The sequence below is a fragment of the Clostridioides sp. GD02367 genome (genome assembly GCF_045900275.1).
Lineage (GTDB): Bacteria > Bacillota > Clostridia > Peptostreptococcales > Peptostreptococcaceae > Clostridioides > Clostridioides difficile_A.
Genome location: NZ_JBJODK010000007.1, coordinates 115,344 through 173,014 on the forward strand (window position 1 = coordinate 115,344; position 57,671 = coordinate 173,014).

Sequence of the window (57,671 nt, forward strand, 5' to 3'; positions counted from 1 at the left end):
CAGCTCCTGTTGGAGTTGTACATTCTCCTTTTACATTATTTAATTTAATTGGCACACCTTTTAAAATTTCCATAGTTGCAGGTGCAGGTATAGGTATAATTCCATGCTCACATTTTGCAAAACCTGAACCAACAGTCACTGTACTAGCACAAACTTTATCTATACAAAGTAAATCAACTAATATAGAAGCTCCTACTATATCCACAATTGAATCTATAGCCCCTACCTCATGAAAATGTATCTTATCTATTGTAGTTCCATGAACTTTAGCCTCTGCTTCGCCAATTACCATAAATATTTTTTTTGCATTAGATTTTACATTTTCATTTAAACCACTTTCATCTATAATCTCAAATATATCCACTAAATTTCTATGTGTGTGTGTTTCTTTTGCAATTACTTCTACTTTTGTACCTACTATTCCATTCTCATTTTTTGAGCTGATGTTTATGTTAAATTCATCGCTCATTTTTAGTTTATGAATTTCCTCCAAAAAAATTTCCTTAGGTACACCTAAATTTAATAAACTTGCAAGGGTCATATCCCCTGATATACCGCTTATTATATCAAAATAAAGTATTTTTTCACTCATATATGTCTCCTCAATTTTAATAGTAAAATATAATAGAAATTAGATTTTATTATATAATTTATGTTTAATTTATATCAATATATTTTATTTATTATAGCTTATTTATCATTGCTGCTAAATATCCTGCGCCAAATCCATTATCAATATTTACAACAGATATTCCAGATGCACAGCTATTTAACATAGCCAGCAATGCTGCTAATCCTCCAAAATTTGCTCCATATCCAACAGAAGTTGGGACAGCTATTACTGGGACATCAACCAATCCTCCAACTACACTTGCAAGAGCTCCTTCCATTCCTGCAACAGCCACTATTACTCTAGCACTATCTATTTTATGTCTTTTATTTAAAAGCCTATGTATACCTGCCACACCTACATCATAGATTCTATCAACATCATTACCCAGAAATTTAGCTGTATAATATGCTTCATCTGCTACTGGTATATCAGAAGTTCCTCCTGTAGCAATCACAATTTTGCCCTTTCCTATATTCTCTATAGCATGATTTTGAATTTTGAGAATTTTAGATAACTCTTCATATTCAGCATGATTATATATTTCTTTAATTTTTATAAACGTTTCTTTTCTACATCTTGTCCCCAATATATTAGAGCCTTTTTGATTCATTTTATCAATAATTCCTAAAATATGTTCGTCACTCTTTCCTTCACAATAAATAACTTCTGGATATCCATTTCTTAGTTCTCTATGATGGTCTATGTTTGCATAGCCAAGGTCTTCATATGGTAAATCTTTTAATCTATCTAATGCAACATCTATATCTATGTTCTCATTTTTAACTTCTTCAAGCAACTTTCTTAAGTCCATAATCTCGCATCCTTTTTAATTTTGATTTTTTATCTAATAACAATTATACCTCAATTAGTATTTATGTAACATTACTTATACATAAAAGAACTATTCCAACTTAGAAATTAAAACTAAGTCAGAATAGTTCTTTATATTAAGATTTATGTTCTAAATTTTTTAAATTACATCATTCCTGGCATTCCGCCACCCATTCCTGGCATTCCTGCATCTTCTTTCTCAGGAAGGTCAGCAACAGCAGCTTCAGTAGTTAAGAAAGTACCTGCTATTGATGCAGCATTTTGTAAAGCACTTCTACTAACTTTAGTTGGGTCAACTATACCAGCTTCTATCATATTTACATATTTTTCATTTAATGCGTCAAATCCAGTTTCTGCTTCAGAATTAACAACATTTTGTACAATTACAGCACCTTCAAGACCAGCATTTATAGCTATTTGTCTTAATGGCTCCTCTAATGCTTTTTTAACTATTTGAGCACCTAGTTTAACTTCGCCTTCTAAACTATCAACTAGTGTGCCTATTGCTGGTATAACACTAACAAAAGCAGTTCCTCCACCAGCTACTATTCCTTCTTCTACTGCTGCTCTAGTTGCATTAAGAGCATCTTCTATTCTTAGCTTTCTTTCTTTTAACTCCACTTCTGTAGCAGCCCCAACTTTTATAACCGCTACTCCTCCAGCAAGCTTAGCTAATCTTTCCATTAGTTTTTCTCTATCAAAATCTGAAGTAGTTTGCTCTACTTGATGTTTAATTTGAGCTACTCTATCTTCTATAGCTTTTTTATCTCCAGAACCATCTACTATTGTAGTGTTTTCTTTAGTTACTTTAACAGATGAAGCTCTACCTAACATAGATAAATCAGCTTCTTTTAAATCATAACCTAATTCTTCTGATATTACTTGAGCACCTGTAAGTATTGCTATATCTTGAAGCATTTCTTTTCTTCTATCTCCAAATCCTGGAGCTTTAACTGCTACTACATCAAATGTTCCTCTTAATTTATTAACTACTAATGTAGACAATGCTTCACCTTCTACATCTTCAGCTATTATCAATAATTTTTTACCTTGTTGAACTATTTGCTCAAGAACTGGTAGTAATTCTTGTATGTTAGATATCTTTTTATCAGTAATTAATATATATGGGTCATTTAAAACTGCTTCCATCTTATCTACATCTGTAACCATATATGCAGAAACAAATCCTCTATCAAACTGCATACCTTCAACAGCATCTAATTCAGTATTCATAGTTTGAGATTCTTCAACAGTTATAACTCCATCTTTCCCTACTATTTCCATAGCCTCTGCTATTAATTTTCCAACTTCTTCATCTCCAGCAGATATAGAAGCAACTTGAGATATAGCTTCTTGTGTTTCCACTATTCTTGATTGATTTTTTAATTCTTCTACTGCTACTATTACTGCTTTTTGTATCCCTTTTCTTAATAATATTGGGTTAGCCCCTGCTGTTACATTTTTTAAACCTTCTCTTATTATAGCTTGTGCTAAAACTGTAGCAGTTGTAGTACCATCTCCAGCTACATCATTAGTTTTTGTTGCAACTTCTTTAACTAATTGAGCACCCATATTTTCAAATCTATCTTCTAACTCTATCTCTTTTGCTATAGTTACACCATCATTAGTTATAAGTGGAGAACCAAATTTTTTATCTAATATAACATTTCTTCCTTTTGGTCCTAATGTTACTTTTACTGTATCTGCTAATTTATTTACACCAGCTTCTAAAGCTCTTCTTGTTTCCTCTGAAAATTTAATTTCTTTAGCCATTTTAAACCCCTCCTAATAAACTTATTCTATATTTATTCAATAACAGCTAATACATCACTTTGTCTTAGTATTGTATACTCTTGTCCTTCTATCTTAACTTCTGTTCCAGAATATTTTTGGAATATAACTTTATCTCCTACTGTTAATTCCATTTTTATTTCTTTTCCTTCAACTATTCCACCTGGTCCAACTTCTACAACTTCAGCTATTTGAGGTTGCTCTTTAGCTGCTCCTGGTAAAACTATTCCACTTGCAGTTTTTTCTTCTGCTTCTACTTTTTTAATTACTACTCTGTCAGCTAATGGTCTTATTTTCATTCTTTACGCCTCCTAAAATATTAAGTATAGACTAGTTCGCCTATGTTTTTAGTTATTTTTAAATTAATACTACTTTTATATGTAGATTTATATATATACTTTTTATTTATTATCACTCTATTCAATAGAGTGCTAACAATTATTATAATATACCAATCACACATAATTTTCAATACCTTTTTTAATAATTTTTTATAATATTGGTGAAAATAATCTGGCTACAGATTCTTTAATTTTTTGTATAATACTTCTATTCTTAAATACCTCCAGATTAAGTTCTTCACAGTGACTTAAATCTTCAAAGAAATCATCTGTCATTACTCCAATAACTTCTTCATCATAGATAAATGCATTTACTTCAAAGTTAAGCATAAAACTTCTTAAATCCATATTAGCTGTCCCTGCAGAAGCAATTTTATCATCTATTATTACGACTTTAGAATGTATAAATCCTTTATTATATAAATAAACCTTACCACCTGCTCTTAATATTTCTTCAAAATAGGAATAGGATGCTATGTTTACTATCTTGTGGTCTGCAATTTTTGGAAATATTATTCTAACATCTACTCCACTAAGTGCAGCACTTTTTATAGCTTTTAGTAAACTCTCATCTGGGATAAAGTACGGTGTTTCTATATAAACATTTTGCCTAGCTTGGCATATTGCAGAAAAATAAGCATAATGAATATCTTCCCAATCACTATCTGGACCACTTGCAACAACCTGTATCATACTTTCGCCTACATTTCCAACACTTGGAAAATAGTTTTTAGTTACTAAAACTTCTTTTGTTGTATAATACCAGTCAATCAAGAATGTCATTTGAAGCATATATACAGAAATACCTTTAATTCTAATGTGAGTATCTCTCCAATACCCAAACTTATCATCTTTGCCTAAATATTCGTCTCCTATATTTATTCCACCTGTATATCCAATTATTCCATCAATAACAACAATTTTTCTATGATTTCTATAGTTCAATTTTCCTCCTATTATAGGAAATTTTGTAGGTAAAAATGCTGCTATTTCTATACCAACTTCTCTCATTTCTCGGAAGAATTTTCTATTAAACCAAAATCTCCAACATCCTACATCATCATATAAAATTCTTATTTTGACTCCTTCTTTGGCTTTTTTTATAAGCTCTTCTTTTAACACCCTACCTATATCACTATCTTTGATAATAAAGTACTCTAGATGGATATGGTCTTTTGCTTCTCTTATATCTTCTATAAGCCTTTTAAACTTTTCATTTCCATCTACAAAGACATCTACTTTATTATTTTTAGTAAATGGAAACATACCAGTCTTTAAAAGCATATTTATTACTCTTTTTCTGTAACTACCATCTTCTTCGTCTCTTAAAAGCTTATTTTGCTTTATAGATTCTTTTTCTAGTTCAACGATTTCTGTTATCTTTTCTAACGTATCAAAAAGTTTCTTTTCTTTTATATTGTTAGCTAGTTTTTGAGTCTTAAATAATTTTCGCTTTCTAATATTTCTACCTGAAATAGCATATACAATTAGACCGATTCCTGGAAATATAATAAACATCAATAACCAGGACATGGTTTTTGCAGGATCTCTATTTTCAAGTAATATAATCACAGAAATTATGGCTCCAGCTAGATATGATATAATTAAATAGAACAGAAATATTGTGCCTATTACTCCCATAATTCCTCCCCCTTAATTTTATTTTCCTATACCAAGTTCTCTTGCATAGTAAAATAAATACTGTTGAGCAAATCCAGACATATCTCCGAATTTATCAATGCCATAAGTTCTCATTTTAGGTAGACTCATATCTTCATCTATGTAGAACTCTTGCATAACCCTCTTAACCCAAACATCAACTGGAAAAGAATCATATTTTTGCATGCCAAATAATGCAATACAATCACATACTTTTGGTCCTACTCCATTGAATTTTAAAAGTTCTTTTCTACAGTCATCTGTAGTTAAATTTGTATATTCAGATACCTTATCATTATTTTCTATAACCGCCTCTGTAGTACTTTTTATGTACTTATCTCTAAAGCCTGTTTGACATGCTCTTATTTCCTCTTGTGAAGCCTTATTTAGCTCTTCTGGTGTTGGGAATGCGTAGTATTCATTACCTTCGTACTCACCTATGTACTTGCCAAATTTTTTTGATAAATTTTCTATAGCTCTTTGTATCATAGGAATTCTATTATTAGAAGAAATTATAAATGATATAAGCATTTCCCATCCATCTTGTCTTAGTATTCTTATTCCACATCCAAACTCAGTAGCCTTATTTAAATATTCATCCATATTTTTTAGCTTATTTTTTATTTCTGTATAATCAGTTCCTAAATCAAAGTAATTATACCAAATACTATTAAACTCCTCTAAATTTGTATTATTTAAATATATCTTATCATTTTCTTTTTTTACATTTAATATTCTACCCTTTGCAACGCCAGTGTATGAGTCATCTTCTTGTTTGTGCCATCTAAAACATTGACCACACTCAAATATATGTTTTGGATCAAAATCTGTTACCCCTTCTAGTATAACTCCATTATCCTTTTCATAAACATTCATAACTAAATCTCCTTAATATTTATATTTTTGCTTTGTCTATTTATTTAAAAACTTAACTTTAATATGTGTATTTTACTTATTTTAACACAAAGATAAGCAATTTCAAAATTTATAATGTTATTATTATGTAAAATAATATTTTACTTTAAATTTTCACTTAAAATAAAAAATGAATTTCTATAAGTTTATACCCATCTAAACTTATCGAAATTCATTTTTTATTTATATTATAAATTATTAGTATCATATTATTTTAATTAATCAAGCTAATATTAAAAATGTTTTTTATATTATATAAATATTTTTATTAAAACTATAGCTGATACAACTTGCACTATACCTACAAATAAACCATATAAAGAAACTTCTTTACCTTGTTTCACTAAGTCTTTTACATTAACCTTTAAACCAATTGCTGCTAAAGCTATTATTTCAAATTTGTTACTTATTTCTTTGCATAATACAGATATATCTTTTGGTATAATATTCATTGAGAAAAGTGCACAAGTTATAAAAAATCCAATTACATACCATGGTATATTTACTTTTTTCTTTTTTATCTCATCCTTTTCTTCTTCAAATATTTCACTATTAGACTGATTTTTCATATGCCCAAATACTAATACTACAACAACCAAAAATATTACTCTTACTATTTTAAAAATAGTTGCCAAATCTTTTACATTTTCTCCAACTATCGCCCCACTTGCTACAACTTGACCAATTGACTGCAAAGTTCCTCCTATCATTGCTGATGTTTTTACTAGCTCATGGCTATATAAAAATTGAGATATTATTGGAAGTAAAAACATAAGAAATATACCAGTAACATTTACAATAGTTATTGCAATTCCCTTCTCTTTGTCTGTAGCATTAACTACTGGAACTGTTGCTCCTATAGCAGAAGAACCACATACTGCGTTTCCACTTGCCATTAGAAATCTAAAGTTTTCTTCAAAACCTAATTTTTTACCTATATAAAGTGCTGCTACTATTGTTATTGTCATTTGTAACATTATAAATAAGATTCCTGAAACTTTTAAGTCTATTAGAGTAGATACACTGAGTGTCGCTCCTAATAGTACTATTGAATATGATAGCAAATCTGTCTCTGAAAATTTATAACCTTTTTGAAACACCTTTTGATTTAAGAATAAATTTCCTACAAACATACCCAAAAATATAGAAATTGATGCGGCTCCTACTTTAGGAATTAGAGTAGAAATAAATATACTAATATAACCTACTAATACTGATACAAATAGCCCAGGTAATATTTCTTTTATATTTTTTAATGTTAGACAGCTTTTATTCTTTAACATAATATACCTACCTTATAATTAATATAGTTTTCTTTACAATAATAGTATATAATTGTAATAACCATAAGTAAAATAAATATATAATATCGTAATGATTAATATTTTTGATGGTTATTACATCTAGTATAATTATTTGTAGAAAACATATAAAAAATGTAAACTTTCATTAAGTAAGGGAGGTCTAAAATTGTTTGAAGAATTAAAAACATTTGTGGCTGTTGTTGAATATAAAAATTTTACTAAAGCTGGTGAATACTTAAATTTATCTCAGCCAAGTGTAAGTAAACACATTAAAAATCTAGAAAATTATTTTAAAGTCATACTTATAAACAGGTCTATTAAACAAAAGACTATTTTTATAACAGAAAGTGGACAAATATTGTATAAAAGAGCTAAGGAAATATTAAATCTTTTAAACATTACCTATCATGATGTAAGTCAGGTTTCAGATGCTATAACTGGTCGCTTAAAGATTGGTGCAAGTTTAACTATTGGTGAGTATATTCTGCCTAATTTCTTAGCATTATTTTCACAAAAATATCCTGACATAGATGTAGAAATTTTCATAGAAAATACATCAATTGTGTCTTCTCATGTTAAAGATTATGTTTTAGATATTGGACTTATTGAAGGCACTTGCTCTTCACCTTCATTTATTCAAGAATATTTTTTTGAAGATAAGATGGTTTTAGCACTTCCATATAATAGCCCTTTGTTAAAAGACTTCAGCTTTGAAAAGCTACAAGACCAGAAGTGGATAGTTAGAGAAGATGGCTCTGGCACTAGAGATTATTTAGATATGTTTTTAAGTGTTAAAGAGATTATTCCAAAAAGTATGATGGTCTTTGGAAGTAACTATGCTGTCAAAGAATCTGTTAGAAATAATTTAGGAATTACAATAGTATCTAATCTAGTGACAAGCTTACCAGTTTTAAATAATGAACTGTCTGTCATAGAGCTTGGAAGCAACTACAACAGACACTTCTCATATATATATCCAAAGGATATAACTTTATCAAAAGCAGCAAATATTTTTATTGATGAATTAAAAATATTTAGTAATTTAAATAGTTTATAATATTATCTAGATTTAAAATCAACAATTACCAAATTTATTTATAAAGACTATTTAAAATCTACTTTCAATTACTTTTATCATATTAAAAAAAGTCTGATTTATAGGTGTAGATATGTTGTATTTCTTTCCAAGTTCACAAATATTCTTAGAAAACATATCTACTTCTGTAAGTCTATGAGCTTCTACATCTTGAAGCATTGATGTTCTTCCTTCTTTTGAATGTTCCAGTATTCTATGTAACGAATTTTCCACATCATCTTCTGTAAGACCTATACCTTTTGCCTGAGCTATAGCAACTACTTCTCTCATTGCAGATTTTGCCAATTCTCTTAGATGCTCAGAGCTTTGGAATACCCCATAAGATGCGCCAAGTATAGCTGAGGTTTGATTTACACCAATGTTAACCATGTATTTCCACCACATATCTCTTTGAATATCTTTTGATAAAACATATTCTATATTTACACTATTAAAGACTTCTGTTATTATATTAGTTTTTCTATCTTCACTATTATCTTTGTTCCCAAATACAATTATTCCATTAGTAGTATGTATAATATTATTATTAATTTTCTTAGCATCTATATTAGTGACATATGAATATACCATTTTTTCAATTCCAAATCTTTCTCCTATTATATCTTCACTATCAACTCCATTTAATAAAGACATTATTACTGTATTTTTTCCAACTAATCCGTCTAATTCTCTTATATTTTCCCTTAAATTATTATATTTCAAGCCTATAATTATAAAATCAGCCTCTTGTTTATACTCATCCCTAGTTACATAATCAAAATCATACCTTTTCTCATTTATTATGAATCCATCTTCTAAATATCTTTTCTTTCTTTTCTCATCACAAAGAATTTTAAAATCATATTTAGAATTTAAAAATTGTTCTGCGAAAGTAGCTCCTACAGCCCCTACTCCAAAAAATACAACCTTTTTCTGAGTTTCATTCAATTGATTTTTCATACTTACCCCTCCTCAATATATAATAATTTTTTTATATTATACTTATATTGTACTGCTATTATCTCTTTTTTTGTAAATATATTTTTAACAAAAAAACAGTTAGCCTTATTTGCAAGGCTAACTGTTTTTATCTTTGATTTATATTATATAATATTAGTTTTACTCTAAAAAATTTACATTCTTTAAATACCACTAAACTTAATTGAGTTATTACATCCCTAATTCTTTAAATTCTCTACTTCCAGGTTTAACAACTGGTAATTTTCCTTCTTTGCATAAAGGACATTCATCAGATTCATAAACTTGTATATCAAGCTTTATAGCACTATATATAGGCATACCTATATCATGATTAGTTCTATCTGCTATACATGCAACACCTATAACTTCTCCACCTAATGCTTCCAATACTCTTTTTGTTTCTATAGTTGATTTACCAGTAGTTACAACATCTTCAGCAATTATTATCTTTGCACCTTTTTTAACTTCAAATCCTCTTCTTAACTCCATTGTATTGTCTTTTCTCTCAGTAAATACAGCTTCCTTTCCTAACTGTCTTCCTAACTCATAAGAAACTATTACTCCTCCCATTGCTGGCCCTACTACTAAGTCTATATCTAAGTCTTTTATTTGTTCAACAACTGTACTTAGTACTTCAGCAGCATACTCTGGAAATCTTAATACCTTTGCACATTGTACATATCTATTACTGTGCTTTCCTGAAGATAATAAAAAATGTCCTTCTAATAATGCATCACTCTTCTTTAATATATCTACTACATCTACTTTACTCATATTATTTTTCCTCCATATTAATGTTATAAAATTATTGTTTATTTAGTCTATATCTTTTATTTTTTAAGTACTATTTATACTACATTATATAATTCCTTTAATTTCTTTCAAATTCTTTATTCCTTCTTTTTCCATAAAGTCATTAATTCCATCTATTATTTCAAGACCGATTTTAGGATTCATAAAGTTTGCAGTTCCAACTTGAATACAAGTAGCTCCTGCCATTATAAATTCTATAGCATCTGTAGCCTTAGTTATTCCGCCCATTCCCATTACAGGTATATTTACATTTTTACACACTTCATGTACCATTCTTAGAGCTATAGGTTTTATAGCTGGTCCAGATAATCCTGCATAGACATTCTCAAATACTGGTCTTCTATTTTTTATATCAATTGCCATCGCCTTAAAAGTATTCACTAGAGATACTCCATCAGCGCCCTCTTCTTCACAAACTTTTGCCATTCCTACAATATCTTCTGCATTGGGTGATAGTTTTATTACTAAAGGTAGTTTCGTTATGTTTCTTACCTCACGAACAACTTCTCTTGCTACTTCATTTTTTATACCAAAAGCCATCCCCCCAGCTTTAACATTTGGGCAAGATATATTCAATTCAATAATATCTATAGGTTTGTCATTTAACATTTGAACACCTAATAAATAGTCTTCTAATGTTCCACCTCCAACATTAGCTATTCTAACTAAGTCTAATTCACTAAAGAAAGGTAATTCATTATCTATAAATCCTTGAACTCCAGGATTTTCAAGTCCAACACTATTCATCATGCCAGATGGTGTTTCATGAACTCTCATACCATTGTTTCCAGGCTTTTTATTTAAAGTTAGTCCTTTACTGCTTATACCACCAAGTTTTTGTATATCATAAATGTCATTATATTCTCTTCCAAATCCAAAAGTTCCAGACGCCATTATTACTGGATTTTTAAATTCTATATTTCCAAATTTTACACTTAAATTAGCCATTAAAAATCACGTCCTCTCCCCAGAACACTGGACCATCTTTACAAGTCTTTTTATTTCCTTCATTAGTTTTGCATGTACATACTAAACAAGCACCGATTCCACATGCCATATGGTTTTCAAGAGATACCATAATTCTTGTTTTAGTACCTTCTACCATCTTAACTAATTTTTCCATCATTGGAGTTGGACCACATGTTAATATGTAATCATATTTCTCCACATCAATTATATCTGTTACAAAAGTATTACCTACTGTTGTATGGACTTCGTTACACACTTGCTTATACTCATCTTCTAATATAACATCTTCTCTAAATCCAAGATATGCGTCACAGTTTTTTATATTTTTAGCAACTAAGTATAGTGGGGCCACACCGATTCCGCCTCCTACTAAAGCTACTTTTCCATCAACCTTAGTATATCCATTACCATAAGGTCCTTCTAACTTTATAGTATCATTTACTTTTAGGTTACTTAAAATTTGAGTTCCTTCTCCTACTACTTTATAAAGAAAAGTTATTCCTTCTTCATCTATATCATGTATACTTATAGGTCTTGAAAGTACTGGATAAGTATCCCATGCTCTTAGCATATAAAACTGTCCCATCTTACCTTCAAAATTACCTTTTACTTTCATTCTATACATATCTTCGCCTATGTATATATTCTCCAGAATTTTATACATCCCAAAATCTCCTTTATTTTACTATTATATGAGAGTTATTAATCTTCATTTATACCTAAAAGCTTTATTATTAAAGCCATTCTAACATACATTCCATATTTAGCTTGTTTAAAATATACAGCTCTATCATCATCATCTACATCTATATCTATTTCATTTACCCTTGGTAATGGATGCATTACTAACATGTCTTTAGATGCTTTTTCTAATTTAGATTTATTTAAAATATAATAGTTTTTAAGTCTTTCATATTCTGATTTATCTTCAAATCTTTCTTGTTGAACTCTAGTCATATATAAAACATCCAAACTTCCTATAACATCATCTAGATTATTAGTCTCATAATATGCATGTCCTTTTATAGCTTCTTTTATATAGTCTGGCATTTTCAATTCTTCAGGCGCTATAAATACAAACTTTGTATTTTTATATCTGGCCATAGCCTTAACCAAAGAATGCACAGTTCTTCCATATTTTAAATCACCACATAATCCTATTGTATGGTTTTCTAAAGTTCCTTTTAATGATTTTATAGTAAGTAAATCTGTAAGTGTTTGGGTTGGATGTTGATTCCCGCCATCTCCTGCATTTATAAATGGCACTTCTGTAAATCTAGTAGCCTCTGAAGCTGCACCTGATTGAGGATGTCTCATAGCTATTATATCAACATAACCAGATACTATTCTCATCGTATCACCTAAAGTTTCACCTTTTGATGCAGATGATGAACTAGGCTCTGAAAAACCTACAACACGACCTCCAAGTCTGTTCATTGCAGATTCAAAGCTTAATCTTGTTCTTGTTGATGGTTCATAAAATAATGTAGCTAATAGTTTGCCTTCACATATACGAGAATATTTTGACGGATTGTCAATTATTTTTTGAGCTAATTCTAATATTTCATCTATTTCTTCTATTGAAAAGTCTTCTGGTTGGATTAAATTTCTTGATTTTAACATCTTTCGTCCTCCTTTTTTAGCCTCTCTGAACTAAAATTAAAAGTATTTTTGTACTGTTAGTAGCTTACCACCTTTGCCTTATCCTGTCAAGGGATTGCACAAATAATCATTATATGGAAAGACTACTATTTAATAGTAATATCAGTCTTAATATTGGTCAAATGTAAACCAATACAAAAACGCTCTATATTACATTTAAAATATAATCATTTTTTGTTACCTGATTAAATTAAATATAGTATAGAGCGTTTATATTTATGTATTTATCAATTTGTCATATTACAAGTTGATTATAATATTCTTTTTGCTGTAACAAATCTTGCTGTATAGTATGCTGAATTTATACTAGTCACACGAACTGTTTTTCCTGTTGATGGAGAATGTATCATATTACCTCCACCTACATATATACCAACATGGCTAACAGAACCAGAACCATTAGTTGTGAAGAATACTAAGTCTCCTGGCTGTAAATTTGCTTTACTTACAGTTTGTCCATAATTAGATTGTGCTTTAGATGTTCTTGGTATTTTCTTTCCTACTGCATTTCTATATACATATTGTGTAAATCCAGAACAGTCAAAAGTGTTTGGTCCTTCTGCTCCCCAAACATATGGGCAACCTTGCTTAGAATAAGCCAAGTTAAGTACAGCTTGAACTGCATTAGAGTTAGCTGTTGGCACATTTGAATTATTGTTTTGTTGAGTGTCATTTGCATTATTTTGTTGATTGTTATTTGTAGAATTTCCATTTTGATTAACACTTGGATTTACTTCTGGTTCTTCTATTACTGGAGCTTTATCTGATATATAAGATGCTTTTACATACCCTTCAGTTCCTCCATCTTTAACTTTCAACCATTCTCCACTTTCTTCCAACACCAATAAAGAGCTTCCTTTTTCTAGCTCTTCGATTACTTCTGAACTTTCGCTCTTATCTTTTCTTAAATTTACTTTATCAGCGTTAGTATATCCTACACCTTCAGATATATCTACATATCTAGTAGCTAACCAACCTTCTCCATCTTCAACTTTAACCTTAACCCATTCCCCTTGAATTCCTAGAACAGTAAATTCATCTCCAGAATAAGCTATGTTCTGAACTTGACCTTCTTCTCTTATCTTTATAGCTACTCCATCTTTTATCTTTGCAACTTTATATTTTACTTCTTTATATTCGCCTAAATTTAATTCAGTATTTGTTTTATCATCCTTATTTTGAGATGAATCATTTACTTCATCCGCATTTACAATTGAACTTACTGATAATGCCATAACTGATGCAAATACTGGTATTAATATCTTTTTCTTCACGATAAACCTCCTAAAATTTTCCCATAATTATCTTATGATTCTATTTTGTAGGTGAAGTGTACCTAAGGATAAAATATTAATACACAATACATTAATAAAAGCTCTATCTGTAACTTTTTTGTAAACCACTTTATATAACTTTTATAGTATCATTATATTAATAAAATAAATCAATTAGTTTATCCAATATGTCACCTAAATATACATTATTTACTTAATTATATAATACGAGTCTGTAAAAGTAAAGAATTTTGTACCCTTAGAGGCTAAAGTACGCATAAATATTGTTTTATGTGTTTTTTTATGCGTTTCTATGTGGCATATATTTTTTGAGGGAATAACTACAAAGTTGGTCATTTTGTGATTTTTTTAACTTTATGTAAATAAAAATCTACTTCTACAGTAGTAACTTTTATATAATAGCTATCTTAAATTAATTCTGTGAGAATCTGTCATAAAATTTTACAAGAACCTCTTTCACAACATCAAAATTTTAAAGATTAAAATCTGACTTATTTTCCTAATCTTTTGATAGACTGTCATAATATCTTACACCAACACCTATTGGGTCAGAGTCTTTTGGAATCACCCCCAGTTCTTCACAATTTCTTTTATGTCTTTCTCTTACACTTCTAGGAGCATCTTCATATGTAAACTCTATAGTTGTAAAAAGTCTACTCTTAATAACTTGTGCATCTTCCATATCCTTAGGTAATACATTAAAATTAATAATACTAGTTGAATTAACTTTTAGAAAAGTAATAGAAGATAATAAACACAGAGTTAATGCCATTAATATACCATTCTTATACTTCTCATTAAACATATTCTTCACTCTTTTTTTAATGTCAGATTGCTTATGTAGACCAGCTATAAATTTATTTGAAGTATTTGAACCCTTTCTCATTGCATTTAAAATTGTTAATGCATAATCCTTCTTTTCCTCTGAGCTACGATTTTTTAAAACTCTTTCATCACAATAAAGTTCACAATCTAAATCTATATGTTTATCCATTATATATACAAATGGATTAAACCAATATACTATTTTTAAAAACAAAATTATATATTTTAAATAAAGATCTCTACTCTTAAAATGCATAAGTTCATGCCTAAAAATCCAGTCTAGTTCTTCTAACTTATAATCATGTGGTGGTAAAAGCACACATGAATTAAAAAATGCTGGTGTTTCAACTTCATATGAATATTTGAGTTTTATATCTTTTTCTATATCAAATTCTTTTAATATATTTTTATAAAGATTTATTATCTCTTCATCTTTAACTTCATAAGATAAATCATTTATTAAATTTTTAAGTTTTGTATATTTAAATATAGTATAAATTAAATATATCACTACAGATACAGTCCAAGTGTACAGCAAAATACCACTAATCATATTTGATACACTATTAAATCCCTCTAAATTTAGATTATTAATATTAATATCCTTTTTGCTCCTCAATATGTTTATTGTAAAAGTATAATATGTAAATGGTAAAAATAATTTAATAACAACTATCATCCATATATAGTAATTAAATTTTTTGCTAAATCTTTTAAATAAATTTTTCTTAAAAATCAATATCAAAAGTATGCTTAAACTACTTACTATAACAGTTCTAAAAATCCCATTTAAAATGAAATTTGACATGCATTATCCCCCATCTTATCTTACATCTGAATATGATTGTTTTAAATTTTTCAACTCTTATAATCAACAATTTATTTCTTTTGCTTAAGTTCTTTCTAAATATATACTTTCTATTTTTATTATATTAAGTATATACATTTATAAAAATATATTTTTTCCTAATAAATGACTGTTTAAAACTTTATAATTATTATAAATTACAATCTATTAAAATATTATTTTCTTAATTTTTTTGATAAACTGTCATAATAATTTACGAAAACACCTATTGAGTCAGAGTCCTTAGGAATCACTCCTAGTTCTTCACAACTTTTTTTATATCTTTCTCTTACACTTTTAGGAGCATCTGCATATGTAAATTCTATCGTCGTAACAGTTGTACTACCAATAATGTGTGCGTCTTCCAAGTCTTTAGGTAATACATTAAAATTAATAACACTAGTTGCATTAACTTTCAAAAAAGTAATAGAAGATAATAAACACAGAGTTAATGCCATCAATACACCATTCTTATATTTTTCATTAAACATGTTCTTTACTCTCTTTTTAATATCAGATTGCTTATGTAGACCAGCTATAAATTTATTTGAAGTATTTGATCCTTTTCTCATTGCATTTATAATCGTCAAAGCATAGTCTTTTTTTTCCTCTGAGTTTCTATTTTTTAAAACTCTTTCATCACAATAAAGTTCACAATCTAAATCTATATGTTTATCCATTATATATACAAATGGATTAAACCAATATACTATTTTTAAAAATAAAATTACATATTTTAAATAAAGGTCTCTACTCTTAAAATGCATAAGTTCATGCCTAAAAATCCAATCTAGTTCTTTTAGCTTATAATCATGTGGTGGTAAAAGCACACATGAATTAAAAAATGCTGGTGTTTCAACTTCATATGAGTACTTGAGCTTTATATCTTTTTCTATATCAAATTCGTTTAATACACTTTTATAAAGATTTACTATCTCTTCGTCATCAACTTCATAAGATAAATCGCCTATTAAGTTTTTAAGTTTTATATATTTGAATGTAGTATAAATTAAATATATCATTACAGATACAATCCAAAAGTATAGTAAAATACTACTAATTATAGTTGAGATATTATTAAATCCCTCTAAATTTATGTTGTTGATATTAATATTTTTTTTACTTCTCAAGATATTTATTGTAAAAGTATAATATGTAAATGGTAAAAATAATTTAATAACAACTATCATCCATATATAATAGTTAAATTTTTTACTAAATCTTTTAAATACATTTTTCTTGAATATTAATATCAGAAGGATACTTAAACTACTCACTATAACAGTTCTAAAAATCCCATTTAGAATAAAGTTAGACATATATTTTTCCCCTATCTTATTTAATAGTGTTTTATAGTTAATTTTAGTTATCTCTTAATACTTTCATATCATATTTATTAATTAAAATATATATTTTCTTTAATAAATAACTATGTTTTATTATCTTATAGTTATTTTAAAGTATAATTTATTGAGACATCCTTATATTTAATTATAGCTTAGTAATGATTACTGTGCATTAAACATAATTAATTAATTTAACCATCTATAAATTTGACAGTTATAAATATATAAAATCGAAGTTATAATAGAACAAAAATACTTTTCTTAAAAGCTAATATTAAAAAATACATAAGCTATTTACTATAAGAGTTCTAAAAAGTCCATTTAAAATTAAATCAACCATAAATTCTCACCCATCTTACTTATGACACTTTAATTTTTATATTGCACAATTTATAAAGTTATTTATAAATTAAAATAAAAAATGGCCCACATTATCTGAGCCACATAATTTAAGGGCTGTACTATGTACAGCCCCTTTATATCTTAAATAATTATATCCTATTATTTATTAAGAGTAAATCTTAGTACCATCCTCTTAACTTCATAGCTTCAGCAACTTTCTTAATTGAATGCATGTAAGCAGCTTCTCTCATTGTAACATTGTACTCTTCTTTGATTTTCCAAATAGATTCAAATGCTTTAACCATAGCTACTTCTTCTTTTTGCTCTACTTCTTCTTCTGACCAGTAGTATCCGTATAAGTTTTGTACCCACTCGAAGTAAGAAACTGTAACTCCACCAGCATTAGTTAATATGTCTGGAGTAAGAACTATTCCTCTTTCAGCAAATACTTCATCAGCTTCTGGAGTAGTTGGACCATTAGCAGCTTCACAAACTAATTTAGCTTTTATAGATTCAGCAACTTCTTTAGTTATAGAGTTTTCTAATGCAGCTGGTATTACTATATCAACATCTGAAGCCCAGAACTCTTCTAAAGATATTCTCTTAGCTCCTGGGAAGTTTAATAAGTTACCATGCTCTTTTATATGATCTAACATTGCTTGACCATCTAATCCATTTTCATTGTATATAGCATAAGAACCTTCTGATTTACACCATTCAGCCATAGCTACAACAGTTCCACCAAGTTTTTCACAGTTAAGAACTGTGTAAGAACCAACGTTTCCTATACCTTGGATAGCTAATTTAGCTTTTTTCATATCTATTCCTAATTTAGCAGCAGCTTCTCTTGCAGTAACAGCAACACCAAATCCAGTAGCAGCTGTTCTTCCTAAAGAACCACCAAATTCAACTGGCTTACCAGTTAAAACACCTATAGCACTTTGTCCAGTTAATTTATTGTACTCATCAACCATCCAAGACATTATTTGTCCATTAGTGTTTACGTCTGGTGCAGGAACGTCAACTTTCTCACCTATTAATTTATATATTCCATCTATGTATCCTCTACTTAATCTTTCTAATTCACCTTGAGATAAAGTTGATGGATCTACTATTATTCCACCTTTACCTCCACCATATGGTATACCTGTTACAGAACACTTGAAAGTCATCCATATAGATAAAGCTTTTACTTCGTCTCTTGAAACATTTTGATGGAATCTTATTCCACCTTTTGTTGGCCCTACTGCATCATTATGTTGTGATCTAAATCCTTTAAAAGTTTTTATAGATCCATCATCCATTTTAACTGGAATTGAAACTTCTATAACTCTCATAGGTTCTTTTAATAATTCATAAACTGCTGGTTCCATACCTAATTTATCACATGCATTTTTTACTTGAGATTGCGCCATCTCGAAGACATTTACATCTTTTCCTGACATTTGAAAGCCCCCTTATAAATACGTTATAATTATGTATACTCCATTTAGAAAAACCATTTCCTAAATTTACAGTTTAATTATAGCACACTTTATTGCAAATTAGTATATCATTTTTTCAGTTTATTTTTTAACATGGGAGGAAGTTTATTTTTTTAATTTTATGAATGTTAATATCTATTTTTTGTACATTAACTAAAGTCATTTTCTCAATAGACTTTTTTATTATCTGTTGCATACCTTCAATTTTTTTTATAAATTCTAAATCATTGATATTTATACTTACAAAAATATTCATAAAATTATTGCAATTCTCTATATTGATTTTATTTATTCTATCAATGCTTTCAAAGTTGTATACTTCATATTCAATAATCTGTTTAATTACATCTTCATTGATATAAAATTTTCCAATATAGCTAAAGGTTGGTCTTATTATTGTTTTTTCTAAAACTACCATACTTCTATTATTTCCTTTTCTAAAAAGCCTCTTTAATGGATTTATACTAAGACCACTTGCCATACTTTTTATTTCAACTGCTGGAACAGGAATTACATGATTTCCTTCTTTTCTAGATTGTTTTGCTATTTCTATTTCATATTTAGTGCTTATATCTTGAATATTTATAAACTTATCGATTCCTTCAATTGACAATCTATCTACAATCTGATTAACCATTTTTTTTGATGTACCAATAATAAGAATCTTGCTTATATTTTCATTTTTAATTGTATCTCTAACTTCTTTTCTATGTTCCAAATTATAAAAAATAGCTCTTTTAACTGCTTCTATAGTAGTATTTGCTTGTTTTGCTGATATTCCAGCTAAAACCTTGTTTTTATATATTAAAATTCCATCATCAATTATATAATCTATATCATTTTCATATGCAAACTCTAAAGCCTTAAAACTCTTTCCTGTACCACTTGACCCAACCAAGGCATATACTTCCATTTTACATCTCCTTCATAAAATAGCTTTAAGCTATTTACTCAAAATTTTATTACACTTTATTGATTAAAATTATTATATCATTAACAGTTGAATATTATATCCAATACGAAATTTTATAAGCAAAAAATATACCACAATATGAAATTCTCTTACAAAAGACAGATTTCCTTCAAACAAAAAATTTATTGAAAAAATTTTACTTTTTTAAAAAAAGGAATATAATATATTTTAAAGCAAGAAAAACTTACTGGATTTACATTAGAAGGAGCTGGTAATATGAATATTACAAAAAATTTTTTAAGAGACTATTTAGAAAGATTTGGCGAAACACCATTTCTAGTTAGGCTTAAAGATGGAGAAGAATTTCTAATTGGAGATGGCTCTCCTCAGTTTAAAGTTATTGTAAATAATGATATTAGCAAATCTGAACTACTAAAAAGTACATCTTTAGCACTTGGAGAAGCCTACATAAATAGAGATATTGAAATTGAAGGAGATTTATTCTTAACTTTAAATCTACTTTTAAGACAAATAGACAAATTCAATATTGATAATTCAGCTGTAAAACATCTATTACACTCATCAAATTCAATGAGACATCAAAAGAAAGAAATACATGCTCACTACGATATTGGTAATGATTTTTATAGTTTATGGTTAGACAATACACTTAGTTATTCTTGTGCATATTTTAGAAATGATAATGATACTCTTTATGAGGCTCAAGTCAATAAAGTTCACCACATATTAACTAAACTAAATTTAAAAGAAGGTATGAGTCTTCTTGATATTGGTTGTGGTTGGGGATTCTTACTAATAGAAGCAGCAAAGAAATATAAGATTCATGGTGTTGGAATTACACTTAGTGAAGAACAATATAAAGAATTTAATAAAAGAATTCAGGAAGAAAATCTTCAAGATTATCTCGAAGTAAAGCTTATGGACTATAGAGAGCTTAAAAACTCAGACCTTATGTTTGATAGAGTTGTAAGTGTTGGTATGCTTGAACATGTTGGTAGAGAAAATTATGAGCTTTTTATTAAAAATGTAAATGCTGTTCTAAAGGATGGAGGATTATTTTTACTTCACTATATAAGTGGTCTTAAAGAGTCTTATGGAGACCCTTGGATAAAAAAATACATTTTCCCAGGAGGGGTTATTCCTAGTCTAAGAGAAATGATACATATCTGTAGTGATTACAAATATCATACTATGGATGTAGAAAACCTAAGATTACATTATGTAAAAACCTTATTATACTGGCAAAGAAATTTCTATGAAAATCTTCCAAAGATTAAAGAGATGTTTGATGATAAGTTTATAAGAATGTGGGACTTATACCTTTGTTCTTGTGCTGCTGCTTTCAACACTGGTATTATAGACATACATCAGATACTTTTCACCAAAGGTATAAAAAACGATTTACCTCTTACTAGAGAATATATGTATCCTTGCTCAAAATAATATCTTTACAAACTATAACATAATCTAAACTTAGTTATAAAAATAGAGCTATTTCTAAACAAGATTACTCATTCTAGAATAGCTCTATTTGATTAATTTATTATATTATAAGCATTGCTCTACATATATCTTTATACACTATAGCAAAACTCTCCATTTTCTTTTATATTAAAAAAGTCTGCATAACATACATCAAATATCCTATTTTCTAAATCAGATATTTCAACTTTGTTTTTTATCAAATACGTTAATACACCAACATATGAAATATCGCCTTGTACAACAGCTCCATAAATTATATTGTCCTTAAAAACGAATTTTTTATAATCATTAATCCCATCTCTAGTTAATACTTTATAGCTATTATCTACTGGTGTATTCATACCTATAGAGATGGTTGGTATATCCATGAAATTCATGCTATTTTTAAAAGCAAATTCATCTTCTATCTTTTTATCTTTTCCAACCATATTGTACGCAGCTACAATTCCTTGCTTTACTGCTAAAGGCCAAATAGCATTTTTACCAACAACATCACCAGCTGCATATATATCTTTTTGTGTTGTTTGGCACATATCATCTATTACTATACCTCTATCATATTCTATTCCTGTTCCATCTAGAAAATCAGCATTTGGTTTAACTCCTGTAGCCACAATTACCATATCAGCATCAAGAATCTCTCCATTTGAAAATGCAACACCTTTAACATTTTTATTATCATCCAAGACAATTTCTTGGATTGATGCACTTGGGTAAAATTTCACACCCTTTTCTTTAAACTTGTTTTCATATACTGAAGCTGTATATTCATCTAATTGTCTATCTAAAATGTACTTTTCCATAAATGCTACAGAAATATTTAACTGCTCATATTTAAATAATCCAACTAATGCATCTATACCAACTAGCCCAGCACCTATTATAACTACATTTTTAGAGTTTGCTGCTTTTTCTTTTATTTTATAAATATCATCTATGTTTCTCACAGAATATACAAAATTTCCATCTCTTAAATTTTTTATTGGAGGAATAGCAGAAGACGCACCTGTAGCTATTAAAAGCTTATCATAATTTACAGTAATATCTTCTGTCTGAACTACCTTTTTATTTATATCTATACCTTTAACAGTTTCACCTGAAATCCAATTTACATTATTTTTCTCCATAAAATCTTCATCAACACAATTTATTTGTTTTAAAGTTCTGTGTTCAGATATAACATGATGTAACATACATCTTGAGTATATATTTTCATCTTTAGAAATTACTACTATATTTGAATCTTTATCTAATTCTCTTAATGTTTTTACTGCATTGATACCAGCAGCACTAGCTCCTAATACTACATAATTCATCGTTTTCCTCCTTCTGTAATTCAATTGCTCCACTTGGGCAATTAGCTACACATCTAGGATATTCCTCATCTTTACATAAATCACATTTAAGTATGTTTTGCTTGCTTCTGTCATCTGGCTTTAATAATCCATATGGACAAGACATTACACACATATAACATGAACCACATTTTTCTTCATCATAAGAAACGATTCCACTTTCGCTATCTTTATGCATTGCACCACTCATACATGCTAATACACATTCAGGTTCATCACAGTGTCTACAAAGAATTGGAACTGGATTATTATGCTTGCTATCTAACTCTATATGTCCTCTACTATCATTATCTATATTTTCTAAATCAAGAGTATACATATCATAGTCTTTATTGTGTTTTAGCATACATGCTAATACACAACTCTTGCATCCTGTACATAAATCTTTATTTATAAAAATTCTATGCATTACATTCCACATCCTTTAACCCTAAATTTTTTCTTCTGTCTATTATTATTTCTTCTAATTGATTAGCTGAAGATTTAGGGTCTGGATTCACTATAACATGTCCTCCTGTTAAGTCTTTTAATTTTTCTGTTAATACTTCTGTTACTAATTTTCCTCCTGTTATAAATGGAGGTAAAGCTAAATGAAGAGGTAAACCAAGAGCAAGACCAAAAGCTCCATCAGCTAATGCTTGTTCTTCCAACCATTGTGGCGCTGAAAGTACCAATGGTAATTGTGGTAAGTCTATTCCAAGCTCAGCTGCTAATTCAGTTGCTACTATTTCTAGTCTTCCTATAGCTAGACATGGACCAAAGTTTAATACTGGTGGTATCCCTAGAGTCTTACATACTTCTTTTAAGTTTTCTCCTGCTAATTCTTCTGCTCCAGGTGACATAAGACCAACATTTTCTAAGCCTCCAGTAGAACATCCTGCAGAAAGAACTATGATATCTTTTTTAATCAATTCTTTAGTAAGCTCAACAGTATTTACATCATGTCCTCCTGCTGTCATATTTGAACATCCTACAACAGCTGCAACACCTTTAATTTTTCCTTCTGCAATTAAATTAATGAGAGGTTTCCATGAATCTCCTAAAAACGCTTTTAAGTTCTTTTCACTTACACCAGTTAAAGATTGCTCGAATCCATGGTCTTTTGGTATGTCTATTTCAACACTTCCTCTTCTCTCCTTATAAGATTCTAATGCTTTTTCTATCAATGTATTACTAAGTTCATCTAATTTACTTCTGTCTAATCCTATATATTCTGCATTTGCTTTTTTGGCAACATCATCTAAGCAAACCATTTTAACTTTATATTTATCTGCTATTGGCTCAAGACCTGGTATAGTACAGTTAAACTCTGAAAGAACTATATCTATTGCTCCAGTTGATAAAACTGCTTCACTTGTAAAATTGTTACCTGCATGTCCAGCAAATACTTCTTGATAATGTTCTCCTCTTAATTGTAAATCTTGACCAACGCAAGTACATCCTACTAACTTAAAGCCTTTTGCTCCAGCAGCTTGAGCTAATTTTATAACATCTTCATCTTTTAATCTATCTTGGAAATTTGCAAATGTTGAATGTTGATGACCTGTTATCATTATATTTATGTAGTCTGGGTCTATTACATTAAATCCTACAGGAGCCATTCTTATAACTGGTTCCCCTAACATAACATCATTTAAAAGATTAGTTAGTGTAAGACCATATAATCCTGTTGATATACCTAGATTTAAACAGTTAACTAACATATCTACTGGATCACTATTTAAATTTGTTGATGATTTTACTATTGCATCAAAAACTTCTGACTTTGCACCACCAGGCATTATACCTAACTCTTTCCATTTCTTCACTCTAGGTGCATAAGCTATTTTTTCTACCAATTCCATTTTGTCATCTCTTGATTTATATAAATCATTAATAACTTTATCAGCAACTTTTATACATTTATCATATTTTTCATCACTTTCAATTCCAAACATCTCTGCTAATTGATTTAATGTTTTTTCTCCTTTAATAACACCTTTAGTTGTTCCAACATTCTTTAAATTCTTAGCTGTATTTTCTACCACATGTAAATAACAAGCTGCTCCTGATGCTACAGCTCTTAAAAAGTTTCTTGCTACTATAGTGTCTGCATCTGCTCCACATATACCTCTTGGAGATTTAGGAGTTACTCTACATGGTCCATTTGAACAGAGTCTACAACAAACCCCCTGAAGTCCAAAACCACATTTAACTTTTTGATCTTCTGTTCTATGAAATGCTGTTTCAACATCCTTTGAAGCTACAAAACTTTCTAATTTCTTGTCTGCGCTTTCGCACATTTTACAAGTGTTACAAGCCATTACAAATTCCCCCTTATATTTTTATATTAAAAAAGTAGATTAGATAGCTTTATTATAATTGATTATAATTTAACTATTAAAATCTACTTATTTAATACCACGTTTTACCATATCCTAAACAAAATATAAATTATTAAAATAAATATATATATTTATTTTTTTTTACATTTTATTTATTCAAATCTTTACTTATTTTTTCTAATTTATTTAAAACTCTATCTTTCTCACTTCCATCCAGCACTTTTGGTTGATAATTGTTTCTAGAACTACTAGATGTTATTGATGTTGGTATTATATTTGGCTCTTTAATTGAAGTTAATTTGTCATCTGAAAAAGAAAAAGTCTGTTGATATATATAGCTATCTGTATCAGAAGGATTCTTATTTCCTCCAAAACAAAAATTTCCTAAACTATAAGCTATGTACTTATCTTTATATTTTTCTATACCTTGAATAACATGTGGATGAGAACCCATAACTAAATCAGCTCCCTTATCTATTACATAATGAGCAAAATCTTTTTGTTTTTTATCTGGATAATAATCTAATTCTATACCCCAGTGAAAATACACCACAACAACATCTGATTTTTTCTTTAGTGCTTTAATATCATCTTCCATTTGTTTTAAATTCTTTTCATTATATTCAGTTGATAATCCATTATATCCTAATAAACCTACCTTAATTCCTTTAACATCTATAACAGCATCTTTACCCAGACCAAAATAGTTTATTTTATTTTCATCTAATATAAACTGTGTATCTTTCATTCCTTCTTCAAAATAATCTTCTGAATGGTTATTTGCGATACTTACTGCCTCTACACTTCCAGATTTTAAAATATTTACATACCCTGGAGTCCCTTTAAATGCAAATTTCTTTTCTTTTGCATTTGATGCAGTAGTAAGTGGTCCTTCCAAATTAACTACTGTTAAATCATCTTTTTCAAATATAGGTTTTACATTTTTAAGAAAATAATCATAATCTTCTCCTTGTCTTTTAAATTCATGGTCAAAACTACCATAATAAGATGACCCTTTATAGTTTCCCATAGTTACATCACCAGCAAAACTTATAGTTATGTCTTTTTTTACAGGCTCTTTTTTTTCTTCAACCTTACTTTGGCTATTTTTAGAATCCTTTTTAATATTGCTTTCCTTATTTGGATTATTAGAACATCCTACTACAAATAACACTATACTCATAATACATATGTAAACTAATTTATTTTTCATATTAAACCCCCTTTGTATTAATAGTTTTTAAGATAAAATATACTTTTTTAGAGTATAACATTTTTAAATAGAATCGATACCCTATTCTTTAACTTTAATTTTATTTTTAAAATAATCCCCTTTAAGATAAATAAAAATATAAGCAGATTAAACTTTATTGTAAAACTTTCAAACAAGAATATCACAATAAAGTTTTTGTTGTAGAATTAATTTAATTGTTATATTCAATAATATTTGTTATAATGTTATTGAATTACAATACATATAAAAGGGAGGATTTCAAAATGGCATATAAAATTACTGACGCTTGTATAAGCTGTGGTGCTTGTGAGGCTGAATGCCCTGTTAGCTGTATATCAGCTGGAGACGACGCATATGTTATAGATGCTGGTTCTTGTATAGACTGTGGTTCTTGTGCAGGAGCTTGTCCTGTAGATGCACCTCAACCAGAATAATAATTCGTTATTCATAAAGAGACTGATTTTATTTTATCAATATTTAATCAGTCTCTTTTTAATTATGTATAATTCAAGTATCATAATTTATATAATTTGTTATATTCTATATATTTCTCTTCTTAATATACTATTAATCTACATTTAGATACTTTTAATTTAATATAAATTTAATCCTCTTCATAAAATCTTTCATATTTATCAAAGCAATCAAGGCATACTTTTTTATTTTCTTGAATCCTTATATACTGCTCAGGTGCAAATTCACCACATACTTCACATTTAAGAGATTTAAATATTCTTGCTTTTTCAGGAAGTTTTAGCTTTGTATCTGTAATCTCAAAGATATCTTCAAAATCACTTTCTAATAAGTATTTTTTATACCCTTCTCTGTCCATGTCAAACGGTTTAGATTTTACATATATTCTTATAGATTTTTCATTTTCTCTATTAAAGAAATGATATACTGATTTTCCAGTCAGCCTAAGTAGTAAATTTCCTTTGCCCATTGTACAGCTTAGCACTACTTGTATACCATCTACCCCACAGGCATCATTTTCAGAAATGCATACAATTTCCTCATCTCCTGATTGTTTACATCCTAAGTATTCTCTTGCTGCAAGTGCTGCTTTAAATCCTATAGCCAAACCTGGACATTCATGACCATGAAATTCAATAGCCTTTGACCATAATTCCTCCACTAAAATCACTCTCCTTAAATATTATTTATTTATATAAATTATTTAAATCTTTATTTTATCCTAATACTTCAAAAAGCCAGAGGATTTAATATTAAATCGTCTGACTTTCTCAATACTTCTCATAACTACTGATTATTAATATGTTTAAGTTGTCTACTTTCCTTCTTTCATTAAATATGATAAGGTAAATAAGCTTTCTGTTAGGTTTACATTTTCAACTATAACACCTTTCGGAACTTCTAAGTCTAATGGCGCGAAATTCCACACCCCTTTTATTCCAGCTTTTACAACTCTATTAATAACTTCCTGCGCTCCATTTTTAGGTATACATAATACAGCAATATCTATATCATTATTTTTTATAAAGTCTTCTAAAGTATCTGAATCTAATACTTCAAATTCTCTTATCTTTAAACCTATCATTCTAGGATTTGCATCAAATAAAGCTTTTATCTCGAATCCAGCTTTTCTAAATCCTGCATAATTGGCTATGGCTTGTCCTAAGTTACCTGCTCCTACAAGAACTGCGTTGTATGGTCGATCCAATCCAAGAATTTTACCTATCTCAGTATGAAGAGCCTCCACGTTATAACCATATCCTTGTTGTCCAAATCCACCAAAGTTGTTTAGGTCTTGTCTTATTTGAGAAGCAGTAAAACCTATTATATCACTCAATTCTTTAGAAGATATTCTTTGTATATCCCTATCTAATAAGTCTCCAAGATATCTATGATATTTTGGGAGCCTTCTTATAACTGCCATTGATATATTTTTATTTCCCAACATCTTCACCTCCTAAAAGTGTCCTCTTTTTTGTTTGATTCACAATAAAATATTTCTTTTTCAAAACTAATACATATAACCTTGATTATATTATATCAAAACATTATAATTTTAGATAGTTCAAGGAGGTAGAAATTTATGATTGTTTTGTCATGTAATAACTTAAATAAAAGTTTTGGTATAGATTCTATATTAGAAAATATTAGTTTTACAGTAAATGAAGGCGATAAAATTGGTATAATCGGGGTTAATGGTACTGGAAAAACTACTTTATTTAAAATAATTTCAGGAATTTATGGTTATGATAGTGGAGATATTTACACTTCTAAAGATTGTGAAATCGGATATTTAGAACAAAATACCAATTTTTATTCGGATAATACTATTTTAGAAGAAGTGTTAGAAGTTTTTAAAAATTTGATAGAGATGGAATCTTATCTAAGAGAATTAGAGGTTAAAATCTCAGAAGAAAGTACAAAGACAGACTCTCCAATTCTAGAAAAAATAATGGACGAATATTCACATAAACTGGAATTATTTTCAGATTTAAATGGATATGGTTATAAATCTGAAGCCAAAGGTGTTTTAAAAGGATTAGGATTTAGTGAAAATGATATGGATAAACCAATAAGTATACTTTCTGGTGGTGAAAAAACTAGAGTTCTTTTAGGAAAATTACTTCTTAAAAAACCAACTTTATTGTTACTTGATGAACCGACTAACCACTTAGATTCTGAAGCTATAGAATGGTTGGAAGTATTTTTAAAACAATATAAAGGTACTGTTATGTTAATATCTCATGATAGATATTTCCTAGACCAATCTGTAAATAGAATTTTTGAGGTTCATAATAAAAGACTTAAAGTATATAATGGTAACTACTCTAAATTTGTTGAGTTATCTAAAGTAGAAAAAGAATTAGAACTTAAAAAATTTGAAGACCAGCAAAAAGAAATAAAAAAGCAGGAAGAATCAATAGAAAGACTTAAAGCTTATGGTAGAGAAAAACATCTAAAACGTGCAAGAAGTAAAGAAAAAGCATTGGATAAAGTAGATGTTCTAGATAAGCCAGAAGCTTATAGAAAAAAAGCTCGTATACAATTTACTCCTTCTGTCCAGAGTGGTAATGATGTTCTTCAAATCAGAGATGTATCCATGGGTTATGGGGAAAGAATACTTTTTAAAGATTTGGATTTAGATATATATAGAGGAGAAAAGGTAGCTCTTATTGGTGCAAATGGTATTGGTAAATCTACATTATTTAAAATAATAACTAACGAATTACAACCTCTTAGTGGTAATATTAAATTTGGGACTAATGTACACGTTTCTTACTTCCATCAGGAACAAAAAACCCTTAATTTAGATAACACAATAATTGATGAGATTTGGGAAAATAATACGCATCTTACTCAAACTACCTTGAGAAATATGTTAGGAGCATTTTTATTTGTTGATGAAGAAGTTTTTAAAAAGATTTCTACATTAAGTGGTGGAGAAAGAGCTAGAGTTGCCATACTTAAACTTATATTATCAAATGCAAATCTATTATTATTAGATGAGCCTACTAACCACCTAGATATTGATTCTAAAGAAGTTCTTGAAGAGGCATTAACTAATTATGATGGGACTATATTTACAATATCACATGATAGATATTTTCTAAATACAGTTGTTGATAAGATTTTAGTTTTAGATGAAAATGGAATTACTGAGTACCTAGGAAATTATGATTATTATATTGATAAAAAAAGGCAAATCCAAGAGATGAGTCTTATAGAAGAAAAAGAAGAAAAAACTAGAACTCAAATAAAAGATGAAAAAAGAAAAGAAAGAGAACAAAGAGAAGTAGAAAAGAAGAATAGAATAAAAAGACAAAACATAGAAAAAGAAATTGAAAAGTTAGAACTTAAAATTGAAGAATTAGATATACTTTTATGTCAAGAAGAAGTATACTCTAATCCAGATAAGGCTAAAGAAGTTAGCCAAGAAAAAATTAATCTAGAAAATAACCTTGCCTCTCTATATGATGAGTGGGAAGAATTTATGTAAAAAGGAGAGGATTATTTGCAAGAACTATTTTCTTTAAAAGACGAAAATAAAAGATTTTATAAAATACTTCTATCTTTATGTATACCTATTATCATACAGAACTTAATTTCTACTTCTGTCAATGTAATAGATACAGTTATGATAAGTAGTTTGGGGGAGGTATCTGTAGCTTCAGTTGGAGTTGCAAACCAGTTTTTCTTTCTTTTTAATATGTCCCTATCTGGTATTACAGGAGGAGCTGGAGTTTTTATTTCACAGTTTTATGGAAAGAAAGATATAAGTAACATAAGAAAAGTCACAGGACTTACTTGTATATTGGCCATTATCCTAAGTTTTGTATTTGTTATTCCTGCTTTGCTAACACCAAAACCAATTATACACATATTTTCTTATGATTCAGAAGTTGTAAAACTTTGTATAGATTACTTTAGCATTGCAGTATTTAGTTATCCATTAATAGCTATAAGTACAGTATTTAGTACTGGTTCCAGAGGTGTTAGAAATCCTAAGTTAGGTATGATTTGTAGTGCATTCGCTCTTGTAACAAATGTTATTTTAAATTATGGATTTATATTTGGTAATTTTGGCCTTCCTGCAATGGGTGTAAAAGGAGCCGCATTAGCAACTGTTATTGCTAGAATATGTGAACTAATTTTAATGATTACTTACGTTTATTTTTATAAAAAGGACTATATATTAAAATTTGGTTTGAAAAATTTAAAAGCTATTGATAGGATTTTTATAAAATCTTTTTCATCAAAAAGCTTTCCTATATTTGTAAATGACTCTGTATGGGCAGTTGGAACTGTTTTGTATTCTGTTGCATATGCAAGAGCAGGTACATCAGCCATAGCAGCAAGTCAAATAGCAACCAGCACAGGTAATTTTTTCATAATGACAGCTGTATGTATTGCATCTGGTGCATCTATTATGCTTGGAAATGAACTTGGGGCTGACCATATTAAAAGAGCTATTGAGTATGCTAAAAAGTTTTCTATACTGGTATTTTTAGCTGGCTTAATACTTGGAATTATTTTAATTTTAAATATACCATTATTATTAAAGATGTTTAGTGTCTCTGATAGTTTATCTTCTGATATAACTAAGATATTCTTCATAATGGGAGTACTAATGGCTCTTAAATCCTTTAATACATTAGTCATAATTGGTATTTTAAGAAGTGGTGGAGACACTAAATATGCTCTATTTTTAGAATTAGGATGTATGTGGTTAGCTTCTATCCCTTTAACTTTTATAGCTGCATTTAAAGGAGCTCCTATATTTATTCTTGTTCTACTCACTTATAGTGAAGAAGTAGTTAAATTTATATTTGGTGTTCCTAGAGCCTTATCTAAAAAGTGGGCTATTAATATAGTAAAGGAAATTGACTAATAACGATACTATACCTTATAAGTATATAATATTTATAAACAGTCTCATTGAAAACAATTAAGATATTTTTTATTTTCAATGAGACTATTTCTATATCCTCTATTCATCTTCCAAAAACTCTTTTACTTCAAATGACAACCTATGTAATTCATCATAATTTAAAATCTCATATGTATTGCTTATTTTTTTTATTATCCCCTTCTCAGTTAATTTTAATAGCGAATAATACCTACTTTTTCTACTAATAGAATATATTTCACTAAAATGGCGAATAGCTTTTATATTGCAGACACTATTTTCTTGTTTTTTAAAAATACAATATGCAATAACTTCTGTGCAAGAAAATAACTCTCTTACCATTCTAGTTTTATATAGCTCATATATCCTTCTTGTACATTTGCTATGAAATAGTGCAATAAAATCTGGTTTAAGATAAAATTCTTCAAAGATATGTTTCTCAAATCGAAATAATTTTATATTGGTCTTTGCAAATATATCGCATTTCAAATTATGTTCATATATATAACTGATTTTACCTATAAATTCATTTTCAGGTACAATGTCAACAAGAAATTTATTTCCCCCTCTAGTCGTACATTCTACTAAAGCAACTCCCTCTATTATGAAAAATACTTCTTGTAAATCTTTATCTGATGCTACAAATCTCTGACCTTTTTTATATTCAACAATTGATACTTGATTTAAATTATTTTTAATAATTGGGTATATGCTTGTTTTTTCTGCTTTCATCAAAGTTCTCCTTTATAGTATATTGTATAAAATGTTTTATTTATATATTTAAATTTATATTATTTTTAATAAAAGACACTATTACTATTAAATTAATCTTGACAAATCTATTCTACTCACGCAGAATAAACTTATACATATATATTTTCATACATTATTTATTTTAATACAATTCTATATTTATGAAATTATTTTATCAATAGAATTTATTAAAATAAATTTTTTAGGTGTATATTATAATTTAATCGAATAGAAATGAAAAATATACATACAGTTTTAATTTTAAGCAACAATTAGGGGGATTTGGTGACAAGATTTAATTATAAGTAAGAAAGTGTCTTAAGGTGACTTTTATAAAGTCATGGATAGACACTTTCTTTTTTATTTGATAAATTTAAATTATAAAAATTATATAGCCCTATACAAGCATTTTATTAGAGGCTATCTATTATATAAGGAGAAGTTAATGAAAAAATCAGTTGCGTTGGTAAATGATAGTAGAAAAGATTTAATAGATTTTTTAGAAAATAATTTAAAATTAGTTTTTGGAGATTATATAAATATTAACAGATACTTTATAGATGAAATAAATGATAATGACATTATAAGTGATGATGTGATATTAGTAATGTCAGTAGAAAGATTAGATAAAATCATAAATAATATATTAGATAAGAAAAAAGTTATTGTGATAAGAAGAACTTTTAAGGAAGATAAAATATATAATTTATTATCTTTACCACAGGGAACAAATGCTCTAATCGTAAATGATTCCGATGAAACTACTCTAGAAACTATAAGTTTGTTTTATAAAATCGGAGTAACTAATATCAGACCAATCCCATATATGAATGACAATACTTATAAAGATATAAAGATAGCTATAACTCCAGGAGTTCCAGAAAAAGTACCTAGCTTTATCTCAGATATATTTGATTTAGGCCATAGATATATAGATATATCAACTTTTATAGAAATAATAAACTTATTACAAATTGATTCAAAAGAAATACAATCTAAGCTAGTAAAATATTCAGAGGAGATAATAAGTCTGGATACTGGTATAAAAGATAAATATAAAGAACTGTTCTTAAAAATAGAAGAATTAGATACAATATTAAACTTGTCAAAGGATGGCATACTATTTACTTCAAAAGATGGTGAAATAAATACATATAATAGTAAAGTAAAAGACATCTTAGACATAAAAGAAGATATATATGGAAAGCATATTGAAGAAATATTTACAGATAGTTTAAAGGTTTTATTAAATGAAAAAGAAATACTGGACAAAGTTATTATATTCAATAAAAAATATATAAATGTAAATAAAAAAAATATATACAATAGAGATGAAAAGATGGGTACATACTATAGTTTGCAAGAAATAACATATATAAAAAAATTAGAACAAAATCTTACTAAGAAATTAAGGGAAAAGGGACAAATAGCAAAATATACATTTAAAGATATAAAAACAAATAGCCCTAAGATGATTGAATGTATAGATTTAGCTAAGAAAGTTTCTAGGTCTGACCTAAGTATACTTATCAGAGGCGAAAGTGGAACTGGTAAAGAACTAATAGCTCAATCTATACATAATAATTCAAATAGAAAAAATCAGCCCTTTATAGCAGTAAATTGTGCGGCCGTCCCTGAGAATTTACTAGAAAGTCAGTTATTTGGATATGATAAGGGAACTTTTACTGGAGGTCTAAAAGATGGAAAGCAAGGATTATTCGAACTTGCTAATAATGGGACAATTTTCTTAGATGAAATAGGCGATATGCCTTTAGAATTGCAAACAAAACTACTTCGAGTTCTTCAAGAAAAACAAATAATGCCAGTTGGCTCTCACAATGTAATTAATATAGATGTTAGAATCATATCTGCTACAAACAAGAACTTAGAACAAATGATTGATAAGAGCCAGTTTAGGGAGGATTTATATTATAGATTAAATACAATTCCAATAAACATCCCTCCTCTAAGAGAAAGAAAAGAAGATATATTAATTATCATGGAAGATTTAATTAATAAGAAATTAGTAATTACACCAGAGGCCAAAAAGCTTATACAAAACTATACATGGAAAGGTAATATAAGAGAACTCCAAAACGTAACATCTTATTTAAATATTATGTGTGATGATATTATACTAGAAAAAGATTTACCCCCCAATTTAAGAACTTTAAATAACAAAAATTCATCATTAAAATTAAAATATAATAAAAATGATATATTAAATATACTTGAGATATTAATTTTAAATAAGGAATCAGATGTTGGAATTGGTAGAGGACTAATTTTAAAGACATTACTAGATAAAAATATCCAAATCACAGAAGGTAAAATTAAAAAAATATTTGAATATCTGAAAAAAGAAGAACTTATAATTTGTGGTTCAGGGAGATATGGAAGTAAAATAACTCAACAAGGAGAAGACTTCTACAATAAATTAAAATATGAAAGTTTGTAAACATATAATATATTAAACAAAGAAATCTATTCAGGTGCAAGACGCTTCCTCAATAGATTTTTTATTTTTCAAATGTGTAAATATAGTACATTATTTCATGTGTAATCAATAGGAATTAATAGGAATAGGATAAATTTAATAGTTCCTATTATTTTTATATAGGCTAATATATAAGCTTATTCTTATTTAAAACAATACTTTTTGGGGAAAATTGCAATAAAATAATCATTTTTATATTTTGTCAACAAACAAATGATTATTTTATTGCAAAATTCTTATAAAAAACAAAATTTATTCCTTAAAAATTATGGCACAATAATTGCTACTATAATTAACCAAACAATAAAAAGTAATTGGAGGAATAAAAATGCAACAGGCTTTAAAATTAGAATATCAAACTAAAGAATTAGAAAAAGATTTTGTAATAGAAAATTGTAATTCTATAAAACCTTGGCTAATAAATGTAAGAAGAGAATTGCACAAAATTCCAGAATTGGCTCTTGAAGAAAACCTTACCAAGCAAAAAGTCATTTCTTATTTAGAAGAAATAGGAATCGATTATATTGAATTTACAAAACACAATGGGATTATGGCATATATTTTAAAAGAAAATGCAGATAAAACTATTTGTATAAGAGCGGATATGGATGCCCTTCCTATAGAAGAAGAAAATAATATACCTTATAAATCAATACATTCTGGAAAAATGCATGCTTGTGGTCATGATGCACATACAACTATGCTACTTGGAGCGTGTAAAGTTTTAAATTCAATAAAAGATAGATTAAACGTAAATGTAAAGTTCTTATTTCAACCAGCAGAAGAAGGCTTTGGAGGAGCAAAATTCTTAGTTGAAGATGGATGTCTAGAAAATCCTAAAGCTGATTATATATTTGGACTTCATGTTATGCCACATATTGAGACAGGATTTATTGAGACAAAGTATGACACATTAAATGCTAGTGTTGACACTATAACGATAAATGTTAAAGGCAAAAGAGCTCATGGTGCATACCCTGAAAATGGTATTGACGCAATAGTTACAGCATCACAAATTGTTACATCCTTACAAACTATAATAAGTAGAAACTTAGAACCAAATAATGCTGCTGTTTTAACTATAGGTAAAATATATGGTGGTGATGCACACAATGTAATATGTGAAGATGTAAAACTAGAAGGCACTTTAAGAACTTTAAATGGCAAAACAAGAAACTTTATGATTGATAAGATATCTAAGATTGTTGAAGACACTGCATCTGCATTTGGATGTGTTGGAACATTGCATGTAAGTGATGAAAATTATCCAGCTGTTATAAATGAAAAGGAATTAGTAGATACTGTTATCTCAAGTACTAAAGAATTATTTGGAGAAGAAAAATTTATATTAAGACCAAACCCTTCTTTAGGTGGTGAAGATTTTTCTTTTTATACAGAACATTGCAAGGGAGCATTCTTTCATTTAGGCTGTAAAAATGAAGAAAAGGGATTAATTTCACCTCTACATACATCTAGCTTTAATATAGATGAGAATTGTCTTCCAATAGGTGTTATGATGCATGTAATGAATACTTTATATTTTAATTAATACAGTAATTAATAAAAGAATAGGAGATAAATTAATATGGAAAAGGCTAAAAAATTAGGGTTATTTAGTATGATATTATTAGGAATTAATAGTATAATAGGTTCAGGTATATTCTTACTACCAGGTAAAGTTTATAACCTAGCAAGTCAAAACAGTATATTTATATACATTTTTGCTACAATTTTAGTTCTATCAATACTTTTATGTTTTGCAGAAGTTGGAAGTATGTTTGATAAAAATGGTGGTGCATATCTATATTCCAAAAAAGCATTTGGAGATTTTATAGGCTTTGAAGTTGGTACCATGTCTTGGGTTATAAGAATTATATCATGGTCTACTCTAGCAGTAGGATTTGCAACAGCTTTAGGTTCATTTTGGCCAGAAGCTGCAACTGAATACAAGGGCTATATAGCAGCAGTATTAGTAACACTACTTTCTATAAATAGTTTATTTGGAATTAAAAGTACAAAGATAATGAATAATGTAATAACTATAGCTAAATTAGTACCACTAATAGTTTTTGTAATAATCGGAATATTCTTTATAAAATTTGAAAATATTGCCCCTTCAGGTAACGTAGTTAACTCTAGCATGGGACCAGCTATCATATTGGTATTTTACGCATTTACTGGATTTGAATCATTTATCGTAGCAAGTGGAGAAATGGAAAACCCTAAAAAAAATCTTCCAATTGCCTTAATAACTACAATATTTATATGTGCAATAATTTATATTTTAATTCAAGTTGTCTGTATGGGTATACTTGGAGATAAACTATTTGAAAATAGTATTCCAATTGCAGATGCTTCAAGTGTGTTTTTAGGTAACTATGGTAAGGTATTTATATCTGTAGCTACATTAATATCTATATTTGGTATAAATATAGGTTCTTCAATAGTAACTCCTAAATGTGGTTCTTCTCTAGCAGAAGAAGGTTCTCTTCCAGCATTTATAGGAAAAACAAATAAATATGATGCTCCATATGTAGCAATAATTATATCTTTAATTTGTTGTATACCACTTGTATTGACTGGAAGTTTTGAACAACTTGCAGTAATGAGCGTAATTGCAAGATTTGCTCAGTATATCCCAACTTGTTTGTCAGTAATAGTTTTAAGAAAAAGAACAGATATTCAAGGCTCTTTTAAGATTCCATTTGGTCCAGTTATACCAATAGTAGCTATTTTAGGTAGTTTATGGCTGTTACAACAAGCTTGGGCAGAAGATATGGCAAAACCTATAACTCAAAATAGAGTTTTAATAGGGTTAGGAGCAATGTTATTAATAGCTCCTCTATACATATTTATGAAAAAAAACAAGGGAATTGAGTTTGAAGATAAAGCAGAGGATTCAAAATTATATATTTCTAGAGAAAAAATTCAATAACATTTTATAGATTATTTAGAGAATGTAATAAATAAAGGCGAAAGCATAGATTTGCTAACGCCTTTATTTTAATATAAGCTATCACCTAGTTTAAAACTGATTCAATATATTCAATAGTTACATCCATTCTTTTAGCCACCTCATTCATTGAAAGTCCACTATCTAAAAAACGTCTACACACAGATGATATAGTTTCCCCAACCTCAATAATATGACCATCTAAATCATAAAATCTAATTGCTCTTTGACCCCAACTATGTTCTACAACCAGATGAATATAATTTATATCTTTCATTGTACTCAATCTTTCAACAAAAGTATCAAAATATTCTTCTTCAAAATATAACTCTGCATCATTTCCATTGAATTGTACTTCATTATCACTCTTATTAATAAACTCTAACCAAAGTTTTTTTTCTTGTAATGATATATTACCTTCTAACACAACATTTTCTCCAAAATCACAGGTTACATTTAATCCTAAAACATCATAATAAAACTTTTTTGATTTCTCAATATCTTTAACCACTATTAAAGCATTTACAAACTTCATATTACCTCCTTGATATACATATATTTTATTTATATCTTATAAATAAAATTAAACTATATAGATTTCAATAGGATATTATATAAATAAAGAAATTACAAACCTTATTGAAATAGTTTAGTTGATTGTATCATATAGTACATATTTTAATCTTGTAAAAAACGGACATCTATAATACTCTCTATACTTTTTGTACCTTTCATTGATAATTGATTTTAGTTGTTTATAAAATAGATTCTATTAAATTTTTTCATATTCATGCTTTACCATATTACATTTACTACAATAAAGTAAACGTAATATATCTTCTAATCATAATTTAAACTATATAAAAAGGATGTCACTCTAGCTTTTAGTGTAACATCCTTTTTAATCTTATATTATTTACTTTTAGAAAGCTGTCTCATGACCAACATAACAAGCTATACCATTATCCAAAAATATATCTTGTAACTCTTCAAGATGCTCTTCATCAACATCTCCCTTATCAGAATACTCATACTCCTTACCTAATTGAATCCACTTTGATTCTCCTAGCCTATGAAATGGTAATAAGTTAATCTCTACCAAATTGTTTTTGTGCATAAAAGATATAATATCACTTATATTTTCAGTACTATCATTAAATCCTGATATAACTGGAACTCTAAGTACCAATCTTCCTTTCCAGTCAGAGTTAGCAAGATTTGATACATTTTCCAATATTAAATCATTATACACACCTGTTTGCTCTTTGTGTTTTTCTCTATCCATATGCTTTATATCAATAAATGCAAAATCAATATCTTTAAATATTTTATTAAAAATTTCATTGGAAACACATGCACTCGTCTCAATAGCAGTGTGTACATTTATCTCATGACATTTCAATAATACTTCATGTAAAAATTCATGTTGAAGTAGTGGTTCTCCCCCACTAAATGTTACTCCTCCATTACTTCTCCAATTATTAGAATCACGTTTAATTACTCTTATAAGTTCATCTACAGTATAAGACTTCGCACATAACTTAAACGCATTGTAATAACATGAGTTGACACATTCAAAGCTTTCACAGTCTTTACATATGTTCCAATCTATAATTGGCTTATTATCAAGATTAAAACTCAATGCACCTTTTTTACATTTACCATGACATACAGTACACCCATCTTCATATTTACAAGATAACTCACTAAACATCATATGGGGTCTTACAGTCCAACTTTCAGGATTTGCACACCATTTACAACTAAGTGGACATCCATTTAAAAATACAGTTGTTCTGCAACCTGGTCCATCATGAACTGAAAAGCTTTGTACATCAAAAATCATACCTGCTAGTTGATTTTGTCTACTCATTAAACATATGTCCTTCACAAGTAATTGCATTTAATGTTGAATATACCCAGTCTTCCTTTTCAAGACCAACACATTTGCCTATACCTTCATCATTAACATCAACGAAATTTTTACAATTTTTACATTTTGGCATCACTTTTAATTCTTCACAAGCTTCATCATCTAAGTTAAGCATTTGTTTTGATAGTCTACAAATTCCTTTTGTAGCATCTACTGCACAAAAATTCATACAATCACTATGTTTTTTCATATTTTACACCCCTTCATACTCTGTTCTAGCAATTACTTCATCCTGTATTGGTTTTCCTAATTCACACCAGTATTGAGTGAATCCAGCAACACGCACCATCAATTGACGATAATTATCAGGATTTTTCTGTGCTTCTTTTAACGTTTTTGAATCCACAACATTGTATTGTATATGGAAGCCACCTTTTCTTAAGTAACTTCTTGTTAAGTCTAATAGTTTTTTAGTACCTTGTTGTCCTTTAATAGTTGTTGGGTGAAGTTTTAAATTCATTTGAGAATTTTGAACTACTGCTTGGTCCCAAATAGTTGCAGACTCAAATAATGCATAAACACCATTTTTATCAGTTCCTGCATATGCAGAGACTGAACCATCTGAATATGTTGTTCCACTTAATCTACCATCTGGAGTAGCTAAAGTGGCAGCTCCTTGTGGCCCATGTGTAGAAACAGATATTTGACAAGGATACATTTTTTTAGCATATAAAGATTGTGCTTCTTCACACACTTTTGCTAACCATACTTCATAGTTTTTAAGAATGCTATCTGCATACAAATCATTATTTCCATATTTAGGTGCATCAAGACAGGCCTTATAGATAGCATCATATTTACCAGTTTTATCTACTTTTACTTGGTCTGCCATAGAATAGTTTCCAACCTCTAAAGCATCTTTAAATCCAAAGTTATTCAAAATAGCCTCTTTCATTTCTTCAAGTGTAAATTCTTTATCATCATATACAAGTTTTTTAAGTGCAGCAAATGAATTAACCATAGTAACAGTACCACAAGTTTCTACATTTAATGTCGCATTATAACGGTATCCCATGTTTCCTATATGTTGACCCTTGTCTAAACAATCTGGTTTTAATAGCGAATTTATTACAGAAGTATCAAACTTTCTCCATATATCTAATTCAATATTATTTGCTCTTTCAAGGACATTTATTGCTTGTTTATAATAATCTTTAAATACTTCTACAACCTCTTCATATGTATCTAGAGGTTTATTATGAGGTTCAAATACTTGCACATTCATACGGTAGTCTTTACCATTCATAAGAACAAGTTCTAATATTTTAGGATTAGCTAAAAAATGCACTCCAGAACCAGCTGTTTGCCCTGCTCCACCTGCTATAGAATATGTTTTCCCATTTAAAGTTAACTGTTTCCAACATCCTGGAGATGTTTCTAGACATCCGCCTAGTGCAAAAGCTCTAGCTTCTTCAACAGTCATACCCTCATCGCCAAATTGTCTCATCATGAAAGTTGTCCCATTTGAGTTGTTTACCCATGCTGGATAACCAGAACCAAGCTTTGTACATTCAATAGCCTTCATCAAGAAATCTTCTGGAAGTTTTTCATCATACAACATAGTTAAACTAGGTTGAGGAGTTCTACATCTCATACTTGCTTCTAATAGTAATTCTTCTAATTCATTTGCTCCTGTAGAGCCATCTTCTCTTAGCCCACCTATAGATAATGTGTTAAATGTATTTCCTGATAATACTCCTCCATTTACTCCTGCTGAAGCAAAACAGTCAATACAAGTAATCTTTATTCTATAAAGCTCTAATAATTCAATTACTTCTTCTTTTGTGATTATTCCTTTTTCTATATCTTGCTCATACCAAGGATATAAGATTTGACCAAAGCGCCCTATAGACATACCAGATATAGCATCTTCGTTTACTGATGCTATATGGATTGTATAAGTCAATTGAAGCGCTTCCCTAAATGTACGAGGTTGTTTGTGTGCAATGTGCTCTAATATCTCCACTAAATCTGAATATTCTTTTTTAGCTTCTAAATCTTTCTCTATACTTTCTAAATATTTTGCATGTTTTGCATAATTTAAAATCCAAGTTTGTAGACCCTCAATAACTTGAACAACTGCTTCATAGAAATATAGACGGTCCATTCCAATAAGTCCATCTCCAGATGCGTTTCCTGCAACTGCTTTCTTACATTCTTTTGCCATTTCTATGATTCCATCTAGCCCATAATTCAAAGGATAAAAATAGTTTATAACTTCTCTACCTTGAGGAAGTGTATATCCTGAATCAAACATACAAATAAGTGTACTCATTAATTTTTCTTTTAAATCATAATCTGGCATCATTTTCTCATAATGAAAGCCTAAATCTTCAACTGATCTTCCAACCCATTCCTTAGCCATTTTTACAAGTACAGGTACTTCTTCTTTTCTCATTCCAAATTTACCAGCTATTGAAACAACATTTCCAAAACTCTCAGTTACATTTCCCCCACCAGAACCAAATTTTGTAAGTTCATCTGCTGTGTTACTAGCTAACTTATTTACTTCTTCTTTCATTTGTTCCCCTTGAGCTACGAAGAAACTCTCACTTACCCAAGGCATTGGGAATGACCCTCTATAGTGGCGTGTTTTTTGCATTACTATCTTCTCGCCTGGTATTATATTTGGTGTCATATGAGAAAAAGCAGATTTAAGAGCTTTAGCTCTTCTAACTACAGGTATATCACCATCTGATTTTCTATATTCTCTATTATACCAATATGGAAATTCCATATCAGCTGTAGACAATGTATTATAATATACATTTAATAAATCATCAGCCCTTTTACTTGCTTTTTTTTCACTAAATTCATCTAAATTTTCTTTATCTTGAAAATTTGCCTTAATATTTTTTGCTTCTAAAATACTTCTTATTTTGTCTTCTTTACTTTGACTCATTTCTTCCCCTCCTTAATCTTTCTATAATTAGTATAAAACTTTTTAATAAGGAAAAAAAAGGGTATATTACCCACTTTTTAAAATAATCTTTCTACAAAAAAATTAAACTTGAAGTAAATTCACACCAAAGATAAACTTTATATCCTAAATGTATTGCAATTCATTAGAATATAAAGGTTATACATCGTTTTACTTCAAGTTTTAACATATACTATATTTATTTTGATTGTATTTATTTTTACTTATATTTATTTTTCTGAAACAATTCTTTAATATATTTATAAATTTATTTCATATTACTGATTTATTTTTAAATTTGGAACTGCATTTAAACTCATATCATGTGTTTTACCATTTATAAAATTATAATATCCTGCACACCCAATCATCGCTGCATTATCTGTGCATAAAATTAAAGGCGGATATTTAACAGTGATACCACTATCTTTTGCAATCTCTGTTATTTTAGCTCTGAGCCCTGAATTAGAAGCAACTCCACCAGAAAGAGTTATAATATTGTAGCCTTTATCTCTTGCTGCTTTTAGTGCTTTAGTAGATAAAACTTCTACCACAGCCTCTTGAAAAGATGCTGCTACATCTTCAACTACTATTTCCTCATTTTTCATTCTTTTTCCATTTAGATAGTTTAACACAGAAGATTTTAATCCACTAAAACTAAAATCATAGCTATCTTCTTCTAAATATGCTCTTGGAAACTCTATAGCATGCTTATTTCCTTTTTTGGCGAGATTATCAATAATAGGTCCTCCTGGATAACCTAGATTCATCGCTCTTGAAATCTTATCAAATGCTTCTCCAGATGCATCATCTCTAGTTTTTCCTAAGATTTCATACTTACCATAGTCTTTGACCTCAACCAAGTGGGTATGACCTCCAGATACTATTAATGTTATAAAAGGAGGTTTCAAATCCTTATGCTCTATATAGTTTGCACTTAGATGACCTTCTATGTGATTTACTCCTACAAGTGGTATATTCAAAGTATATGCAAGTGCTTTAGCATAAGATAAGCCTACTAGTAAAGCTCCTACTAATCCAGGTCCATATGTAACTGCAACATGGTCTATATCATTAAATCCTATATTTGCTTTATCTAAAGCCTCCTGGACAACTATATCAATATTTTCCACATGTTTTCTTGAGGCTACTTCTGGGACTACACCACCAAACTTTTTATGTGTTTCTATTTGGGTAGAGATTATGTTTGAAAGTACTTCTCTACCATTTTTTAAAACTGATGCAGCTGTTTCATCACAACTACTTTCTATAGCTAATGTTATTATATCACTCATAAACTCTACACCTCCTTTAATTGGTTCCACATTATAATTGCATCTTCTTTATTATCACTGTAGTATTCTTTTCTTATTCCACCCATTTTAAATCCATATTTTCTATATAGATTTTGTGCTATTTTATTTGATGCTCTAACTTCTAATGTCATAGACACAATATTATTGTCTTTGCACAAATCAACTATACCTTTTATCAACTTGTCTCCTATTTTTTTGCCTCTGTAGTCACTATGAACAGCCACATTATTTATATGCCCTTCATCAAGTATAAGCCAAATTCCCACATATCCAACAACTTTTCCATCTAGTTTAGCTACTATATACCTTGCTACTTCATTAGATAACTCTTTTCTAAAAGATTCTTTTGACCAATAATCTTCAAAACAATTTTTTTCTACTTCAAAAACTTCATCTATATCTTTAATAGTCATTTCTTCTATTTTTATATCATCTACTATTAGTTTTGTATTATCTTTCATCATTTAGCCTCTTCATTTTTTCATCATATTGTACTTCAGCTTGAGATTTTCTGATATACATAGGATTTATTGTATAACAAGTATGTACATCTATATTTTTATTATATTTACTTAATGCCAAAGAACATAAACTTCCTGCATTAGACACATTGTTAACTGGCGAAGGTATTTTTATATTTTTTACATTCTCTAACCTATCTTTATATTTATATACAGCTTCTCCAACTACTATAAATTCTTCATCACTTGATACTATTTCCTCTAATAAAGTATCAAATTCTACAACATTAACACCCTCTAATTCTATTAGCTCTCCATTCTCAAGTTTATATTTAGCTGAATAGACTTGATTTTTCTGTGCATCTAATATACAACATATCTTCCTCTCACATAGATTCATGTTATTTGCTAGGGATTCCAAAGAATTCACTGCTATTATTGGTATATTATTTACATGAGCCATAGCTTTTACTGTAGCCATACCTATTCTAAGACCTGTAAATGAGCCAGGACCTATACATATAGCTAATAAATCTATATCTTTTATACTTAAATCACTCATGTTCAACATACTTTCTATCATTGGCATAAGTTTTTGCGAATGAGTTTTTTTGTTATTTACTGTAAACCCACATATTAAGCTATCATCTTCTACAACTGACACACTTGCTGCCATAGAAGATGTATCCATACCTAGTATTTTCATTATTTAATCAACTCCTCAACTATCTCTTTGTAAAACTCTCCCTTTGGAGTTAATATCATTTCTCTTCCTTCATCTTTATATTTTAATTCTATATTTAAATATTCTTTTGGAAGTATATCTTCTATTAGATTAGCCCATTCAATTATGCAAATTCCATTTGAATTTACATATTCCTCATATCCAATATCATACATTTCATCACTGCTACCTATTCTATATACATCAAAATGATACAAAGGTACTTTGCCTTCATATTCATTTATTATAGTAAAAGTTGGACTTGTTATATAGTCTTTTATGCCTAATGAATCTGCCAAACTTTGTGTCATTGTAGTTTTCCCAGCCCCTAAATCTCCTACTAAACAGATAACACTACCTTCTTTTAAGAGTTTACCTAATTTATATCCTATTTCTCTAGTTTTGCTTTCATTTTCCAAATATATTTTTGCCATTAATTCATCTCCATTTTGATATAATCGTCATGTGAATTTATATCACTGCTTAATTAATTATAGTATAAGCCTCAATTATTATAAAGTACTTCTATTTATCTTTTTTATCTTTCAATATTAATAATCCTATCTAAATCTTATATACATTCTTCAATATAAATCTTCACATATTCCTTTGCCTTGCAATTCTGCTTTAAGGCTTCTCTACATATTTTCTCAGATTGTTCTTTTACATACTTGAGAGATTTATAATTTTCCTTTACTGCTTCAATGCACATTCTCTCTGTTTGATTTTTTATATACATTAACATCTTTCCATTTCGCCTTACAATTTCTATACATATATCTTCTGTATAGCTATCTATGTAACTTAACACATCTTTAATATTATATCTTTTATCTAGATATCTTATGGCTTTTATACATATTGCTTCTGTCTTATTATTAACGAACTGTAGACTTCTTCCATCTTGTTTGACAGCTTCCATACATATATTATCTGTTTGCTTATTTACATATTGCAATGCCATACCATTTTGATTTACAGCTTCTATACACATTTTATCTGTTTGATTTTTTACATATTGTAGTGCTTTATAATTTTGCCTAATCGCTTCCATACATAATTCTTCGCTCTGCTCTCTAACATATGCAAGACATCTACCATCTTTTTTAATTGCTTCTAAACATATACTCCTTGTTTGAACTTCTAAAGCTTTTAAAATACTTACAACATCTATATTAGAAGAACACCTTATTACTTTTATAATAAGCTCATCAGTTTTATTTCTTACATATTTAAGTGCATTACAGTCCTTTTTTATGGCTTCAAGACATATATACTCTGTCTGTTCTTTTACATATTCTAGTGCTTTATAGTTATATCTTATCGCCTCTAAACATAATTCTTCTGTTTGTTCTTTTATATACTCTAGTGCTTTATAATTCTGCCTTATTGCTAGTATACACATCCCATCAGTTTGATTTTTTATATTTTTTAATTCACGATAATCATACTTTACACTTTCCATATTTTCAATATATTCATTTGTAATATACTTTAAAGACTTTTCCAATTTTGAGTTATCAATACCTATATGAATATTTTCCCAATTACTATTAAAATAATACCCTTTATCATCTAAAAATAAATTTTTCAATTTTTTAGATATGTTCATCTATATACACCCCTATCATTATTAAATTAGATATTATTAATAAATAAAGCATAAATCTTTATTTATTTTTAATAATATCTTTATTTTTTGTTTATTATAAATTCGCTTTGTGTATTATAGATACCTTTTTAGTATTTTAATAGTTAATCGTTTTAATTCTTCCTTTATTTCAAAAATTAAACTTGTCTAAATATTTCTTATTTTATATACAATTTTTGATAAATTAATAAAGCCATAATATATTTAATATATCAATCACAGTGTAGGACTGAAGTTACAAATAAATTATGGCTATTCAATGCGTTTAATTTTAAAATTTTATATTTTCTTGTCTAATTATTTTTTTATTACATTACCCATTTTTTTGTAAAGTGGTAACGTTACTAAGGATATTACAACAGCCTTTAATACATTAAATGGAGCTATCATCCAAATTACAAAAGTAAATAAATCATGAACTTGAGGGTTTATAGCTGAACCTAGACCTATTATAGCATCTAGTCCCATTAATTGCCCATAAAGTGGTAACATTACAAAATAATTCACCAATGAACCAATTATAGTCATAGTTATTGTTCCTAATACAAATCCAATTACTACACCTTTTAAATCTTTACTTCTCTTATATGAATAACAAAGTATAAGTACATAAGAGCCACCAATTAATATATTTGCAAATTCTCCTACTCCTCCAGTTGTTGTCGCTGTTATCATTTGTAGTATATTTTTTACTACAACTACACCAAATCCAACTAATGGTCCTAAAGACATTCCGCCAAATATTGCTGGGATATCTGATAAGTCAATTTTTAAGAAATCTGGAAAAATACCTGGTATTGGGGCTTGAATAAACATCAATAAATAAGATATTGCAGATAAAATTGACATAACCACCAAAGTTCTTGTTGAAATCATATTTCCTCTTTTTACTGTATTTTGCATAACTACTTTCCTCCTAATCAATAGTTTATATTTTTTAGGAAAAACAAAAAACTCGAAGATCCTATCTTCGAGTTTTTATGGACATAGTTTAAACAAACTAAAATAAACTTATTTATATTCCATAAATATCTTCTCTCATCCAGACTTTACTGTCGGCTTTGGAATCTCACCAAATCAACCACCTAAGTAGTTCGCGGGCTATACCGCCGGTAGGGAATTTCGCCCTGCCCCGAAGATCTTCTTTGATTTTTTAATTTTCCTTACACTCTTATATTAGTTAATTTTTTAATAATTGTCAAGTTATTTTTTCTCATATACTATTTTTCCATTTATTATAGTGTAAAGCACATTACTTTGAATCTCTAGTGGGGAATTATCCCATATTACTATGTCTGCATCTTTACCAACTTCTATAGAACCTACTTTATCTTCTATTCCTAAAGTCTTAGCTGGATTTATTGTAATTGATTCTATTGCCTTTTCTTCTTTCATACCATGTTTAACAGCTATGCCTGCACATATTGGAAGATATTGAACTGGTATCACTGGATGGTCTGTCATTATACATACATCAAGACCTGCATTTGAAAGTATTCCAGCTGTATTAAATGTCAAGTTTCTAAGTTCAAACTTAGACCTTTCTGATAAAGATGGGCCTACTATTACAGGAAATCCTTCTTCTACTAATTCTTCTACAACAAGATGACCTTCTGTACAATGGTCTAATGTAAGTTTTAAGTTAAATTCTTTTGCAATTCTTATTGCTGTAAACATATCATCAGCTCTATGAGCATGTGCCTTAAATGGAATTTCTCTCCTCAATACAGGTATTAAGCTTTCCATTTTTATATCATATTCAGGCTTTTCACAGTCTTCATCATCATGGCTCTCATATACATCAATATCCTCTAGATATTCTTCTGCTTTTTTTAAGTTCTCTCTAAGCAAAGCCGCTATAGCCATTCTAGTCTGTGGAGATTTATCATCTTGACCATAACAACTTTTTGGATTTTCTCCAAATGCTATTTTAGATGCAACTGGATTTTTTATTACCATTTTGTCAATTCTTCTTCCATATGTTTTTATGGCTATACATTGACCACCCATAACATTTGCACTTCCAGGTGTTGTACATACAGAAGTTATACCACCTTCAAAAGCTTCTTTAAATGTTCTATCCATTGGATTAATACCATCTATAGGATTTAGTTGTGGTGTTATTGGGTCAGTTTCTTCATTTCCATCTGCCCCTTCAAAACCTATGCCATCTTCCCATAGCCCCAAATGAGTATGAGCATCTATAAATCCAGGGAACACAAGTTTATTACTTGCATCTATTATATCAACATCTAAAGGTGCTATTAGATTTTCCCCTATTTCTATTATTTTTCCTTCATCTATAAGGATATCTCCTTGAATTATTCCATTTGTTACGGTATTTATTTTACCATTTTTTATAAAAATCATTCATTTTCCTCCTGATTTTCAAGACTCTCGTATTTCTTTCTAACATTGTTTTTTACAATATAATTTTACACTTTTTTAATACTTATATATTCTATAAATCATACTTACAAATATAGTATCAAAAACAAACATACATAAGCTTATTTATTTTTTCATTGATAGAGCTACTCTCTTTTTATTTAAGTCAATTCCAATAACTTTTACATCGACTATATCTCCTACTGTAACAATACTCATAGGGTCTTTTACAAAGCTATTACTCATTTCTGATTTATGGACTAATCCATCATTTTTTATTCCGATATCTACAAATGCACCAAAATCTACAACATTTCTTATTGTACCTTTTAAAGACATTCCTTCTTGTATGTCTTCAATTTTTAAGACATCAGTTCTAAGAATAGGTTTTATTCCTTCTTCTCTTGGGTCTCTTCCTGGCTTTTTAATTTCAGATATAATATCTCTTAAAGTGACTTGACCTACTTCCAGTTTTTCACTTAATTCTCTCAATCCAATCTCTTTTATTCTCTCATCTATTTCTTCTATATTTTTATTTTTTATATCATTTAAAGAGTATCCTATTATCTCAATCATTTTTTTGCATATATCATAACTTTCAGGATGCACACCTGTATTATCTAGTGGGTTTTTACCATCTAAGATTCTCATAAATCCAGCACATTGAGTAAATGCTTGAGGTCCAAGTCTTTTTACTTTTTTAAGTTGTACTCTTGATGTGAAGTCTCCATTTTCTTCTCTATATGCTATTATGTTTTTTGCAATGGCCTTACTTATTCCTGCAATATGCTCTAGTAGAGAGTATGATGCTGTATTTAAATCTACTCCAACACTGTTTACAGAATCTTCAACAACACCATCTAGTACTTCTTCTAGTCTCTTTTTATTTAAATCATGCTGATATTGACCTACACCTATACTTTTAGGGTCTATTTTTACAAGCTCTGCTAATGGGTCTTGTAATCTTCTAGCTATAGATATAGCTCCCCTTATTGATACATTTATATCTGGATGTTCTTCGTTCGCAAGTTCAGATGCCGAATAAACAGAGGCTCCAGCTTCACTAACTATAACATATTGTACTTCCCTATCTATCTCTTTTATCATTTCTGATACAAAAGTTTCTGATTCTCTAGATGCAGTACCATTACCGATTGAAATTATATCTATATCATATTTTTCAATCAATCCTTTTAAAACTTTCTTTGCCCCTTCCACATTATTTTGAGGGTCTGTTGGGTATACTGTTGTATAATCTAATAGTTTACCATTTTTATCTACTATAGCTATTTTACATCCAGTTCTAAATGCGGGGTCAAATCCCATAACTACCTTGTCTTTAACTGGTGGTTGAAGCAATAAACTTTTAACATTTTTTCCAAATACACTTATAGCTCTTTCTTGAGCTATTTCTGTTAAATGATTTCTTATTTCTCTTTCTATTGATGGAAAAATTAATCTTTTATAAGAATCTTCTATTGAGCTTACGATTTCTTCTTTATTTTTGAAATTTTTATCATTTACATATTCATTTATTATGTAATTTAAAACTTTATCATTATTTATTTCTAACTTAACTTTTAGGAAGTTCTCTTTTTCTCCTCGATTTATCGCCAAAACTCTATGTGGAGCCATACTCTTTACTGCTTCATTATAATCATAATACATATCATAAACTGATTTCTCATCAGTAGAACTTTTGCTAACTATCATGCCTTCTCTTAAAGCTAATTCTCTTATATATTTTCTAATCTTAGCATCATCTGAAACTAATTCTGCAATTATATCTCTCGCACCTTTTAATGCATCTTCAACAGAAAGAACTTCTTTCTCCTCATCAATATAATTCTTTGCTTCTATTTCTATACTATCTAGACTATTCTCTAGTATTGACAATGCTAAGTTTTCTAATCCCTTTTCCTTAGCTATTATTGCTCTAGTTCTTTTCTTTTGTTTATATGGAGCATAGATATCTTCTACTTCTTGTAATGTCTTTGCTTTTTCTATATTTTTTGTTATTTCATCTGTTAGCTTTCCTTGCTCATCTATTAGTCTAACTACATCATCTTTTCTACTTTGAAGGTTTCTTAAATACATCAATTTTTCATGAAATTCTCTTAGTGTGACATCACTCATCTCACCAGTCATTTCTTTTCTGTACCTAGCTATAAATGGTATTGTATTACCCTCATCAATAAGTTTTAATGTATTGTTTATTTGCTCATCTCTAAGATTAAATTCTTTTTTTAAGATTTGATTTATATCCAATTTTTTCACTCCTAATGTTAGTTTTTTCATAAGTATAATAATAAACAGAACGAAGGCTGAGGGTTGTCGTCCTCAGCCTAAGTGCTGTAAGTGCATAGTAAGCACTAACCTTCTTATACATATCTCTTAATTACAGTGCATATTTATTAAACTGTTTTATTCATTTTTAAGTATTCATTAATAAATAGGTCTATATTTCCATTCATTACACTATCTACATTTCCAAACTCAGCATTTGTTCTATGGTCTTTAACCAATTTATATGGTTGAAAAACATATGACCTAATTTGACTACCCCATGTTATTTGTGAATATTTCCCTTGTATGTCTTCTATTTTTTCTTTTTGTTCCAATTCTTTTAATTCTATCAATTTTGCCATCAAAAATCTCATAGCTCTATCTTTATTTAGATGTTGAGACCTCTCATTTTGACACTGAACTACTACACCTGTAGGGATATGTGTTATTCTAACTGCTGAATCAGTTGTATTTACATGTTGCCCTCCAGCTCCAGATGCTCTATATGTGTCTATCTTTAAATCTGATGGATTAATTTCTACTTCTATGTTCTCATCTAGCTCTGGTGTTACATCTATAGATGCAAATGAAGTATGTCTTTTTCCTGATGGGTCAAAAGGAGATATTCTTACCAACCTATGAACACCTTTTTCACTCTTTAAGTATCCATAAGCATTTGTTCCCTCTACAAGAATTGTAGCTGTCTTTATTCCTGCTTCAGGGTCTGATATTATATCTAAAAGCTTAACTTTATAGCCCTTGCCTTCTGACCATCTTATATACATTCTCAAAAGCATCTGAGCCCAATCTTGGGCATCTAATCCACCTGTTCCAGCGTTTATAGATAATATGGCATTATTTTTGTCGTACTCTCCACTTAGAAGAGTTTTTATTTTAATTTCAGATAATTTTTCTTCTATTGATTCTATGGACTTTTCTATATCCTTTTCTACAGAATCATCCTCTTCTTCTAGACCTATTTCAATTAATACTTCTATATCTTCTAATAAATTTTTTAAACTTTCATATTCTTCTAGTGTCTCTTTTAAAGATTTATTTTCTTGAAGTACTCTTTGAGCAAACTCATTATCATTCCAAAAATCCTGTTTGTTCATCTTTTCTTCATTAATCTGCATCTTTTCCATCAATGAAGCTATGTCAAAGAGAAACCCTCAATTCTTCTAAATTTGAAGCTATTTGCTCCACGCTATGTCTATACTCTTGTATCTTTAACATTTAATCCTCCAAGATTATCTACCACAACAGTTTTTATATTTTTTACCACTTCCACAAGGGCATAAGTCATTTCTTCCAACTTTTTCATCTTTTTTAACTGTTTTACTTGTTGGAAGTGTCCCATCTGATGGTGAAGATAGATTTTCAACATCTACAACTGCTTTTCTTTCCACTGGAGTTTCTATTGTTATATTAAATAAATATCTTACAGTATCTTCTTTGATATGTTTATTCATTTCATCAAACATGTCAAAACCTTCCATTTTATAAGCAATAACTGGGTCCTGTTGACCTACAGCACGAAGACCGATACCTTGACGTAATTGGTCCATAGCATCTATATGGTCTATCCAATGGTTATCAACAGCTTGAAGTAAGATTACTCTCTCAACCTCTCTCATTCTTTCATAGCCTACTTGTTCTTCTTTTGAAGTGTATATCTTCATAGCTATTTCATAAACTTTTTCTGTTATTTCAACTGGATTAAGTTTTTCTATTTCTGGTATCTCTATGCTACCTTTTGGTAAGAACAGATTATACATATGCTCTTTAAATCCATCTTCATCAAACCCTTTATCTTGTGTATAAAGAGTCACAGCTTCCTCTATTATAGAATGAGTCATTGACTGTATTTGCTCTTGTAAATCTTCACCTTCTAATACACGCTTTCTTTCTGCATATATTATTTCTCTTTGTTTATTCATAACATCATCGTATTGAAGTACATGCTTTCTTATTCCAAAGTTTTTACCTTCAACTTTCTTTTGTGCTCCTTCAATAGATTTAGATAATATTCTATGTTCTATTGGCATATCTTCTTCAAGACCTATTTTATCTACAATTCCAGATATCCTATCACTTCCAAACAATCTCATAAGGTCATCATCAAGACCTATATAAAATCTTGAACTACCTGGGTCACCTTGACGACCAGCACGACCTCTCAACTGGTTATCTATTCTTCGAGATTCATGTCTCTCTGTACCAATTATAGCAAGTCCACCTGCTTCTACAACTTGTTTTTGTTCTTCTTGTGTTTGTTGTTTAAACTTTTCAAATAGTCTTTCATACTCCGCTCTAGCTTCAAATAGAGTCTCATTACCTTTTACAGGTATACCTTCTATTGGAGTATCTACCCTATTTACTATTTCCTCTTTAAATCCATTTCTTCTCATTTCTCTCTTAGTTAAGAAATCTGGGTTTCCACCTAAAACTATATCTGTACCACGACCAGCCATATTTGTAGCTATTGTAACAGCGCCTAATCTACCAGCCTGTGCTATTATCTCTGCCTCTTTATCATGATGCTTAGCATTTAATACTTCATGTTTAATGCCTTTTTTCTTTAATATTTGTGATAATAATTCTGATTTTTCTATCGATACTGTACCTACAAGTATTGGCTGATTAACTTTATGTCTTTCAATTATTTCTTGTGCTACAGCATTAAATTTACCTATTTCACTTTTGTATACAGAATCTGGTAAATCTTCTCTTACCATAAGCTTATTGGTAGGTACTTGGAAAACGTCCATTTTATAAATTGCTTTAAACTCTTCTTCTTCTGTTTTTGCTGTACCAGTCATACCAGAAAGTTTTTTATACATTCTAAAGTAGTTTTGGAATGTTACAGTAGCTAGTGTTTTAGATTCTCTTTGTATTTTAAGACCTTCTTTAGCTTCTATTGCTTGGTGTAAACCTTCTGAATATCTTCTACCAAACATAAGTCTACCAGTAAACTCATCAACTATTACTATTTCTCCATCTTTAGCAACATAGTCAACATCTTTCTTCATTATTACATGCGCTCTTAAAGCCTGATTTATATGATGGTATAACTCTGTATGAGATATATCAGTTATATTATCAACATTAAAATATACTTCTGCCTTTTGTATACCTGATGCTGTTAGAGATACCGCCTTATCTTTTTCTTCTAATTCGTAATCATCTGGTTTTAGAGTTAACACAAATGTATTTGCATCTGAATATAAGTGAGTTGATTTGTCGCCAGGCCCAGATATGATAAGCGGTGTTCTAGCTTCATCTATTAGTATAGAGTCAACCTCATCCACTATAGCATAATTTAATCCTCTTTGAACTCTTTGCTCTTTGTGTATTACCATATTGTCCTTTAAGTAGTCAAATCCGTACTCATTATTTGTACCATAAGTTATATCACAATCATATTGCTCTTTTCTAACTTTTGGATTTTGACCATGTATAATAACACCTACACTCATTCCTAAAAATTCATATATTTTTGCCATTTGGTCTCTATCACGTTTTGCAAGGTAATCATTTACTGTTACAACATGTACACCTTTTCCTGTAAGGGCATTCAAATAAACAGGAGCAGTTGCAACCAAAGTTTTACCTTCACCTGTTTTCATTTCGGCTATTCTTCCTTGATGTAACACTATACCTCCAACCATTTGGACTCTATAGTGTCTAAGTCCTAACACTCTCTTAGAAACTTCTCTAACTACTGCAAAAGCTTCTGGAAGTATATCATCTATACTTTCATTATTTGCTAATCTTTCTTTAAATATATTTGTCATATTTTTAAGTTCCGAGTCTGCCATAGATTCAAATTTAGGTTCTAATGAATCTATTATATCAACAGTTTTATTGAACTTTTTTAATTCTTTTTTATCTGCCATGTTGAATAAATTATCCATAAAGCTCATATTTTACATCTCTCCTCGTTCTTTATTGTACTATTATTCATTTTACCATAAAAACTATACTTTTAATATTAATTTAAAAAGCTATCGATAATTTATTTATCGATAGCTAATATGATTAAATCTAAATTGCTTTATTCATGTTCTATTATACCATATCCACCATTATGACGCTTATAAACTACTGCTATTTCATCTGAATCTATATTCTTGAACATATAAAAGTCATGTCCTATTAACTCCATTTGTAATACAGCTTCTTCTTCGCTCATTGGTTTAACACTAAATTTTTTACGTCTTTGAATTACTAATTCTTGATTTTCATCCCCATAATCTTCTTGCTCATCAGCTAGATTTATTTCTGCATCTTGGAATCTTATGCTCTTGTTGTCTTTATGTTTATCTTGTAATCTCTTTTTATATTTTTTTAATTGTTTACTTAATTTATCATATACAACATCTATAGCTGTGTATAAATTTTCCTGCATATCTTCTGCTCTAATTATAGGACCATTTACAGTAGCTATTGTTACCTCTATTTTTTGTCTTGCTTTTTTAGCACTTACTGTAACTTTTACATCAGTGTCTGGATGAATGTAATTATCTAACTTACTTAGTTTGTTTTCGATTTTACTTTTTATTGCATCAGTTAATTCGATTTGTTTTCCAGATATAATTATGTTCATAAGTACATCTCCCTTCAATTATGCCAGTATAAGAAAATTTATACTTTAAATAATATATTCTACACGAACTTTCATAATCCTCTTTTTATTATTAACTTTTATGATTTTTTATATTCAATTGATAGAATTATTTATCATTTTTAGTTATTTAAAAACTTATGTGGATTAATATTATTACAACTACCTGTGGATAATGTGGATAAAATTGTTAATAACTCTTGTATTTGTTTATTTAAAGCTATTTTTGCTACTGTTTATATCCACAAATATCTCCATTAATTGTTTATTAATATGTGAATTCATGTCATAAGTTGGTAATTTTAGGAAATTATATGTATTATATGCCGTTCGACTTTTATAAATTTTTTATAAATATAAACCCTCTAAAACCTCCATATTTTATTTTTTCTTTCATTATTAGTATTCAAGACTATATAAAAGTAGTAAAGCACCTCCAACAATAATTTCATACTTAATACCTATTATCATGCATATACCCAAATTATAATTAACTCACACTCATTATTTAGATTAAATATTTAATGTTTGTATTATTTTGAAATTATATTTACAAGCTGTTTAAGTTTTTGTTTATCTATATCTTCAAAAGGACTGTTATTTATTCTAATAGCTGTACCAAAATGAAAATTGCTTGCTTTAGTTAATTCCTTTATCTTCTCTATATTATTAAAATTAAGTCCTCCACCTAAAAGAATTTTTATATGATTAGAATTAAGTATCATATTATTTATTGTTTGTATGTTATCAACTATATTGCCCTTTCCACCTGATGTTAATATATTTGTAATTTTATTATAATCCTTCAAAATTTTAATACTATCCATTATACTTGATTCATCTATAGCTCTATGAAATGTAACATCAAGATTATCACAACATTCTAACAAAACATTTAAATTTTTTTCATCTATGTTATTGTTTTTATCTAACATACCAAATACAACTCCATTAGCACCAATATCTTTAATTATGCTTATATCTTTTTGCATGATTGTTATATCTTCTTCACTATAAGTAAAACTTTTTGCATGATGTCTTATCATTACATTCACAGGTATCTTTACACTGTTAACAACTCTTTCTATAAGACCAAAACTTGGTGTCAATCCACCTTCAGTTAAAGCACTAACCAGCTCTATTCTATCTGCGCCACAATCTTCTATAATTTTAGCGTCTTCTACTGTCATTCCTATTATCTCTAACATAATTACTCCTTCGCCAATTCATATATTGCATTTGCAAATATCTTTGCATTTAAAATTATATCTTCTATATCCATGTATTCATCAGGATTATGAGCTATTCCTTTTTGTCCTGGAAATGAAGGTCCAAATGGAACTATATTTGGCATTAC

General features: G+C 28.8%; 48 protein-coding genes, 1 pseudogene and 1 riboswitch (2 of these 50 cut by a window edge). Of the genes and pseudogenes, 8 read left to right on the forward strand and 41 right to left on the reverse strand.

Going from position 1 to position 57,671, the window contains the following annotated elements:
• The 7 genes and pseudogenes from larC to Q3223_RS11530 form a co-directional block, all read right to left on the reverse strand.
• Positions 1 to 592: pseudogene (gene larC, locus Q3223_RS11500) on the reverse strand (nickel pincer cofactor biosynthesis protein LarC) (it extends 592 nt beyond the left edge of the window).
• A 91-nt stretch (positions 593 to 683) separates the two neighbouring features.
• Complete coding sequence (larB, locus tag Q3223_RS11505; protein WP_054268761.1) at positions 684 to 1,424, reverse strand: nickel pincer cofactor biosynthesis protein LarB; 741 nt, start codon at positions 1,422 to 1,424, stop codon at positions 684 to 686.
• A 164-nt stretch (positions 1,425 to 1,588) separates the two neighbouring features.
• On the reverse strand, positions 1,589 to 3,217 hold the full coding sequence (gene groL, locus Q3223_RS11510; protein WP_054275615.1) for a chaperonin GroEL: 1,629 nt from the start codon (positions 3,215 to 3,217) through the stop codon (positions 1,589 to 1,591).
• Positions 3,218 to 3,249: 32 nt separating this feature from the next.
• On the reverse strand, positions 3,250 to 3,534 hold the full coding sequence (gene groES, locus Q3223_RS11515) for a co-chaperone GroES (RefSeq protein WP_003420907.1): 285 nt from the start codon (positions 3,532 to 3,534) through the stop codon (positions 3,250 to 3,252).
• 192 nt (positions 3,535 to 3,726) lie between these two features.
• Positions 3,727 to 5,217: a cardiolipin synthase gene (gene cls / locus Q3223_RS11520; RefSeq protein WP_054268758.1), complete on the reverse strand. Its 1,491-nt coding sequence runs from the start codon at positions 5,215 to 5,217 to the stop codon at positions 3,727 to 3,729.
• 18 nt (positions 5,218 to 5,235) lie between these two features.
• Positions 5,236 to 6,111 (reverse strand): DNA-3-methyladenine glycosylase, encoded by an 876-nt coding sequence (locus Q3223_RS11525; RefSeq protein WP_054275613.1) that lies wholly within the window; start codon positions 6,109 to 6,111, stop codon positions 5,236 to 5,238.
• Positions 6,112 to 6,401: 290 nt separating this feature from the next.
• Positions 6,402 to 7,433: a YeiH family protein gene (locus tag Q3223_RS11530; protein WP_054268756.1), complete on the reverse strand. Its 1,032-nt coding sequence runs from the start codon at positions 7,431 to 7,433 to the stop codon at positions 6,402 to 6,404.
• A 187-nt stretch (positions 7,434 to 7,620) separates the two neighbouring features.
• Between Q3223_RS11530 and Q3223_RS11535 the strand changes: the two genes are divergently transcribed.
• Positions 7,621 to 8,511 (forward strand): LysR family transcriptional regulator, encoded by an 891-nt coding sequence (locus Q3223_RS11535; RefSeq protein WP_054268755.1) that lies wholly within the window; start codon positions 7,621 to 7,623, stop codon positions 8,509 to 8,511.
• A gap of 51 nt (positions 8,512 to 8,562) precedes the next feature.
• Here the strand turns inward: Q3223_RS11535 and Q3223_RS11540 are convergent, their stop codons facing one another.
• The 10 genes from Q3223_RS11540 to Q3223_RS11585 all read right to left on the reverse strand — a co-directional run bounded on the left by Q3223_RS11540 (position 8,563) and on the right by Q3223_RS11585 (position 20,006).
• Positions 8,563 to 9,489 carry a ketopantoate reductase family protein gene (locus Q3223_RS11540; RefSeq protein ID WP_074178104.1) on the reverse strand — a complete coding sequence of 309 codons (927 nt, stop codon included), beginning with the start codon at positions 9,487 to 9,489 and terminating at the stop codon, positions 8,563 to 8,565.
• A gap of 210 nt (positions 9,490 to 9,699) precedes the next feature.
• Positions 9,700 to 10,284, reverse strand: coding sequence for an orotate phosphoribosyltransferase (gene pyrE, locus Q3223_RS11545; protein ID WP_054268753.1), 585 nt, complete (start codon positions 10,282 to 10,284; stop codon positions 9,700 to 9,702).
• Between the two features lie 84 nt (positions 10,285 to 10,368).
• Positions 10,369 to 11,271: a dihydroorotate dehydrogenase gene (locus Q3223_RS11550; protein WP_054268752.1), complete on the reverse strand. Its 903-nt coding sequence runs from the start codon at positions 11,269 to 11,271 to the stop codon at positions 10,369 to 10,371.
• Positions 11,264 to 11,956 carry a dihydroorotate dehydrogenase electron transfer subunit gene (locus Q3223_RS11555; protein WP_074178105.1) on the reverse strand — a complete coding sequence of 231 codons (693 nt, stop codon included), beginning with the start codon at positions 11,954 to 11,956 and terminating at the stop codon, positions 11,264 to 11,266. Before Q3223_RS11555 ends, Q3223_RS11550 begins: the two co-directional genes overlap by 8 nt.
• Positions 11,957 to 11,994: 38 nt before the next feature.
• Positions 11,995 to 12,915, reverse strand: a complete 921-nt coding sequence (gene pyrB, locus Q3223_RS11560; protein ID WP_407812023.1) for an aspartate carbamoyltransferase — start codon at positions 12,913 to 12,915, stop codon at positions 11,995 to 11,997.
• A gap of 290 nt (positions 12,916 to 13,205) precedes the next feature.
• Positions 13,206 to 14,228 carry an NlpC/P60 family protein gene (locus tag Q3223_RS11565; RefSeq protein ID WP_054268749.1) on the reverse strand — a complete coding sequence of 341 codons (1,023 nt, stop codon included), beginning with the start codon at positions 14,226 to 14,228 and terminating at the stop codon, positions 13,206 to 13,208.
• Positions 14,229 to 14,748: 520 nt separating this feature from the next.
• Positions 14,749 to 15,882, reverse strand: coding sequence for a M56 family metallopeptidase (locus Q3223_RS11570; RefSeq protein ID WP_407812024.1), 1,134 nt, complete (start codon positions 15,880 to 15,882; stop codon positions 14,749 to 14,751).
• Positions 15,883 to 16,097: 215 nt separating this feature from the next.
• On the reverse strand, positions 16,098 to 17,240 hold the full coding sequence (locus tag Q3223_RS11575) for a M56 family metallopeptidase (RefSeq protein WP_223153374.1): 1,143 nt from the start codon (positions 17,238 to 17,240) through the stop codon (positions 16,098 to 16,100).
• A 548-nt stretch (positions 17,241 to 17,788) separates the two neighbouring features.
• A complete protein-coding gene (gluD, locus tag Q3223_RS11580; protein ID WP_054268747.1) occupies positions 17,789 to 19,054 on the reverse strand; it encodes an NAD-specific glutamate dehydrogenase in 1,266 nt (421 codons plus the stop codon).
• A 127-nt stretch (positions 19,055 to 19,181) separates the two neighbouring features.
• Positions 19,182 to 20,006 carry a hypothetical protein gene (locus Q3223_RS11585; protein WP_054268746.1) on the reverse strand — a complete coding sequence of 275 codons (825 nt, stop codon included), beginning with the start codon at positions 20,004 to 20,006 and terminating at the stop codon, positions 19,182 to 19,184.
• Between the two features lie 276 nt (positions 20,007 to 20,282).
• Between Q3223_RS11585 and Q3223_RS11590 the strand changes: the two genes are divergently transcribed.
• Positions 20,283 to 21,470 carry a class I SAM-dependent methyltransferase gene (locus Q3223_RS11590; RefSeq protein WP_407812025.1) on the forward strand — a complete coding sequence of 396 codons (1,188 nt, stop codon included), beginning with the start codon at positions 20,283 to 20,285 and terminating at the stop codon, positions 21,468 to 21,470.
• A 131-nt stretch (positions 21,471 to 21,601) separates the two neighbouring features.
• On the opposite strand, the gene Q3223_RS11595 is transcribed toward Q3223_RS11590, so the two are convergent.
• The 4 genes from Q3223_RS11595 to Q3223_RS11610 all read right to left on the reverse strand — a co-directional run bounded on the left by Q3223_RS11595 (position 21,602) and on the right by Q3223_RS11610 (position 26,404).
• On the reverse strand, positions 21,602 to 22,828 hold the full coding sequence (locus Q3223_RS11595) for an NAD(P)/FAD-dependent oxidoreductase (RefSeq protein ID WP_407812026.1): 1,227 nt from the start codon (positions 22,826 to 22,828) through the stop codon (positions 21,602 to 21,604).
• Complete coding sequence (locus Q3223_RS11600) at positions 22,803 to 23,276, reverse strand: 4Fe-4S dicluster domain-containing protein (protein ID WP_054268743.1); 474 nt, start codon at positions 23,274 to 23,276, stop codon at positions 22,803 to 22,805. The genes Q3223_RS11595 and Q3223_RS11600 overlap by 26 nt, the downstream gene beginning before the upstream one ends.
• Complete coding sequence (cooS, locus tag Q3223_RS11605) at positions 23,269 to 25,170, reverse strand: anaerobic carbon-monoxide dehydrogenase catalytic subunit (RefSeq protein ID WP_054268742.1); 1,902 nt, start codon at positions 25,168 to 25,170, stop codon at positions 23,269 to 23,271. The genes Q3223_RS11600 and cooS overlap by 8 nt, the downstream gene beginning before the upstream one ends.
• 169 nt (positions 25,171 to 25,339) lie before the next feature.
• Positions 25,340 to 26,404 (reverse strand): CapA family protein, encoded by a 1,065-nt coding sequence (locus tag Q3223_RS11610; protein ID WP_167639642.1) that lies wholly within the window; start codon positions 26,402 to 26,404, stop codon positions 25,340 to 25,342.
• 284 nt (positions 26,405 to 26,688) lie between these two features.
• On the opposite strand from Q3223_RS11610, the gene Q3223_RS11615 reads away from it, so the two are divergent.
• Positions 26,689 to 26,859, forward strand: a complete 171-nt coding sequence (locus Q3223_RS11615; protein ID WP_009888017.1) for a DUF362 domain-containing protein — start codon at positions 26,689 to 26,691, stop codon at positions 26,857 to 26,859.
• 170 nt (positions 26,860 to 27,029) lie between these two features.
• Here the strand turns inward: Q3223_RS11615 and Q3223_RS11620 are convergent, their stop codons facing one another.
• A complete protein-coding gene (locus Q3223_RS11620) occupies positions 27,030 to 27,569 on the reverse strand; it encodes an FmdE family protein (protein WP_074178110.1) in 540 nt (179 codons plus the stop codon).
• Between the two features lie 144 nt (positions 27,570 to 27,713).
• Entirely contained in the window at positions 27,714 to 28,346 is a 633-nt protein-coding gene (locus Q3223_RS11625; RefSeq protein WP_021382595.1) for a redox-sensing transcriptional repressor Rex, read from the reverse strand.
• 135 nt (positions 28,347 to 28,481) lie between these two features.
• Between Q3223_RS11625 and Q3223_RS11630 the strand changes: the two genes are divergently transcribed.
• Both Q3223_RS11630 and Q3223_RS11635 read left to right on the forward strand, forming a co-directional pair.
• Positions 28,482 to 30,395, forward strand: coding sequence for an ABC-F family ATP-binding cassette domain-containing protein (locus Q3223_RS11630; RefSeq protein WP_054268739.1), 1,914 nt, complete (start codon positions 28,482 to 28,484; stop codon positions 30,393 to 30,395).
• Between the two features lie 15 nt (positions 30,396 to 30,410).
• Positions 30,411 to 31,787, forward strand: a complete 1,377-nt coding sequence (locus tag Q3223_RS11635) for an MATE family efflux transporter (RefSeq protein WP_074178111.1) — start codon at positions 30,411 to 30,413, stop codon at positions 31,785 to 31,787.
• A 99-nt stretch (positions 31,788 to 31,886) separates the two neighbouring features.
• Here the strand turns inward: Q3223_RS11635 and Q3223_RS11640 are convergent, their stop codons facing one another.
• Positions 31,887 to 32,537 (reverse strand): Crp/Fnr family transcriptional regulator, encoded by a 651-nt coding sequence (locus Q3223_RS11640; RefSeq protein WP_176702439.1) that lies wholly within the window; start codon positions 32,535 to 32,537, stop codon positions 31,887 to 31,889.
• A gap of 466 nt (positions 32,538 to 33,003) precedes the next feature.
• Between Q3223_RS11640 and Q3223_RS11645 the strand changes: the two genes are divergently transcribed.
• From Q3223_RS11645 to Q3223_RS11655, 3 genes are all read left to right on the forward strand, one after another.
• On the forward strand, positions 33,004 to 35,016 hold the full coding sequence (locus Q3223_RS11645; RefSeq protein ID WP_075050850.1) for a sigma-54-dependent Fis family transcriptional regulator: 2,013 nt from the start codon (positions 33,004 to 33,006) through the stop codon (positions 35,014 to 35,016).
• Positions 35,017 to 35,383: 367 nt separating this feature from the next.
• A complete protein-coding gene (locus Q3223_RS11650; protein ID WP_074178113.1) occupies positions 35,384 to 36,604 on the forward strand; it encodes a M20 family metallopeptidase in 1,221 nt (406 codons plus the stop codon).
• 36 nt (positions 36,605 to 36,640) lie between these two features.
• Complete coding sequence (locus tag Q3223_RS11655; protein ID WP_407812027.1) at positions 36,641 to 37,990, forward strand: APC family permease; 1,350 nt, start codon at positions 36,641 to 36,643, stop codon at positions 37,988 to 37,990.
• An 85-nt stretch (positions 37,991 to 38,075) separates the two neighbouring features.
• On the opposite strand, the gene Q3223_RS11660 is transcribed toward Q3223_RS11655, so the two are convergent.
• The 17 genes from Q3223_RS11660 to Q3223_RS11740 form a co-directional block, all read right to left on the reverse strand.
• The gene (locus Q3223_RS11660) at positions 38,076 to 38,543 is read right to left on the reverse strand and encodes a VOC family protein (RefSeq protein WP_054268733.1); all 468 of its coding nucleotides are present in this window, start codon (positions 38,541 to 38,543) and stop codon (positions 38,076 to 38,078) included.
• A 387-nt stretch (positions 38,544 to 38,930) separates the two neighbouring features.
• Positions 38,931 to 39,881, reverse strand: coding sequence for a 4-hydroxyphenylacetate decarboxylase activase (gene hpdA, locus Q3223_RS11665; RefSeq protein ID WP_223153378.1), 951 nt, complete (start codon positions 39,879 to 39,881; stop codon positions 38,931 to 38,933).
• The gene (gene hpdC / locus Q3223_RS11670; protein WP_054275595.1) at positions 39,874 to 40,131 is read right to left on the reverse strand and encodes a 4-hydroxyphenylacetate decarboxylase small subunit; all 258 of its coding nucleotides are present in this window, start codon (positions 40,129 to 40,131) and stop codon (positions 39,874 to 39,876) included. Before hpdC ends, hpdA begins: the two co-directional genes overlap by 8 nt.
• A gap of 3 nt (positions 40,132 to 40,134) precedes the next feature.
• The gene (gene hpdB, locus Q3223_RS11675; RefSeq protein WP_223153380.1) at positions 40,135 to 42,843 is read right to left on the reverse strand and encodes a 4-hydroxyphenylacetate decarboxylase large subunit; all 2,709 of its coding nucleotides are present in this window, start codon (positions 42,841 to 42,843) and stop codon (positions 40,135 to 40,137) included.
• 296 nt (positions 42,844 to 43,139) lie between these two features.
• A complete protein-coding gene (gene tsaD, locus Q3223_RS11680) occupies positions 43,140 to 44,156 on the reverse strand; it encodes a tRNA (adenosine(37)-N6)-threonylcarbamoyltransferase complex transferase subunit TsaD (RefSeq protein WP_407812028.1) in 1,017 nt (338 codons plus the stop codon).
• 5 nt (positions 44,157 to 44,161) lie between these two features.
• The gene (gene rimI, locus Q3223_RS11685; protein ID WP_054268728.1) at positions 44,162 to 44,638 is read right to left on the reverse strand and encodes a ribosomal protein S18-alanine N-acetyltransferase; all 477 of its coding nucleotides are present in this window, start codon (positions 44,636 to 44,638) and stop codon (positions 44,162 to 44,164) included.
• A complete protein-coding gene (gene tsaB, locus Q3223_RS11690; protein WP_054275593.1) occupies positions 44,628 to 45,344 on the reverse strand; it encodes a tRNA (adenosine(37)-N6)-threonylcarbamoyltransferase complex dimerization subunit type 1 TsaB in 717 nt (238 codons plus the stop codon). The genes rimI and tsaB overlap by 11 nt, the downstream gene beginning before the upstream one ends.
• Positions 45,344 to 45,796 (reverse strand): tRNA (adenosine(37)-N6)-threonylcarbamoyltransferase complex ATPase subunit type 1 TsaE, encoded by a 453-nt coding sequence (tsaE, locus tag Q3223_RS11695; RefSeq protein WP_054268726.1) that lies wholly within the window; start codon positions 45,794 to 45,796, stop codon positions 45,344 to 45,346. The genes tsaB and tsaE overlap by 1 nt, the downstream gene beginning before the upstream one ends.
• 137 nt (positions 45,797 to 45,933) lie before the next feature.
• Positions 45,934 to 46,974: a DUF4116 domain-containing protein gene (locus Q3223_RS11700; RefSeq protein WP_054268725.1), complete on the reverse strand. Its 1,041-nt coding sequence runs from the start codon at positions 46,972 to 46,974 to the stop codon at positions 45,934 to 45,936.
• Between the two features lie 336 nt (positions 46,975 to 47,310).
• Entirely contained in the window at positions 47,311 to 47,916 is a 606-nt protein-coding gene (locus Q3223_RS11705) for an ECF transporter S component (protein WP_054268724.1), read from the reverse strand.
• Between the two features lie 123 nt (positions 47,917 to 48,039).
• A riboswitch (FMN riboswitch) is annotated at positions 48,040 to 48,157 on the reverse strand.
• Between the two features lie 59 nt (positions 48,158 to 48,216).
• Complete coding sequence (locus Q3223_RS11710; RefSeq protein ID WP_054268723.1) at positions 48,217 to 49,383, reverse strand: amidohydrolase; 1,167 nt, start codon at positions 49,381 to 49,383, stop codon at positions 48,217 to 48,219.
• A gap of 144 nt (positions 49,384 to 49,527) precedes the next feature.
• Positions 49,528 to 51,669 (reverse strand): Tex family protein, encoded by a 2,142-nt coding sequence (locus Q3223_RS11715; protein WP_407812029.1) that lies wholly within the window; start codon positions 51,667 to 51,669, stop codon positions 49,528 to 49,530.
• Positions 51,670 to 51,815: 146 nt separating this feature from the next.
• Positions 51,816 to 52,923 (reverse strand): peptide chain release factor 2 gene (prfB, locus tag Q3223_RS11720; protein ID WP_187130378.1). Its coding sequence is split into 2 segments (ribosomal slippage): positions 51,816 to 52,847 and positions 52,849 to 52,923, totalling 1,107 coding nucleotides; the frame shifts between segments, so codons are not numbered across the junction.
• A 14-nt stretch (positions 52,924 to 52,937) separates the two neighbouring features.
• Complete coding sequence (gene secA / locus Q3223_RS11725; protein WP_054268720.1) at positions 52,938 to 55,613, reverse strand: preprotein translocase subunit SecA; 2,676 nt, start codon at positions 55,611 to 55,613, stop codon at positions 52,938 to 52,940.
• A gap of 131 nt (positions 55,614 to 55,744) precedes the next feature.
• A complete protein-coding gene (gene hpf, locus Q3223_RS11730) occupies positions 55,745 to 56,296 on the reverse strand; it encodes a ribosome hibernation-promoting factor, HPF/YfiA family (protein ID WP_054268719.1) in 552 nt (183 codons plus the stop codon).
• Between the two features lie 551 nt (positions 56,297 to 56,847).
• Positions 56,848 to 57,522 carry a copper homeostasis protein CutC gene (locus Q3223_RS11735; protein ID WP_219673442.1) on the reverse strand — a complete coding sequence of 225 codons (675 nt, stop codon included), beginning with the start codon at positions 57,520 to 57,522 and terminating at the stop codon, positions 56,848 to 56,850.
• Between the two features lie 2 nt (positions 57,523 to 57,524).
• Positions 57,525 to 57,671, reverse strand: partial view of a Sapep family Mn(2+)-dependent dipeptidase gene (locus Q3223_RS11740; protein WP_407812030.1) — the end only. The gene runs 903 nt beyond the window's last position; 147 of the gene's 1,050 nt are visible here — the last part of the coding sequence; the start codon falls outside the window, past its right edge — the gene reads right to left on this strand; it ends in the stop codon at positions 57,525 to 57,527.

Coding starts and splice junctions, on each gene's coding strand:
- pyrB (WP_407812023.1), bottom strand. CDS start 12,915: ATGTTAAAATCAAGAAATTTAATCCAACCAGAAGACTTTTCAATAGAA.
- secA (WP_054268720.1), bottom strand. CDS start 55,613: ATGAGCTTTATGGATAATTTATTCAACATGGCAGATAAAAAAGAATTA.
- Q3223_RS11625 (WP_021382595.1), bottom strand. CDS start 28,346: ATGTTGGGAAATAAAAATATATCAATGGCAGTTATAAGAAGGCTCCCA.
- cls (WP_054268758.1), bottom strand. CDS start 5,217: ATGGGAGTAATAGGCACAATATTTCTGTTCTATTTAATTATATCATAT.
- hpdB (WP_223153380.1), bottom strand. CDS start 42,843: ATGAGTCAAAGTAAAGAAGACAAAATAAGAAGTATTTTAGAAGCAAAA.
- Q3223_RS11540 (WP_074178104.1), bottom strand. CDS start 9,489: ATGAAAAATCAATTGAATGAAACTCAGAAAAAGGTTGTATTTTTTGGA.
- Q3223_RS11585 (WP_054268746.1), bottom strand. CDS start 20,006: ATGGAAGTATATGCCTTGGTTGGGTCAAGTGGTACAGGAAAGAGTTTT.
- pyrE (WP_054268753.1), bottom strand. CDS start 10,284: ATGAGTAAAGTAGATGTAGTAGATATATTAAAGAAGAGTGATGCATTA.
- Q3223_RS11555 (WP_074178105.1), bottom strand. CDS start 11,956: ATGTATAAAATTCTGGAGAATATATACATAGGCGAAGATATGTATAGA.
- rimI (WP_054268728.1), bottom strand. CDS start 44,638: ATGAAAGATAATACAAAACTAATAGTAGATGATATAAAAATAGAAGAA.
- Q3223_RS11705 (WP_054268724.1), bottom strand. CDS start 47,916: ATGCAAAATACAGTAAAAAGAGGAAATATGATTTCAACAAGAACTTTG.
- groES (WP_003420907.1), bottom strand. CDS start 3,534: ATGAAAATAAGACCATTAGCTGACAGAGTAGTAATTAAAAAAGTAGAA.
- Q3223_RS11530 (WP_054268756.1), bottom strand. CDS start 7,433: ATGTTAAAGAATAAAAGCTGTCTAACATTAAAAAATATAAAAGAAATA.
- Q3223_RS11735 (WP_219673442.1), bottom strand. CDS start 57,522: ATGTTAGAGATAATAGGAATGACAGTAGAAGACGCTAAAATTATAGAA.
- Q3223_RS11710 (WP_054268723.1), bottom strand. CDS start 49,383: ATGATTTTTATAAAAAATGGTAAAATAAATACCGTAACAAATGGAATA.
- Q3223_RS11600 (WP_054268743.1), bottom strand. CDS start 23,276: ATGCATAGAATTTTTATAAATAAAGATTTATGTACAGGATGCAAGAGT.
- Q3223_RS11640 (WP_176702439.1), bottom strand. CDS start 32,537: ATGAAAGCAGAAAAAACAAGCATATACCCAATTATTAAAAATAATTTA.
- Q3223_RS11595 (WP_407812026.1), bottom strand. CDS start 22,828: ATGAATTATGTAGTATTAGGAGCTAGTGCTGCTGGTATCAATGCAGTA.
- Q3223_RS11575 (WP_223153374.1), bottom strand. CDS start 17,240: ATGTCTAACTTTATTCTAAATGGGATTTTTAGAACTGTTATAGTGAGT.
- larB (WP_054268761.1), bottom strand. CDS start 1,424: ATGGACTTAAGAAAGTTGCTTGAAGAAGTTAAAAATGAGAACATAGAT.
- tsaD (WP_407812028.1), bottom strand. CDS start 44,156: ATGAGTGATATAATAACATTAGCTATAGAAAGTAGTTGTGATGAAACA.
- Q3223_RS11550 (WP_054268752.1), bottom strand. CDS start 11,271: ATGGCTAATTTAAGTGTAAAATTTGGAAATATAGAATTTAAAAATCCA.
- Q3223_RS11650 (WP_074178113.1), top strand. CDS start 35,384: ATGCAACAGGCTTTAAAATTAGAATATCAAACTAAAGAATTAGAAAAA.
- Q3223_RS11570 (WP_407812024.1), bottom strand. CDS start 15,882: ATGTCAAATTTCATTTTAAATGGGATTTTTAGAACTGTTATAGTAAGT.
- Q3223_RS11610 (WP_167639642.1), bottom strand. CDS start 26,404: ATGAAAAATAAATTAGTTTACATATGTATTATGAGTATAGTGTTATTT.
- Q3223_RS11700 (WP_054268725.1), bottom strand. CDS start 46,974: ATGAACATATCTAAAAAATTGAAAAATTTATTTTTAGATGATAAAGGG.
- Q3223_RS11660 (WP_054268733.1), bottom strand. CDS start 38,543: ATGAAGTTTGTAAATGCTTTAATAGTGGTTAAAGATATTGAGAAATCA.
- Q3223_RS11615 (WP_009888017.1), top strand. CDS start 26,689: ATGGCATATAAAATTACTGACGCTTGTATAAGCTGTGGTGCTTGTGAG.
- Q3223_RS11645 (WP_075050850.1), top strand. CDS start 33,004: ATGAAAAAATCAGTTGCGTTGGTAAATGATAGTAGAAAAGATTTAATA.
- Q3223_RS11655 (WP_407812027.1), top strand. CDS start 36,641: ATGGAAAAGGCTAAAAAATTAGGGTTATTTAGTATGATATTATTAGGA.
- Q3223_RS11525 (WP_054275613.1), bottom strand. CDS start 6,111: ATGAATGTTTATGAAAAGGATAATGGAGTTATACTAGAAGGGGTAACA.
- Q3223_RS11590 (WP_407812025.1), top strand. CDS start 20,283: ATGAATATTACAAAAAATTTTTTAAGAGACTATTTAGAAAGATTTGGC.
- hpdA (WP_223153378.1), bottom strand. CDS start 39,881: ATGAGTAGACAAAATCAACTAGCAGGTATGATTTTTGATGTACAAAGC.
- tsaB (WP_054275593.1), bottom strand. CDS start 45,344: ATGAAAATACTAGGTATGGATACATCTTCTATGGCAGCAAGTGTGTCA.
- hpdC (WP_054275595.1), bottom strand. CDS start 40,131: ATGAAAAAACATAGTGATTGTATGAATTTTTGTGCAGTAGATGCTACA.
- gluD (WP_054268747.1), bottom strand. CDS start 19,054: ATGTCAGGAAAAGATGTAAATGTCTTCGAGATGGCGCAATCTCAAGTA.
- tsaE (WP_054268726.1), bottom strand. CDS start 45,796: ATGGCAAAAATATATTTGGAAAATGAAAGCAAAACTAGAGAAATAGGA.
- hpf (WP_054268719.1), bottom strand. CDS start 56,296: ATGAACATAATTATATCTGGAAAACAAATCGAATTAACTGATGCAATA.
- Q3223_RS11630 (WP_054268739.1), top strand. CDS start 28,482: ATGATTGTTTTGTCATGTAATAACTTAAATAAAAGTTTTGGTATAGAT.
- cooS (WP_054268742.1), bottom strand. CDS start 25,170: ATGGCTTGTAACACTTGTAAAATGTGCGAAAGCGCAGACAAGAAATTA.
- groL (WP_054275615.1), bottom strand. CDS start 3,217: ATGGCTAAAGAAATTAAATTTTCAGAGGAAACAAGAAGAGCTTTAGAA.